General features: G+C 60.8%; 53 protein-coding genes and 1 tRNA gene (2 of these 54 cut by a window edge). 27 read left to right on the forward strand and 27 right to left on the reverse strand.

The genetic code is table 11. The annotated features are described in order from the left end of the window. Positions 1-2,206, forward strand: partial view of a ribonuclease R gene (gene rnr, locus B9A11_RS04070; RefSeq protein WP_058245646.1) — the 3' portion only. It extends 110 nt beyond the left edge of the window; 2,206 of the gene's 2,316 nt are visible here — the last part of the coding sequence; the start codon falls outside the window, past its left edge; it ends in the stop codon at positions 2,204-2,206. Here the strand turns inward: rnr and B9A11_RS04075 are convergent. Then, positions 2,181-2,903, reverse strand: coding sequence for a glutathione S-transferase family protein (locus tag B9A11_RS04075; RefSeq protein ID WP_058245645.1), 723 nt, complete (start codon positions 2,901-2,903; stop codon positions 2,181-2,183). The genes rnr and B9A11_RS04075 overlap by 26 nt on opposite strands. 103 nt (positions 2,904-3,006) lie before the next feature. Between B9A11_RS04075 and B9A11_RS04080 the strand changes: the two genes are divergently transcribed. Together B9A11_RS04080 and B9A11_RS04085 are read left to right on the forward strand one after the other, a co-directional pair. After that, a complete protein-coding gene (locus B9A11_RS04080; RefSeq protein ID WP_058245644.1) occupies positions 3,007-3,711 on the forward strand; it encodes a helix-turn-helix transcriptional regulator in 705 nt (234 codons plus the stop codon). Positions 3,712-3,774: 63 nt separating this feature from the next. Continuing rightward, positions 3,775-5,112 (forward strand): lytic murein transglycosylase, encoded by a 1,338-nt coding sequence (locus B9A11_RS04085; RefSeq protein WP_058245643.1) that lies wholly within the window; start codon positions 3,775-3,777, stop codon positions 5,110-5,112. Here B9A11_RS04085 and B9A11_RS04090 read toward each other — a convergent pair. The 6 genes from B9A11_RS04090 to B9A11_RS04115 form a co-directional block, all read right to left on the reverse strand. Beyond that, positions 5,109-5,525, reverse strand: a complete 417-nt coding sequence (locus tag B9A11_RS04090) for a hypothetical protein (RefSeq protein ID WP_143595785.1) — start codon at positions 5,523-5,525, stop codon at positions 5,109-5,111. The two genes, B9A11_RS04085 and B9A11_RS04090, sit on opposite strands and share 4 nt — an antisense overlap. Positions 5,526-5,545: 20 nt before the next feature. After that, the gene (locus B9A11_RS04095) at positions 5,546-6,040 is read right to left on the reverse strand and encodes an RNA pyrophosphohydrolase (protein WP_058245641.1); all 495 of its coding nucleotides are present in this window, start codon (positions 6,038-6,040) and stop codon (positions 5,546-5,548) included. Positions 6,041-6,103: 63 nt separating this feature from the next. Continuing rightward, positions 6,104-7,441 (reverse strand): S41 family peptidase, encoded by a 1,338-nt coding sequence (locus B9A11_RS04100; protein ID WP_058245640.1) that lies wholly within the window; start codon positions 7,439-7,441, stop codon positions 6,104-6,106. A 12-nt stretch (positions 7,442-7,453) separates the two neighbouring features. Beyond that, positions 7,454-8,560, reverse strand: a complete 1,107-nt coding sequence (locus B9A11_RS04105) for a murein hydrolase activator EnvC family protein (protein ID WP_058245639.1) — start codon at positions 8,558-8,560, stop codon at positions 7,454-7,456. Further along, positions 8,557-10,065, reverse strand: coding sequence for a 2,3-bisphosphoglycerate-independent phosphoglycerate mutase (gene gpmI / locus B9A11_RS04110; RefSeq protein WP_058245638.1), 1,509 nt, complete (start codon positions 10,063-10,065; stop codon positions 8,557-8,559). Before gpmI ends, B9A11_RS04105 begins: the two co-directional genes overlap by 4 nt. Before the next feature lie 94 nt (positions 10,066-10,159). Next, positions 10,160-10,366: a hypothetical protein gene (locus B9A11_RS04115; RefSeq protein WP_058245637.1), complete on the reverse strand. Its 207-nt coding sequence runs from the start codon at positions 10,364-10,366 to the stop codon at positions 10,160-10,162. Between the two features lie 164 nt (positions 10,367-10,530). Here B9A11_RS04115 and B9A11_RS21040 point away from each other — a divergent pair, with 164 nt between their 5' ends. Continuing rightward, positions 10,531-10,782: an ECs_2282 family putative zinc-binding protein gene (locus B9A11_RS21040; protein WP_143595786.1), complete on the forward strand. Its 252-nt coding sequence runs from the start codon at positions 10,531-10,533 to the stop codon at positions 10,780-10,782. Then, positions 10,779-11,249: a hypothetical protein gene (locus tag B9A11_RS21045; RefSeq protein ID WP_143595787.1), complete on the forward strand. Its 471-nt coding sequence runs from the start codon at positions 10,779-10,781 to the stop codon at positions 11,247-11,249. The genes B9A11_RS21040 and B9A11_RS21045 overlap by 4 nt, the downstream gene beginning before the upstream one ends. Before the next feature lie 79 nt (positions 11,250-11,328). Here B9A11_RS21045 and carB read toward each other — a convergent pair whose 3' ends face one another. Next, a complete protein-coding gene (gene carB, locus B9A11_RS04120; RefSeq protein WP_058245636.1) occupies positions 11,329-14,661 on the reverse strand; it encodes a carbamoyl-phosphate synthase large subunit in 3,333 nt (1,110 codons plus the stop codon). A gap of 313 nt (positions 14,662-14,974) precedes the next feature. Between carB and aspS the strand changes: the two genes are divergently transcribed. Continuing rightward, the gene (aspS, locus tag B9A11_RS04125) at positions 14,975-16,756 is read left to right on the forward strand and encodes an aspartate--tRNA ligase (protein ID WP_058245635.1); all 1,782 of its coding nucleotides are present in this window, start codon (positions 14,975-14,977) and stop codon (positions 16,754-16,756) included. Between the two features lie 107 nt (positions 16,757-16,863). Here the strand turns inward: aspS and B9A11_RS04130 are convergent, their stop codons facing one another. Together B9A11_RS04130 and B9A11_RS04135 are read right to left on the reverse strand one after the other, a co-directional pair. Further along, positions 16,864-17,106, reverse strand: a complete 243-nt coding sequence (locus B9A11_RS04130) for a hypothetical protein (RefSeq protein ID WP_058245634.1) — start codon at positions 17,104-17,106, stop codon at positions 16,864-16,866. 171 nt (positions 17,107-17,277) lie between these two features. Further along, on the reverse strand, positions 17,278-17,754 hold the full coding sequence (locus tag B9A11_RS04135; protein ID WP_058245633.1) for a hemerythrin domain-containing protein: 477 nt from the start codon (positions 17,752-17,754) through the stop codon (positions 17,278-17,280). A gap of 126 nt (positions 17,755-17,880) precedes the next feature. On the opposite strand from B9A11_RS04135, the gene B9A11_RS04140 reads away from it, so the two are divergent. Together B9A11_RS04140 and B9A11_RS04145 are read left to right on the forward strand one after the other, a co-directional pair. Then, a complete protein-coding gene (locus B9A11_RS04140; RefSeq protein WP_058245632.1) occupies positions 17,881-19,269 on the forward strand; it encodes a DUF1800 domain-containing protein in 1,389 nt (462 codons plus the stop codon). Positions 19,270-19,272: 3 nt separating this feature from the next. Next, a complete protein-coding gene (locus B9A11_RS04145) occupies positions 19,273-20,481 on the forward strand; it encodes a DUF1501 domain-containing protein (protein ID WP_058245631.1) in 1,209 nt (402 codons plus the stop codon). Here the strand turns inward: B9A11_RS04145 and B9A11_RS04150 are convergent, their stop codons facing one another. Continuing rightward, positions 20,482-21,198, reverse strand: a complete 717-nt coding sequence (locus tag B9A11_RS04150; protein ID WP_058245630.1) for a response regulator — start codon at positions 21,196-21,198, stop codon at positions 20,482-20,484. It abuts the gene before it with no gap. Positions 21,199-21,329: 131 nt separating this feature from the next. Between B9A11_RS04150 and mce the strand changes: the two genes are divergently transcribed. Next, a complete protein-coding gene (gene mce, locus B9A11_RS04155) occupies positions 21,330-21,734 on the forward strand; it encodes a methylmalonyl-CoA epimerase (RefSeq protein ID WP_058245629.1) in 405 nt (134 codons plus the stop codon). Further along, complete coding sequence (locus B9A11_RS04160; protein ID WP_058245628.1) at positions 21,734-22,024, forward strand: DUF1467 family protein; 291 nt, start codon at positions 21,734-21,736, stop codon at positions 22,022-22,024. The genes mce and B9A11_RS04160 overlap by 1 nt, the downstream gene beginning before the upstream one ends. 40 nt (positions 22,025-22,064) lie before the next feature. On the opposite strand, the gene B9A11_RS04165 is transcribed toward B9A11_RS04160, so the two are convergent. After that, entirely contained in the window at positions 22,065-22,754 is a 690-nt protein-coding gene (locus tag B9A11_RS04165; protein WP_058245627.1) for an EI24 domain-containing protein, read from the reverse strand. Next, positions 22,751-23,329, reverse strand: a complete 579-nt coding sequence (locus tag B9A11_RS04170) for a nitroreductase family protein (protein ID WP_058245626.1) — start codon at positions 23,327-23,329, stop codon at positions 22,751-22,753. The genes B9A11_RS04165 and B9A11_RS04170 overlap by 4 nt, the downstream gene beginning before the upstream one ends. 96 nt (positions 23,330-23,425) lie before the next feature. Here B9A11_RS04170 and B9A11_RS04175 point away from each other — a divergent pair, with 96 nt between their 5' ends. Further along, positions 23,426-23,683 carry a DUF167 domain-containing protein gene (locus tag B9A11_RS04175; RefSeq protein WP_058245625.1) on the forward strand — a complete coding sequence of 86 codons (258 nt, stop codon included), beginning with the start codon at positions 23,426-23,428 and terminating at the stop codon, positions 23,681-23,683. Here the strand turns inward: B9A11_RS04175 and B9A11_RS04180 are convergent. Together B9A11_RS04180 and B9A11_RS04185 are read right to left on the reverse strand one after the other, a co-directional pair. Further along, positions 23,680-23,925: a hypothetical protein gene (locus B9A11_RS04180; protein ID WP_058245624.1), complete on the reverse strand. Its 246-nt coding sequence runs from the start codon at positions 23,923-23,925 to the stop codon at positions 23,680-23,682. The two genes, B9A11_RS04175 and B9A11_RS04180, sit on opposite strands and share 4 nt — an antisense overlap. A gap of 45 nt (positions 23,926-23,970) precedes the next feature. Then, positions 23,971-24,339 (reverse strand): thiol-disulfide oxidoreductase DCC family protein, encoded by a 369-nt coding sequence (locus tag B9A11_RS04185; RefSeq protein WP_058246386.1) that lies wholly within the window; start codon positions 24,337-24,339, stop codon positions 23,971-23,973. Positions 24,340-24,445: 106 nt separating this feature from the next. Here B9A11_RS04185 and B9A11_RS04190 point away from each other — a divergent pair, with 106 nt between their 5' ends. The 4 genes from B9A11_RS04190 to B9A11_RS04205 all read left to right on the forward strand — a co-directional run bounded on the left by B9A11_RS04190 (position 24,446) and on the right by B9A11_RS04205 (position 26,056). Next, complete coding sequence (locus tag B9A11_RS04190) at positions 24,446-25,144, forward strand: M48 family metallopeptidase (protein WP_058245623.1); 699 nt, start codon at positions 24,446-24,448, stop codon at positions 25,142-25,144. 96 nt (positions 25,145-25,240) lie between these two features. Next, complete coding sequence (locus tag B9A11_RS04195; RefSeq protein WP_058245622.1) at positions 25,241-25,498, forward strand: DUF6455 family protein; 258 nt, start codon at positions 25,241-25,243, stop codon at positions 25,496-25,498. 4 nt (positions 25,499-25,502) lie between these two features. Beyond that, positions 25,503-25,796 carry a DUF6455 family protein gene (locus B9A11_RS04200; protein ID WP_058245621.1) on the forward strand — a complete coding sequence of 98 codons (294 nt, stop codon included), beginning with the start codon at positions 25,503-25,505 and terminating at the stop codon, positions 25,794-25,796. Further along, on the forward strand, positions 25,793-26,056 hold the full coding sequence (locus B9A11_RS04205; RefSeq protein WP_058245620.1) for a DUF6455 family protein: 264 nt from the start codon (positions 25,793-25,795) through the stop codon (positions 26,054-26,056). Before B9A11_RS04200 ends, B9A11_RS04205 begins: the two co-directional genes overlap by 4 nt. A 76-nt stretch (positions 26,057-26,132) precedes the next feature. Here the strand turns inward: B9A11_RS04205 and B9A11_RS04210 are convergent, their stop codons facing one another. Further along, positions 26,133-27,116, reverse strand: coding sequence for a complex I NDUFA9 subunit family protein (locus B9A11_RS04210; RefSeq protein WP_058245619.1), 984 nt, complete (start codon positions 27,114-27,116; stop codon positions 26,133-26,135). A gap of 150 nt (positions 27,117-27,266) precedes the next feature. On the opposite strand from B9A11_RS04210, the gene B9A11_RS04215 reads away from it, so the two are divergent. Then, positions 27,267-27,353: transfer RNA gene (locus B9A11_RS04215), tRNA-Leu, on the forward strand. 86 nt (positions 27,354-27,439) lie between these two features. Here the strand turns inward: B9A11_RS04215 and B9A11_RS04220 are convergent. Next, positions 27,440-27,847: a response regulator gene (locus B9A11_RS04220; protein ID WP_234988719.1), complete on the reverse strand. Its 408-nt coding sequence runs from the start codon at positions 27,845-27,847 to the stop codon at positions 27,440-27,442. After that, positions 27,844-29,016, reverse strand: coding sequence for a sensor histidine kinase (locus B9A11_RS04225; RefSeq protein WP_058245618.1), 1,173 nt, complete (start codon positions 29,014-29,016; stop codon positions 27,844-27,846). The genes B9A11_RS04220 and B9A11_RS04225 overlap by 4 nt, the downstream gene beginning before the upstream one ends. A 238-nt stretch (positions 29,017-29,254) precedes the next feature. Between B9A11_RS04225 and aroQ the strand changes: the two genes are divergently transcribed. The 5 genes from aroQ to infB all read left to right on the forward strand — a co-directional run bounded on the left by aroQ (position 29,255) and on the right by infB (position 35,182). After that, positions 29,255-29,683, forward strand: a complete 429-nt coding sequence (aroQ, locus tag B9A11_RS04230; RefSeq protein WP_058245617.1) for a type II 3-dehydroquinate dehydratase — start codon at positions 29,255-29,257, stop codon at positions 29,681-29,683. A 149-nt stretch (positions 29,684-29,832) separates the two neighbouring features. After that, on the forward strand, positions 29,833-30,420 hold the full coding sequence (gene rimP / locus B9A11_RS04235) for a ribosome maturation factor RimP (RefSeq protein ID WP_058245616.1): 588 nt from the start codon (positions 29,833-29,835) through the stop codon (positions 30,418-30,420). Between the two features lie 4 nt (positions 30,421-30,424). Further along, positions 30,425-32,038: a transcription termination factor NusA gene (gene nusA, locus B9A11_RS04240; RefSeq protein ID WP_058245615.1), complete on the forward strand. Its 1,614-nt coding sequence runs from the start codon at positions 30,425-30,427 to the stop codon at positions 32,036-32,038. Positions 32,039-32,044: 6 nt separating this feature from the next. Next, complete coding sequence (locus tag B9A11_RS04245) at positions 32,045-32,680, forward strand: RNA-binding protein (protein ID WP_058245614.1); 636 nt, start codon at positions 32,045-32,047, stop codon at positions 32,678-32,680. 9 nt (positions 32,681-32,689) lie between these two features. Next, a complete protein-coding gene (gene infB, locus B9A11_RS04250) occupies positions 32,690-35,182 on the forward strand; it encodes a translation initiation factor IF-2 (RefSeq protein WP_058245613.1) in 2,493 nt (830 codons plus the stop codon). A gap of 163 nt (positions 35,183-35,345) precedes the next feature. On the opposite strand, the gene B9A11_RS21565 is transcribed toward infB, so the two are convergent. From B9A11_RS21565 to B9A11_RS04265, 4 genes are all read right to left on the reverse strand, one after another. Then, positions 35,346-35,492 carry a hypothetical protein gene (locus B9A11_RS21565; protein WP_186009167.1) on the reverse strand — a complete coding sequence of 49 codons (147 nt, stop codon included), beginning with the start codon at positions 35,490-35,492 and terminating at the stop codon, positions 35,346-35,348. A 188-nt stretch (positions 35,493-35,680) separates the two neighbouring features. Beyond that, entirely contained in the window at positions 35,681-36,079 is a 399-nt protein-coding gene (mutT, locus tag B9A11_RS04255; RefSeq protein ID WP_058245612.1) for an 8-oxo-dGTP diphosphatase MutT, read from the reverse strand. Between the two features lie 51 nt (positions 36,080-36,130). Beyond that, the gene (gene argJ, locus B9A11_RS04260) at positions 36,131-37,354 is read right to left on the reverse strand and encodes a bifunctional glutamate N-acetyltransferase/amino-acid acetyltransferase ArgJ (protein ID WP_058245611.1); all 1,224 of its coding nucleotides are present in this window, start codon (positions 37,352-37,354) and stop codon (positions 36,131-36,133) included. Next, a complete protein-coding gene (locus tag B9A11_RS04265; RefSeq protein WP_058245610.1) occupies positions 37,355-38,203 on the reverse strand; it encodes a peptidylprolyl isomerase in 849 nt (282 codons plus the stop codon). A gap of 172 nt (positions 38,204-38,375) precedes the next feature. Here B9A11_RS04265 and secA point away from each other — a divergent pair, with 172 nt between their 5' ends. Beyond that, a complete protein-coding gene (gene secA, locus B9A11_RS04270; protein WP_058245609.1) occupies positions 38,376-41,099 on the forward strand; it encodes a preprotein translocase subunit SecA in 2,724 nt (907 codons plus the stop codon). Between the two features lie 485 nt (positions 41,100-41,584). On the opposite strand, the gene B9A11_RS04275 is transcribed toward secA, so the two are convergent. The 4 genes from B9A11_RS04275 to B9A11_RS04290 form a co-directional block, all read right to left on the reverse strand. Further along, positions 41,585-43,519 (reverse strand): DUF3732 domain-containing protein, encoded by a 1,935-nt coding sequence (locus B9A11_RS04275; RefSeq protein ID WP_058245608.1) that lies wholly within the window; start codon positions 43,517-43,519, stop codon positions 41,585-41,587. Then, the gene (locus B9A11_RS21570; RefSeq protein WP_083499712.1) at positions 43,516-44,004 is read right to left on the reverse strand and encodes a three component ABC system middle component; all 489 of its coding nucleotides are present in this window, start codon (positions 44,002-44,004) and stop codon (positions 43,516-43,518) included. The genes B9A11_RS04275 and B9A11_RS21570 overlap by 4 nt, the downstream gene beginning before the upstream one ends. Continuing rightward, entirely contained in the window at positions 44,001-45,203 is a 1,203-nt protein-coding gene (locus B9A11_RS04285) for an ABC-three component system protein (protein WP_058245607.1), read from the reverse strand. The genes B9A11_RS21570 and B9A11_RS04285 overlap by 4 nt, the downstream gene beginning before the upstream one ends. Positions 45,204-45,527: 324 nt before the next feature. Further along, positions 45,528-46,718, reverse strand: coding sequence for a DUF3800 domain-containing protein (locus B9A11_RS04290; protein WP_058245606.1), 1,191 nt, complete (start codon positions 46,716-46,718; stop codon positions 45,528-45,530). Positions 46,719-47,440: 722 nt separating this feature from the next. Between B9A11_RS04290 and B9A11_RS04295 the strand changes: the two genes are divergently transcribed. The 4 genes from B9A11_RS04295 to B9A11_RS04310 all read left to right on the forward strand — a co-directional run bounded on the left by B9A11_RS04295 (position 47,441) and on the right by B9A11_RS04310 (position 52,162). Further along, entirely contained in the window at positions 47,441-47,950 is a 510-nt protein-coding gene (locus tag B9A11_RS04295; RefSeq protein WP_058245605.1) for a DUF6634 family protein, read from the forward strand. 329 nt (positions 47,951-48,279) lie between these two features. Continuing rightward, a complete protein-coding gene (locus B9A11_RS04300) occupies positions 48,280-48,957 on the forward strand; it encodes a hypothetical protein (protein WP_058245604.1) in 678 nt (225 codons plus the stop codon). After that, on the forward strand, positions 48,957-51,278 hold the full coding sequence (locus B9A11_RS04305) for a DDE-type integrase/transposase/recombinase (protein ID WP_058245603.1): 2,322 nt from the start codon (positions 48,957-48,959) through the stop codon (positions 51,276-51,278). The genes B9A11_RS04300 and B9A11_RS04305 overlap by 1 nt, the downstream gene beginning before the upstream one ends. Before the next feature lie 200 nt (positions 51,279-51,478). Continuing rightward, positions 51,479-52,162 carry a hypothetical protein gene (locus B9A11_RS04310; RefSeq protein ID WP_058245602.1) on the forward strand — a complete coding sequence of 228 codons (684 nt, stop codon included), beginning with the start codon at positions 51,479-51,481 and terminating at the stop codon, positions 52,160-52,162. 740 nt (positions 52,163-52,902) lie between these two features. Here the strand turns inward: B9A11_RS04310 and B9A11_RS04315 are convergent. Then, positions 52,903-54,825 carry a hypothetical protein gene (locus tag B9A11_RS04315; RefSeq protein WP_058245601.1) on the reverse strand — a complete coding sequence of 641 codons (1,923 nt, stop codon included), beginning with the start codon at positions 54,823-54,825 and terminating at the stop codon, positions 52,903-52,905. A gap of 1,167 nt (positions 54,826-55,992) precedes the next feature. On the opposite strand from B9A11_RS04315, the gene B9A11_RS04320 reads away from it, so the two are divergent. After that, positions 55,993-56,269: the start of a TniB family NTP-binding protein gene (locus tag B9A11_RS04320; RefSeq protein WP_058245600.1), read on the forward strand. It continues 701 nt past the right edge of the window; the window shows 277 of its 978 coding nt (coding positions 1-277); the start codon lies at positions 55,993-55,995; its stop codon lies off the right edge, out of view.

Genomic DNA, 56,269 nt, shown 5'->3' on the forward strand with positions numbered 1-56,269 from the left:
CATTGATCTCAAGCGTGTGCTCAAGGAACTCGAAGCCGAGGGCCATCTGGAGAAACGCAAGAAGACCTACCGCGACCCCGATCGCCTGCCCCCGGTCAGCGTGCTGCAAGTCAAGGCCCCCGACGACAACGGCGATCTGTTCGCGCGCCCCTTGGAATGGCACGGCGAAGGGGTCGAGCCCATCGTTCTGGTGATCCCGCGCGCCTCGGACCCCGCTTTGGGCGAAGGCGACCGCATTCTGGCGCGTCTGCAGGTGGTGCACGAGGCCGACCACAACTACGAGGCGCGCCTGATCCGCCGCGTCGGTCAGACCGCGCAAAAGGTCGTGGGCATCTACCGCGCTGGCTCCGAAGGCGGGCGCATCGTGCCCATCGACAAGGGCAGCGACAAGGAATGGATCGTCAAGGTGGACGCCACCGGCGGGGCCAAGGACGGCGAGCTGGTCGAGGCGGAACAAGCCGGGCCCAAGGGCCGCATGGGCCTGCCCTTTGCGCGCATCGTCACCCGTCTGGGCGACCCGACCGAACCGCGCGCCGTGTCGCTGATTGCGATCCACCAGCACGGCATCCCCGACAACTTCCCCGAGGATGTCCTGGCCGAAGCGGACGCGCAAAAACCGGCGGGCCTGAGCGGGCGCACCGATCTGCGCGACATCCCGCTTGTGACCATCGACCCCGCCGATGCGCGCGACCACGACGACGCGGTCTTTGCCGAGCCCGACACCGACCCCGCCAACAAAGGCGGCTTCCTGCTGTGGGTGGCGATTGCCGACGTGGCCCATTACGTGCGCCCCGGTTCGAAACTGGACCGCGAGGCGCGCAAGCGCGGGAACTCGTCCTATTTTCCCGACCGCGTGGTGCCGATGCTGCCCGACCGGCTGTCCGGCGACCTGTGCTCCCTGCACGAAGGCGTGCCGCGCGCCTGTATCGCCGTTCGGATGAAGATCGACGCCGAGGGCAACAAGCTGGGCCAGACCTTTATGCGTGGGCTCATGCGATCCCCCGCGTCGCTGAACTACAAAGAGGTGCAGGCCGCCTATGATGGCCAGCCCAACGACAAGACCGGGCCGCTGCTCGATCCGGTGATCCGGCCGCTTTATGCCGCCTACGAGGCGCTGCGCAGCGCCCGCCAGCGTCGCCAGCCGCTGGATCTGGACCTGCCAGAGCGCAAGATCGTGCTGAACGACGAGGGCAAGGTTGTGTCCGTCGACTTCGCCGAGCGCATGGACGCCCACCGCCTGATCGAAGAGTTCATGGTGCTGGCCAACGTCGCCGCCGCCGAAACCTTGATCGCCAAGCGCACGCCGCTGCTGTTCCGCGTCCACGAGGAACCGCCCGTGGACAAGCTGGATTCGCTGCGCGAAACCGCCGCTGCGGCGGGCCTGACGCTGGCCAAGGGGCAGGTGCTGCAAACGCGCCACCTGAACAAGCTGCTGGCCGAAGCGCAGGGCACCGCCGACGACGAGCTGATCAACATGGCGACCCTGCGGTCGATGACGCAGGCCTACTATAGCCCTAAAAACTTTGGGCATTTTGGCCTCGCGCTGCGGGATTACGCGCATTTCACCTCGCCCATCCGGCGCTATAGCGACCTGATCGTGCACCGCGCGCTGATTAGCGCCCATGGCTGGGGCAAGGATGGCCTGACACCCGAAGACATGGAAACGCTGGAACAAACCGGCGAGCATATTTCCGACACCGAGCGCCGCAGCATGATGGCCGAGCGTGACACGACGGACCGCTATCTGGCGGCCTTCCTGTCCGATCGCATCGGGGCCGAGTTCACCGGCAAAATCTCTGGCATTGCCAAGTTCGGCGTCTTTGTGAAGCTGGACGAAACCGGGGCGGACGGCCTTGTGCCGATCTCGACCCTTGGGAACGAATTCTTCCACTTTGACCGCGACTCTGGCACCCTCATGGGCGCCGATACCGGGCGCATCCTCGCACTGGGGATGCAGGCCAAGGTCAAGCTGACCGAAGCCGCGCCCGTCACGGGTGGCATCGCCTTTCAGATGCTCGAACTCGAAGGCGAGCCGTTCAAAGGTGGCACCGGCGGGCGTGGGCGCGGCTTTGGCCGGGGGCGCGGTGGCCCCCGTGGTCCGGGTCGGCCCCGCTCTGGCCCCTCGCCTCAGCGCAAAGCCGCCAAGGCCAAGAAGAAAGACGCCAAGACCAAGCGCAAGGTCACGCGGCAGCGGCGGCAAAAGTAAGGGCCGGGTAAAACCGGTCCCGCCCGCGCTGGGTATAGGCCATCAGCGCGCTCTGCTCGCGTACCAGACGGCGCAGGGGAGTGTCCGCGGGCAGACGGTCAAGCATACTCAGCACCGGGAAAACCGCCGCATCCGCCGCCGTGGGCTGATCGCCGAACAGCCACGCGCTGTCCCCCAGTTGCGCCGCCAGGGCGTCCAGATCGGCGCGCAGGCAGCGCAGGCGGTCTTCTTCGCTATAGCGGGCCATGCCTTGGATCGTCAGCAGCTTGCGCACGTTGTCCCGCACCCGCCCCGGAATGATCAGCCGCAAGGGCGCGGGCATCCCGCCAAAAGCCGTCTTCAACATCACCGGCCAGCAATCGTCGCGCAGCCAGCGGTCGTGGATCAGCCCCAACCGCAAGCTATCCTCGGCCAGACGGATGATCGCATGGGCCTGCCCGCGCTGCGCATTGTTAAGGCCGGGGAACAGATCGGCCCCCTGCTCTTCCAGCCACTGAAGGATGAAATTGCTATCGGGCACGAGGCCACCCGGCGTCCGCAAGGCGGGCAGTTTGCCGTAGCTGTCCTTGCCCCCGCGCGCGCACCACTCGGGTTGCCAAGGTTGGCCGGACATCTCCAGCAGGATCATCGCCTTGACGCAAAAGGGGGACAGGCTGGGGTCGCCATAACCGGGGCGATACGTGAGAAGGGTCAACATAAGGGGGCTCCTGCGGGTTCAAATGTCTGACAATTAAATGTCTGACAATTGGATAGCCGCCCCTCCTGTCAGTTTCTGTCAGCATGGTGTAGGATCGTGCATCATGTCCCGCACCCATCGCCTGTTCCAACTGATGACTGCGCTGCGCCGCTCTGCCGGGCCGGTGACCGCTGCGTCGCTCGCCGCTGAGACCGGCGTTTCGGAACGCACGCTGTATCGCGACATCGACACCTTGCGCGGGCTGGGGGCGGTGATCGACGGCGAGGCGGGCTTTGGCTACACGCTGATCGAGGATGCCCACCTGCCGCCCCTGCAATTCGACGACGAAGAGCTGGAGGCGCTAGTTCTGGGCCTGCGCGAAGTCACCCAGATCGGCGATCCCGCATTGGCCGAGGCCGCCCGCACCGCCCTCACCAAGCTGCGCGCCCGCCTGCCAGAGCGGTCCGCGCACCGTCTGGAATATGCCGTGCTGTCCGCCCGCCGCTTTGTCCCGCCGCCCGCGCCGGGGATCGACTCCAGCGCGCTGCGCAAGGCCTGCTGGGACGAGGCGCAGATCCGGTTCGACTACACCGACAAGTCCGGCGCGCAGACCACGCGCGAGGTCAAACCGCTGCAAATCTCGTTCTTCGAGAACAGCCATTGCCTGATGGCGTGGTGCGTTTTACGCAGCGATTTCAGAGCCTTCCGTCTGGATCGCATGTCCGCGATGGAACGCACCGGCACGTCCTTTCGCCCCGAGCGTATCCCCCTGCTGCGCGCCTATCTCGACCAGATCAGGGCGGCAAGTTTCCGCAAAGACCAAAGCTGACCCTTGCCAGCATCTTTGGCCGCGTTAGGCTGATGTTAAAACAAAGAGCAGCAGAATCGAAACATGATACGTCCGATCCTCATCGGCTTGGCGCTGGTTTGCGCCGGGCTTCCTGCGTTTGCCGATCTGGTCCGCCCCAAGGCGCGACCGGTGGTCGAAGACGTGGTTGCGCGCGCTGTGTCGGCTGAATTGTCCTTTTTGGACAGCGCCGCACCGCACGCGTCCCTGCGCCCCGCCCTGCGGCCAAGGGGCCTGTCGGCGGTGGCAACGGTGCATGGCGACGACCCCGGTTTTCATCAGTGGATCAAGGACTTCCGCCCCCGCGCGACCCGCGCCGGGATCAACGCGCGCACCTTTGACGCCGCCTTTCGCGGGGTGCGTTTCGACCCAAAAGTCGTCGCCCGCGACAGCAACCAGTCGGAGTTTTCCAAAACCATTTGGGACTACCTCGACAGCGCGGCGTCGGACAATCGCGTCCTGAAAGGGCGCGAGATGCTGCGCACCCACGGGGCGCTCTTGAACCAGATCGAGGCGCATTATGGCGTCGACAAAGAGGTCGTTCTAGCGATCTGGGGGATGGAATCGAATTTCGGCAGCCATCGCGGCAGCGATCCGGTGATCCAATCCATGGCCTCCTTGGCCTATGACGGGCGGCGGCGCAGCTTTTTCGAAGGAGAGTTGATCGCCGCGCTGAAAATCCTGCAAGGTGGGCACACCAGCCCCGAAAACCTGCGCGGTTCCTGGGCCGGCGCCATGGGGCACACGCAGTTTATGCCGAGTTCTTTCAATGCCTTGGCGGTGGATTTCACCGGCGACGGTCGCCGCGACATCTGGAGCGAGAACCCCGCCGACGCGCTGGCCTCGACCGCCAATTACCTCAAGAAAAGCGGCTGGATTCGCGGGATGCCTTGGGGCGTCGAAGTGCAACTGCCGCGCGGCTTTGATTACACGCAGGTGAGCCGGAAAATCCAGAAAATGCCCTCTCAATGGGCGCGTCTGGGCGTTTTGGACATGGACGGGCGGCCCGTGCGCGACTATGGCGCGGCGTCCTTGCTGCTGCCTGCTGGGCATCGCGGCGTGGCCTTTATGGTGTTCAAGAACTTCCGCGCGATCGAACGCTACAACGCCGCCGACGCCTATGTGATCGGGGTGGGCCACCTGTCCGACCGGATCATGGGCGGGCCGAAAATTCGCGGCAGCTGGCCGGTGAACGACCGCGCCCTGACCTTTTCCGAGCGCAAGGAAATGCAGCGCCGCCTGACCGCCGCCGGGTTCAACACGCGCGGCGTGGACGGGCGGCTGGGGCCGAACTCGCTGGCAGCGTTGCGGGCCTATCAGCGCGCGCGCGGGCTGGTTCCGGATGGCTACGCCTCGCTCAGCGTGTTGCAGAAACTGCGTTAGGGGCAGGTGCCGCGCAAACAGGCGGTTAACATCTGCTCTTCTTCGCGCCCCGGATTGGTGAACAGCCAGACCGGGCATGGCTTGGCAAAGGCGCGGTGGCTCGCGTCCTCTTTGCGCAAGAACGCGATGTAGGTCACGTCCGGGCGGACGGCCCCGCACCACGGTCCGGCGCAGCTGATCTCGATCTGAACGGGGGTATCAAAGGGTTCAGTGAACCCGCGCGACGTCAGGCTGAGGCCGGTGAAAGTGCCGGGGATCACCGCTGCGCCTTTGGGTAAATCCCGTTCGAAAACAAGGAATTGCCCCTTGGCGACCACCCATTCTGCGCTGTCTTGGTCGGCCTTGATAAAGGCCTGCACCGGGTCCGGCGGGCGGCAGGACAAGGCCCAGACGGGCGAGGCGCATAACGCCATAGCCGCCGCCAGCCAACGCATCACAGGTGGGGCCGAAAGGCCGCGATGACCTGTTCGTAGACTTCGCGCTTGAACGGGACGATCTGCTCCAAGACCTCGTCGGCGGGCAGCCAGCGCCACTCCGAGAACTCTTGGAAATCGTCGCCATCAAGGATCACCTGATCGTCGGTGCCGTGAAAGCGCAGCAGGAACCACTTTTGCTCTTGGCCACGATAGCGCCCCTTCCAGATGCGCGGGACGATGTCGTGCGGCAGATCATAGGCGATCCAGCCGTCAGTTTCCGCCTCGACCGTCACCAGATCGGGGGTCACGCCGGTTTCCTCTTGCAACTCGCGCAGGGCGGCGGCGCGCGGGTCTTCGCCCTTGTCAATCCCGCCTTGGGGCATCTGCCACGCGGGCGGCTCGTGCGGCTGACGGTCGGTGCGCTGGCCGACAAAGGCATGGCCAGCGGCATTCACCAACATCACGCCGACGTTCTTGCGATAGGGCAGCTTGGCGATCTCTTCGGGGGTCATAGTCTCACTCAAGTCGTTGGTCCCAGACGGAAAAAGGGCGGGGTCATCCCCGCCCTCGCTGTCTTAGTTCTTGGGGCCCAGTTTGGACAGCCCCTTGAGGATGTCGACCGCGTAGGCCAGTTGATAATCCTCTTCGCGCAGCTTGGCGGAGGCTTCGGCCTTGGCGCGGTCGGCTTCGATCTGTTCGATCTCTTCCGGGGTCAGGCTGTCGTTGTCCAGACGCCCGCGCAGGTCCGCTTCGGAGCGGCTGAAGATGTTGGTTTCTTCCTCCTCCTGCTCGGCGTTCGGGTCACGGCGCGGCTGCTCCACGACGATGTCGGGGGACACCCCCAAGGCCTGGATCGAACGGCCCGACGGCGTGTAATAGCGCGCGGTGGTCAGGCGCATGGCCCCGTCGCCGCGCAGCGGCATGACCGTCTGGACCGAGCCTTTGCCAAAGGACTTCGTGCCGATGACGATGGCGCGGCGGTGATCCTGCAACGCGCCCGCGACGATTTCCGACGCCGAAGCCGAGCCGCCGTTGACCAGCACCACCAAGGGCTTGCCCATGGCCAGATCACCGGGCGTCGCGTTGTAGCGGTCGCCGTCCGCCGGATCGCGCCCACGGGTCGAGACGATCTCACCCTCTTCCAAGAAAGCATCCGACACGCGGATCGCCTGGGTCAGCAGGCCGCCGGGGTTGTTGCGCAGATCGAGGATAAAGCCGTTGACGTTGTCCAGACCGCCCGCCTCTTCGACCTGTTTGGCGAGGCCCTCGGCCATCTGCGTGTAGGTCTGGTCGTTGAAGGTGGTCACGCGCAGCACCACCGCGCCGCTTTCCAGACGCGAGCGCGAGGCGGTCAGCTTGATCTTGTCGCGGATGATCTCGATGTCAAAGGGCTCTTCCTCGCCTTCGCGCACGATGGTGATGGAGATTTCCGAGCCAACCGGCCCGCGCATCAGGTCCACCGCCTCGTCCAGCGTCAGGCCCAGCACCGACTCGCCATCAACGTGGGTGATGAAATCGCCCGCCTCGACGCCTGCTTCCATGGCGGGGGTGCCGTCGATGGGGGACACAACCTTGACGAAGCCGTCTTCCTGCGTGACCTCAATGCCCAGACCGCCGAATTCGCCGCGAGTCTGCACGCGCATGTCGGCGGCGTCATCGGGCGCAAGATAGCTGGAGTGCGGGTCAAGCGAGGTCAACATGCCGTTGATCGCCGCCTCGATCAGATCGCCCTCGTCGACTTCTTCGACGTATTGCGCGCGGATGCGTTCAAAGATGTCACCGAACAGGTCAAGCTGTTCGTAGACGCTGGCTTGTCGTTCATCCTCTTGCGCGAGCAACGGGCCGACAAACTGCGTGGTTGCCACCACCGAAGCCAGCGTGCCGCCCAAAGCGGCCATCACGAATTTCTTCATCTCGGGTTTCCCTTATTCGGTTGTGAACCACGTCAGTGGGTCAACGGGCGTTCCGCCTTCTCTCACTTCTATATAGAGCGTTTCCGAGCGGCCAGCGCCACCCCCTTCACTTGTCAGTGAGACAATATCTCCGCCATCGCCGCCCATAAGCCCCACGGGGCTGCCCGCAGGCAAAACATCGCCGATCTCGCCGAACACCGCATCCAGCCCCGCCAGCACGAACAGCAGGTCGCCTTGTGGCTCAAGAATGCTAACGAGACCATAATCCAAGAGCGGCCCGTTGTAGCGGATCGTCGCGGCGGTGGGCGTGGTGACCAAAGCGCTGGGGCGAGTCGCCATAACGATGCCGGGGCGCGTGACCCCAGCGGCGTCGGCCTGCCCGGCCTGGCGGATGATGACCCCGCGCACCGGCAGTTGCAGGATGCCCTTGCGGTCCTCGATGGGGGGCATGACCTCGGCCACCTCGTTCTCGGTGATCTGCGACAGGCCAGAGGCAAAGCCGTTGAGCGTCTCTGTGGCAGAGATCAGGATCTGCGTGCGGATCGGGTCTTCGGTAAAGCGTTTGGGCAGGTCGGTGCGGTCGGCGATGGCCTGGGACAGGTCGGTGCGGGCGCGCTGCACCCCGGCCAGACCGTCCTCGAGCGTCTTGGCCGCGCTCTGTTGCAGCTCGCGCAGGGCGGTGACTTCCTCCAGATCGGATCGTAGGGCCGCCGCCTTGGCCGCCAGCCCCGGCGTGACCGCCGCCACCAGCATCCCCGAGCGGGCGGTGCCCAGCGGCCCCTGCGGGTGCAGCAACGTCTGCGGCTCGGCCCGCGACCCCAGCGCCGACAAAGCGCCCAGCAGCTGCGCCACCTCGGCGTCCTGCGCGGCCAGCTTGCGGGTCAGTTCGGTTTCGCGGATCGCCGCATCGCGTAGGCCATCGCGCATGGCGGCCAAGCCATCCTCGAAGGCGCGCACCGTATCGGTCAGCGCCGCCACCCGGTCGCGGCTGTCCTCTGCCGTGTCCAGCAGGATCGACGCTGCCTCCAAGGCCTCTGCCGCATCGCGCGCAGCTAAGCCTGCGTCCTGCGCAACGGCGGGCGCGCTTAGCAGCGTCAGGATCAGCGCGAGGCGCTTCACTGGATCAGGCTCTCCCCTGTCATCTCGGCGGGCTTGTCGAGGCCCATCAGTTCGAGCAGCGTCGGGGCCACATCGGCCAGACGCCCGTCGCGCAGCGTGGCACCTTTGGGCCCACCGAACAAGATCGACGGCACGAGGTTCGTCGTATGCGCGGTATGCGGCCCACCGGTTTCGGGGTCGACCATCGTCTCGCAGTTGCCGTGATCGGCGATCACCAGCATGGCACCGTCGGTTTTTTCCAGCGCTTCCAGCACCTTACCGAGGCCGCTGTCCACCGCTTCGCAGGCGGCAATCGCGGCGTCCAAATCGCCGGTGTGGCCGACCATGTCGGGGTTGGCAAAGTTCACCACGATCAGGTCATAGCCATGCTCGATCGCCTTGACGAACTGCTCGGTCACCTCGGGGGCGCTCATTTCCGGTTGCAGATCGTAGGTCGCGACCTTGGGCGATTTCGGCATGAAGCGGTCTTCGTTGTCCTCGGGCGTTTCCTGACCGCCGTTGAGGAAGAACGTGACGTGCGGGTATTTCTCGGTCTCGGCCAGACGGAACTGGCTTTTGCCCTTTAGCGCGACCCAATGGCCCAGCGTGTTGACGATCTCGCGCTTGGGGAAGGCGGTGGTCATGTAGGTGTTGTGACGGTCCGAGTATTCGACCATCCCGAGAAGGGCGCTGAGCTGCGGTTTCTCCCGCGCGAAGCCGTCGAAATCGTCGTCGCCAATGGCGGAAAGGATTTCGCGCGCGCGGTCGCCACGGAAGTTGAGAAAGAACAACCCGTCGCCCTTGCTCATCCCAGTGTAGTCGCCAATCACCGAGGCCTGCACAAATTCGTCGGTCTCGCCGCGCGCATAGGCGGCGTCGAGCGCGGCTTCGGCGGTGTCAAAGCTGCCCGCAACCGGGGTGCCATCGACCATGGCGCGGTAGGCCTGCTCGACTCGCTCCCAACGGTTGTCGCGGTCCATGGCAAAGTAACGCCCGGTGACGGTGGCGATCTGCACGCCGTCCAGCTCGGATTTCAGGGTTTTGAGGTAATTGGCGGCGCATTTGGGATCGGTGTCGCGGCCATCGGTGATGACATGCAGGACGACCTCAAGGCCTTGGCCTTGCAGCAGTTTTGCCGCTGCCACCATATGCGTCACATGCGCGTGTACGCCGCCGTCCGAGGTCAGCCCGGTCAGATGCGCCCGCCCGCCCGCGGCCTTGACCGTCTTGGCAAAGTCAAGGATCGCAGCGTTTTCGTTAAAGGAGCCATCCTCGATCGACAGGTCGATCTGCCCGAGGTCCATGGCCACAACGCGGCCCGCGCCGATGTTGGTGTGCCCCACCTCGGAATTGCCCATCTGCCCGGTCGGCAGGCCGACGTCGGGGCCGTGGGTGATCAGCGTGGCATGGGGGCAAGTGGCCATGAGGCGGTCGATGGTGGGCGTGTTGGCCAGCGCGGGGGCGTTGGCGGTGGTGTCTTCGCGCAGGCCCCAGCCATCGAGAATGGTCAGAATAACGGGTTTCATATGCGCGGCCTCCTGTGCGGTGTCGCGCGTGGTTTAGCAGAGGGGATTGGGGTTGTGAAAGGGGGGAAGGGTTTCCCGCCGTCACGGGCTGGCTTTAGTGCGCCGCTTTGCGCCGAGCGCCGGTGTCGTCCGTCTGGATCGTGCGTTCAAGCTGCGCCGCGATGTAGGCGTCCAGCCGCGCAATGCGCCCCACCAGCTCGCGTGCGCGGCTTGTGTCCTTTTTCAAGGCAGCCAGCAATTCGCCCCGTTCCCCTTGCAGGGCGGTCAGATCCATCTGGGACAAACTGGCTGTACCGGGCATTCGGGACACTCCTCAAGCGCGCTTATGGACAGAATATAAGGCAACCAACGTCAAGATTCAATGAATATGCCCCGGCCCAAGGCACCACCTCACCGATCTTGCAAGCCCTGATTGCCCACCGTACGATATTCACGTTATAGACTATTGAGTGTGAAGTTCAGCCGATGAAGAAAGACTACGGACGAAAATTTTCGCCAGCATGTCCGACATGCGCCAACACGACCTTTTCATTCGACGAAAACCTCGACGAAGATGATCGAATCTATACATGTGGCGATTGTGGGCAGCGTTTTTCCTACAATGACATTATGGCAGCCAATGGCGAGCTAATCCAAAACACGATCGAGGAAATGAAAAACGAGATCGTGTCAGACATGCAGAAAGACATCAAAAAGTTATTCAGGAAGCTTAAATGAATTGGGAAGTCGTTACTGGTATCTCCTCAGTGATTGCTATTCTGATTTCGATCTTGGCTTGGTGGACATCTTATAGAGCCGCAAAAGATCAAAGCAAACTGACCTTGCGAGAAACTGAGTTGGTGAGGCTACTTATCGCGAAAGAGCAAAGAGATCATGCCTCGTCTCTCAGCACTGAGGTTTCCGCACGCTTGCACAATACCGGAAAACACAATTGGAAACTGAGAGTTTTCAATCGAGGCCCGGCAGAGGCAAAAAATGTTCGCCTTGAAGTGCTCTCGGAAAACAGTTTTTTCTCAGAAAGCTGGATAAGCAACAAGTTTCCGATGCCCCGAATGGAAGCAGGACAAAGTGTCGATATCTTGGCATCCGTGGTTCTATCGTCACACGAAAAGGAGGATATCCGAATCCTTTGGGATGACTCGACCGGAAAGAATCGAAGTAACACGATCACAGTCACCATATGATTGGTCGGGGCTCCGCCCGTAATTTGACCAAACCGTCCCCCGGACAGTTTGCCCGCGCCAAAGGCGCGGGTACGTCAACTCACCCCTGCAGCGACTTCACCACCAATTCACCCTCTTCGCGGGCTTTCACGGCCAGGGCGGCGGCGTGGGCACCGGCGGCGGTCGTGAAGTAGGGGATCTTGTCGTACAAGGCCACCGAGCGGATCTCGCGCGAGTCTTCGACCGAGGCCGCGCCTTCGGTGGTGTTGAACACCAGCTGGATGCCGCCGTCCTTCATCACGTCAACGATGTTCGGGCGACCTTCGTAGACCTTCTTGACCTTTTCGCAGGTGATCCCTGCCGCGCCAAGGAAGGACGCGGTGCCACCGGTGGCGACGATCTTGAACCCGAGGTCCGACAGAACCTGCGCCGCTTCGATCATCTGGGGCGACTTGTCTTCGTCCTTGATCGAAAAGAACACAGCGCCTTCGGTGGGCAGATGCGTGCCCGCGCCCATCTGCGCCTTGAGGAAGGCACGCGGGAAGCTCTTGTCCCAGCCCATGACCTCGCCGGTCGAGCGCATTTCCGGCCCAAGGATCGTGTCCACACCGGGGAAGCGGGCGAAGGGCAGAACCGCCTCTTTCACCGAGAACCACGGCATGTTCGGATCGGCCAGCGTCATCGGATCGGCCATCGGGATGTCGGTGTCGTAGTCGTCGGTCGTCTCGTAGCCGGGACGCAGCGGGAAGGCCGACAGCTTTTCCCCCGCCATCAGGCGCGCGGCGATCGAGGCAATCGCGCTGTCGGTCGCCTTGGCGACAAACGGCACGGTGCGCGAGGCGCGCGGGTTGACCTCGATCAGGTAGATCTCGTCGTTCTTGATTGCGAACTGGACGTTCATCAGGCCAACCACATGCAAGGCCTTGGCCAGCGCGACGGTCTGTTCCTTGATGCGCTCGATCACGTCGTCGGACAGCGAATACGGCGGCAGCGAGCAGGCACTGTCGCCCGAGTGGACGCCCGCCTCTTCGATGTGCTGCATGATGCCCGCCACATGCACGTCCGTGCCATCACAGAGCGCATCCACATCCAGTTCGGTCGCGCCAGACAGGTAGCTGTCGAGCAGCACGGGGCTGTCGCCGGACACGACCACCGCCTCTTTGATGTAGCGTTCCAGCTGCGCCATATCGCGGACGATTTCCATGGCGCGGCCCCCCAGCACGTAGGACGGGCGGATCACCAGCGGGAAGCCGATTTCCTCGGCGATGGCCAGCGCTTGCGCGTCGGTCGAGGCGATGCCGTTCTTGGGCTGTTTCAGGCCCAGCTGGTTGACCAGCGCCTGGAACCGCTCGCGGTCTTCGGCAAGGTCGATGGCGTCGGGGGTGGTGCCGAGGATCGGGATACCTTCGGCTTCCAGGGCGTTGGCCAGCTTCAGCGGGGTCTGACCGCCGAACTGCACGATCACGCCGTGCAGGGTGCCGTTGGCCTGTTCCGCGCGCAGGACTTCCATCACGTGCTCAAACGTCAGCGGCTCAAAGTACAAACGGTCCGAGGTGTCATAGTCGGTCGACACCGTTTCCGGGTTGCAGTTGATCATGATCGTCTCGTAGCCCTGATCGGACAGCGAGAAGCAGGCGTGACAGCAGCAGTAGTCGAACTCGATGCCCTGACCGATGCGGTTCGGGCCACCGCCCAGAACGACGACCTTTTTACGATCCGAGGGACGCGCCTCGCACTCGACCTCGCCCATCATCGGCTCTTCGTAGGTCGAGTACATGTAGGGGGTCTGCGCTTCGAATTCGGCGGCGCAGGTGTCGATGCGCTTGAAGACGGCGGTGACGCCCTGCGCCTGACGCCGCTTGCGCACATCCTTTTCGCTAAAGCCGGTCAGCTTGGCCAGACGCGCGTCGGTAAAGCCCATCATCTTGAGCGCGCGCATCCCTTCGGCGTCCTGCGGCAGGCCGTTGGCGCGCACGCCTTCCTCGGCCTCGACGATCTCGCGGATGCGGGCCAGGAACCACGGGTCAAACATGGTGACGCCCTGGATTTCGTCGTCGGTCAGGCCGTGACGCATGGCCTGCGCGATGGTGCGCATCCGGTCGGGGGTCTGCTGGCCGATGGCCTTGATGACGGCGGCCTTGTCGGGCGCGCCTTCGATTTCGACCTCGTCAAAGCCGGTGAGACCCGATTCCATCGAGGCCAGCGCCTTTTGCATGGATTCGTGGATGGTGCGGCCAATGGCCATCGCCTCGCCCACGGATTTCATCGCGGTGGTGAGATACGGCTCGGAGCCGGGGAATTTCTCGAACGCGAACTTGGGGATCTTGGTGACAACATAGTCGATGGTCGGCTCAAACGACGCCGGGGTCACCTTGGTGATGTCGTTGTCCAGCTCGTCCAGCGTGTAGCCCACCGCCAGCTTGGCCGCGATTTTCGCGATGGGGAAGCCCGTCGCCTTGGACGCCAGCGCCGAAGAGCGCGACACGCGCGGGTTCATCTCGATCACGACCATGCGGCCGTTTTCCGGGTTCACCGCCCACTGCACGTTGGAACCGCCGGTTTCCACGCCGATCTCGCGCAGAACCGCAATCGAGGCGGTGCGCATGATCTGGTATTCCTTGTCGGTCAGCGTCAGCGCGGGGGCCACGGTGATCGAGTCGCCGGTGTGCACGCCCATCGGGTCGACGTTTTCGATGGAACAGACGATGATGGCGTTGTCCGCTTTGTCGCGCACCACTTCCATCTCGTATTCTTTCCAACCCAGCAGGGACTCGTCCACGAGGATCTGCCCCACCGGCGAGGCATCCATGCCAGACCGGCAGTAGTGGATGTAATCTTCGCGGTTGTAGGCCACACCGCCACCGGTGCCGCCAAGGGTGAACGCCGGGCGGATGATCGCCGGCAGGCCGATTTCCTCCAGAGCGTCCAGCGCAGTCTGCACGCCTTCCTCAAGGTCGAACTTGCCCGCCTCGTTCTTGGGCGCGGTGACGATGGTCGCCTTGGGGTTTTCAAGGCCAAGACGGTCCATCGCCTCGCGGAAGAGCTTGCGGTCTTCGGCCATCTCAATGGCGTCCCGCTTTGCGCCGATCATCTCGACGCCGAATTTCTCAAGCACGCCCATCTCTTCGAGCGCGAGCGAGGTGTTCAGGCCGGTCTGGCCACCCATCGTCGGCAGCAGCGCGTCGGGGCGCTCTTTCTCGATGATCTTGGCGACCACTTCGGGCGTGATCGGCTCGATGTAGGTGGCATCCGCCAGCCCCGGATCGGTCATGATCGTGGCCGGGTTCGAGTTCACGAGGATAACGCGGTAGCCCTCTTCGCGCAGCGCCTTACACGCCTGCGCGCCGGAGTAGTCGAATTCACACGCCTGCCCGATGACAATCGGCCCTGCGCCAATGATCATGATGGATTTGATATCGGTACGTTTGGGCATGGGCAGACCTCGTTTGGCGGCGTTTCAAGGCGGCAGGGGGCAGCGAAGCAGAGACTCACGCCCCTGCTCGCAAATTGTCGTGGGTTATAGACAGGACGCGGGCATGATCAACCCCTGTTTGGCCCGTTATTTAATACGCCGCGGTTGCACCTGCGCCTGCGCCGTTTGACCGCGCCGATTTCGCGGGATCAGGGGCCAAGGGCGGCGAAAGCGGGGGATATATGCCTAAAAGACACCCCTTCCCTTGACTTTGGCCCCCCGGACGGGTGTATCCGCCCCTGACCTATTCAGCCTTTCCATAAGGATCCCGACCATGCACGCCTTTCGCAGCCATACCTGCGCCGATCTGACCAAAGACAATGTGGGCGAGACCGTCCGCCTTTCTGGCTGGGTGCACCGCATCCGGGATCACGGCGGCATCCTGTTCATCGACCTGCGCGACCACTATGGCGTGACGCAGGTGCTGTGCGACCCGGACAGCCCGGTGTTCGCCGAGATGGAAAAAGTGCGCTCCGAATGGTGCATTCGCATCGACGGCAACGTCAAGGCGCGTGACCCCGAGCTGGTGAACCCCAAGCTGCCCACCGGCGAAGTCGAAGTGTTCGTCCGCGATCTCGAAGTGCTGGGCGCGGCGGATGAGCTGCCCTTGATCGTCTTCGGCGATCAGGAATACCCCGAAGAGACGCGCCTGAAATACCGCTACCTCGACCTGCGCCGCGAAGCGATGCAGAAGAACATGACCATGCGCTCGGACGTTGTCGCCTCGATGCGCCGCCGCATGTGGGACAAGGGCTTCCGCGAGTACCAGACGCCGATCATCACCGCATCCTCGCCTGAGGGCGCGCGCGACTTCCTCGTGCCGTCCCGTCTGCATCCGGGCAAGTTCTACGCGCTGCCGCAGGCCCCGCAGCAGTTCAAGCAGCTGATCATGGTGTCGGGCTACGACAAGTATTTCCAGATCGCGCCCTGCTTCCGCGATGAAGACCCGCGCGCCGACCGCTCGCCCACCGACTTCTACCAGCTGGACATGGAGATGTCCTTTGTCGAGCAGCAGGACGTCTTTGACACGATCTCTCCGGTGATCGCGGGCATCTTTGAGGAATTCGGCGGCGGCAAGAAAGTCGACGCCCCGAACGAGTGGCCGCAGATCCCTTATAAAGAAGCGGCGCTGAAATACGGCACCGACAAGCCCGACCTGCGCAACCCCATTGAGATGCAGGACGTGTCCGAGCATTTCCGCGGCTCTGGTTTCGCGATCTTTGCCAAGCTGCTCGAGCAGGACGGCACCCAGATCCGCGCGATCCCCGCGCCCACCGGTGGCAGCCGCAAGTTCTGTGACCGCATGAACGCGTTCGCCCAGAAAGAGGGTCTGCCGGGCATGGGCTATATCTTCTGGCGCGATCAGGGCGACGGCATGGAAGCGGCGGGTCCGCTGGCCAAGAACATCGGCCCCGAGCGCACCGAGGCGATCCGCCAGCAGCTGGGTCTGGGCGTCGGCGATGCGGCGTTCTTCCTTGGCGGCAAACCGGCGGCGTTTGAACGTGTCGCTGGCAAGGCCCGTGACGTCATCGGCGCGGAACTGAACCTGACCGACAAGGACCGCTTTGCCTTTGCTTGGATCGTGGACTTCCCGATCTACGAGCAGGACGAAGAATCCGGCAAGATCGACTTTGAGCACAACCCCTTCTCCATGCCGCAGGGCGGGATGGACGCGCTGAACGGCGATCCGCTGGCGGTCAAGGGCTACCAGTACGATCTGGCCTGCAACGGCTACGAGCTGGTCTCTGGCGCGATCCGCAACCACAAACCCGAAGTCATGCTCAAGGCGTTCGAACTGGCCGGTTACGGTGCCGACGAGGTCAAGAACCGCTTTGGCGCGCTGTTCAACGCCTTCCACTACGGCGCACCGCCGCACGGTGGCTGCGCGGCGGGCATCGACCGCATCGTCATGCTGCTGGCCGAGCAGGAAAACATCCGCGAAGTCATCATGTTCCCGATGAACCAGCGCGCCGAGGACCTGATGATGCAGGCCCCGTCCGAGCCCGCGTCGGATCAGCTGATGGAACTGTCGCTGCGGGTGATTCCGCAGGACTAAGCGCCTGACGCCTGGACAAAACAAAGCCCCGCACCGATCAAACGGTTGCGGGGCTTTTTACTGAGCTGCGGCGCGGGATGTCGCAAGTGTGCGCGCCGCGGCGCAGATCACTGAATGCCGAGAAGCATATCCGGGGCCAACGTTGTCGGCCCCCAGTAAAACACCGCCGTGCACATGACCGCGACGGTCACCGATACCACGGCCAAACGCCCGGCTTCCCGGCTGCGTTTCACGAATTCCTCACATTTGCGCTTTTTCATCCGACGATGAACGCAACAGTTAACCACCACCAATGGAAGCAATACCGAAACAATTGCTGCCACCATCATCAAGGCTGCTTGAGTGCCCATGCCCTGCCCTTTCTGAGTGAGTGTGCAACGCATGATTGCAGATCAAATGGGGCACTCTTTTGACGAGAATGGTCGCTTTTCACGACTTTGTTAACGATTATTAAGGCACGTTAACCTTTATTAAGGCAGGCCAACACTCGATAGGGAGCATTGACCTTTTTAATAGCGCGATCAATCCTCTAGCGCGTCCTCTTTCTTTTTCTCGATCAGCCCTTCTTCCTCTTTCTTGCGCTTGAGGAACCGGTCGCCAAAGCCATTAATTTCGCTCTCGGGGATCACTTCGCGGGCGCGGGTAAAGACTTCGTCCTCTTCCTCGTCCATGTGGTGATGGTAGTCGTGCTCCAACGTCTTGAACTTGGTCAGCCACGCGGGCGAGGACATGTCCATCTCGTTCAGCTCTTCCATCAGGTCGTCCAGCTGCTGGTGCTCGTGCACCGAATGGCGCGCGGCGTCCTGACCCCAGGTCTTGGAGATCAGCTTGGAATAAAACGTCTCTTCCTCGGCGGCGGCGTGGCTTTTGACATCGTGGTAGAACTCGGCCCAGGCCTCTTTGCGGTCCTCGGACGCGCCAGAGGTGTCCTTGATCCGGGCCAGAAGGTCGCGGTGATGATCGTGGTCGGCTTTGATGGCGCTGTAAATATCGGTCATGGCTCTCTCCAGTGTTATGTCGGGGCAACGCACGCACGGCGGGCACGGTTCCGCCGAAGGTCTGGAAAAGCCGGTGCAAGGGCGCGGCGCACTTCCTATATTAGGGTTAACGACAAAGAGGCTTTGATGCGTTTTGACCCTGTGATTGCCGACATTCGGTTCGGCTGTGGCCGCTCGCCGATGATCGCCGCGCCCGCTGGCGTGGATGCGATGCTGGATGGCTTGCGCGCGCCCGACGCCATGGCCCAGCGCTTTCCCATCGAGGATTTTGAGACCTTCATGGGGCGGATGCGGACCAAGGACGCCCTGTCCAAGATCCTGCGCCAGCAGCGCGGCACCCCCGCCGCCGAAGAGGCCCGCGCGCAAAACCGCGAGCTGAACAAGATCGCGCGCAAGGATCACTGGCGCTGGATGGCGTCCCATATCGCCCGGCGCATTCATAGCGAAACGCCCCTGCGCGAGCGGCTGGCGTTCTTTTGGGCCGATCATTTCACCGCGACGGGCAAGGGCGGCGTGATCCGCCGGGGCACCTCGCCCTATATGCAAAGCGCGCTGCGCCCGCATCTGGCGAGCCGGTTTTCCGACCTGCTGTTCGAAGCGGTCACCCACCCCCTGATGGTGCATTACCTTGATCAGGAACGCTCGGTCGGGCCGGGATCGGCGCGGGCGCTGAAAAAGCCGAACAAGCGCTTTGGCATAAACGAAAACCTCGCCCGCGAGGTGCTGGAACTGCACACGATGGGCGCGGATGGGCCGTACACCCAAGACGACGTGCGCCAGCTGGCCGAGTTGCTGACCGGCCTGACCGCCAACGCCAAAAAGGGCCGCGTCTTTAAAAAAGCCTTGGCCGAACCGGGGGCCGAGACGGTGCTGGGGCGCAGCTATGGCGGCGCGAAACCAGGGCTGCGGGACATTCGCCAGGTGTTGGACGACCTTGCGCGGCACCCGGCGACGGCGCGGCACATGGCTTGGAAACTGGCGGTGCATTTCGTCTCGGACACTCCGTCCGTGGAGCTGATCGCCACGATCGAACGCGCGTGGCTGGACAGCGACGGCGATCTGATGGCGGTCTACGGCGCGCTTTTGCGCCACCCCGATGCGTGGGTGCCTGCGCGGGGGAACGTCAAGCAACCGTTTGATTTCATCACCTCGGCCTGCCGCGCGCTGGCGGTGCCTTCCGAGCCACTGATCGCGCTGCGCGAGGGGCCGTTTCGCATCCGCTTTGCCGATCCGCTGGGCCTGATGGGCCATATCTGGCAACAGCCCGATGGCCCCGACGGCCTGCCCGAAGAGGACAGCGCATGGATCACCCCCCAAGGCATCGCGGCCCGTCTGCAATGGGCCGTGTCGGTGCCGCAGCTGATCACCCCGGCGCTGCCCGACCCGCGCAACTTTGTCGAAACCGCGCTGGGGCCGGATGCCCCCGAGGCGGTGCGCTTTGCCGCCAGCGCCGCCGAAAGCCGCGCCGACGGGGTGGGCCTCGTGCTGGCCTCGCCCGCGTTCCAGAGGATGTGAGACATGGATAGACGTGGATTTCTGACGCAAAGCCTGGCGATGGGCTGTTCGCTGGCGGCCTCGCCCTTGGTGACGCCGGTGGCCTTTGCCTCTGCCCCCGGCGAGGCGCGGCTGGTCGTGTTGATCCTGCGCGGGGCGATGGACGGGCTGGGGGCGGTCATGCCCTATGGCGACCCCGGCTATGCGGCGTTGCGCGGCGCGCTGCCCGAGGGCGCGGTGGACCTTGGCGGCTTTTACGCGCTGCATCCGGGGCTGGCTCCGCTGGAGCCTTTGTGGCGGGCGGGGCAGCTGGGGTTTGTGCACGCGGTGTCCACGCCCTACCGCGACAAGCGCAGCCATTTCGACGGACAAGACTGGCTGGAGGCCGGGATTTCCGACATGTCCGGTGGGCTTGGCCGCGATGGCTGGCTGAACCGGATGCTGCCCTTGCTGGGTGGCGCGCGGGCGGATACCGCCTATGCCATCGGCAATGACGCCATGGCAGTGCTGCATGGCCCTGCCCCGGTGGCGCGCTGGTCGCCTGATACCGATCTGACGCTGTCACCGCAGGCGTTGCGCCTCGCACAGCTGGTGATGCAGGACGATCCGGCGATGGCGCGCGCGCTGGCCACAGCTTTTGATCTGGCGGACAGCGACGGCGACCCGGTTGCCTTTACCGGCTCGCAGGCCGAGATGATGTCGATGATGCGCGCCGATGCCAAGGCCGCGCGCGGATCAGGGGCGGAAACCCGCATGGCCGAGTTCGCCGCCGCGCGCCTGCGCGAGGACGCGCGGATCGCGAGCTTTTCCATCAACGGCTGGGACACCCACGCGAACCAAGCGCGCGGCCTGACCCGGTCGCTGGACGCCCTCAGCCAGACGATCCTGACCTTGAAGGGCGGGCTTGGCGACGCGTGGGACCAGACCGCCGTCGTCGCCGTGACAGAGTTTGGCCGCACCGTGCGCCTGAACGGCACCAAGGGCACCGACCACGGCACCGGGGGCGCGATGATCCTTGCCGGGGGCGCGGTGCGCGGTGGCCAAGTGGTCAGCCAGTGGCCGGGCTTGGCCGAGGCCGACCTGTACGAGCGCCGCGACCTGATGCCGACGCGCGATTTGCGCGCCCACCTTGGGTGGATCATGCGCGGGCTGTTTGGGTTGGATGGGTCCGACATCGCCGCCACGGTCTTTCCCGGTCTCGATCTGGGCGCGGACCCAAAGCTACTGCTGTAGCTACATCGCCACGCGGTCGGCCAAGCGGTCCTGCACCAGCGCCGCCAGCCGCGCCAGATGCGACTGCACCGGACGGCCCATTCGCCGGGTTTCCGCCAGGTCTTCGGCGGCCTTTTGCAGCACACCGTCGCCCGCGCTGCGCGCCACGCCGGTCAGGAACTGGGTCACGTAGGACAGCGCACGATCGCTTTCCTTGTCATCCAGCACATCCGCCGCGTGGGCCATGTCGTCGCGGTAGGCCACCGGATCGGGCGTCACCGGATCGTCATTCACCAGACGCGGCCCCGAAGGCTGGCGTTCCACCGGCAACGCCGAGAGAATCGCGTTCTGGAAGGTGGCAACCGAGGTGATCGGCTTTGCCAGGAACCCATCCGCCCCGGCGGCCAGCGCCACATCCTCGGAGAAGCTATCCCCGCTGGTGCCCAGCACCACATCGACGCGCGGGCAAGCCACCGTCAGTTCAGAGATAAGCTCTGCCCCAGAGCCGTCAGGCAGCCCCAGATCAATTATGACGACCGAAGGCCGATAAACGCGCAAATGCCGCCGCGCCGATTTCAGACAGTCCGCCCGACGAATGCGCGCGCCGGATCGCAGACACAGCAATCGCATGGCGTCACAGCTAAAGCGGCTGTCCTCGACCACCAGAATGGTCAGGCCCAGCAGCGGGCGGGCGGCGGTTGGCCGCAAATGCGCGGCAAGTGGTTTGGTATCATCCATGGTATCCCCTCCGGGTGCGAGTCGCTTCAGATTGCCCGTGTGTGGTGAACAAGCGGTTAAAGGACGCACGGGCTTGTCCGAACGCGCGCAGGACGCCATAACCTGATGCAAATTGGACAAAGGAGACTGCCATGATCGGCCGCCTGAACCACGTTGCTATCGCTGTTCCCGACCTCGAAGCCGCCGCCGCGCAATATCGCGACACGCTGGGGGCCAATGTCGGCGCCCCGCAGGACGAACCCGACCACGGCGTGACCGTGGTGTTCATCGAACTGCCCAACACCAAGATCGAGCTGCTCTACCCCTTGGGCGACAACTCTCCGATCACCGCGTTCCTGGAAAAGAACCCCTCGGGCGGGATGCACCATGTCTGCTACGAGGTGGACGACATCATCGTCGCGCGTGACAAGCTGAAGGAACAGGGCGCGCGCGTTCTGGGCACCGGAGAGCCCAAGATCGGCGCACACGGCAAGCCCGTGCTGTTCCTGCACCCCAAGGACTTTAACGGCTGCCTGATCGAGCTGGAGCAAGTCTGATGGGCATCACCTCGGGGATCGTTCTGTTCGCCGTGATCTGGTTCATGACGTTCCTGTGCGTGATCCCGATCCGGCTGAAAACCCAAGGCGATGTGGGCGAGGTTGTGCCCGGCACGCACGCCGGGTCGCCCGAGGTGCACAACCTGCGCAAAAAGGCCTGGATCACCACCGGGATTTCGGCGGTGCTTTGGGCGATTGTCGCGGGTGTGATCCTGTCGGGGATGATCACCGTGCGGGACTTGGACCGCATGATGTGGAACCGCATGGCCCCCATCGAGGGCGAAGAATAACGCGAAAACCGGGGCCGCGATTGGCCCCGGCCTGCCCGCTTCAGGCGCGGGTGACGCGGTGGAAGATATGGGTAAAGGTCGCGGCCCCCAGAACCGGCACCAGCAGGTTCACCAAGGGCACGGTCAGCGGCACAGCCATCAGCACCCCCGCCGCCCAGATCGTCACCATATGCTTGCGGCGCAAATCCTTGGCCCCGACGCGGCCCACCCGGCGCATGGCCGCCAGCGTGAAATATTCCCGCCCCAGCAAGAACCCGTTGAGCCCCCAAAAGATGAAGGGCGCCAGCGGCGCGAGGAAGATATACAGGATCAACGCCAATAGGTTGGCGACGATCAGCACACCGAGAAAGCTAAAGGTGTCCTGTAGACCTTCGGACAGGGCGACGCGGCGCGCTTGGCCCACTTGCGGGTAGTGGCGATCCTCGACCGCCTGGGCCACGTCATCGAGAAAGATCGAGGTCATCGCCGACGCCACCGGCACCATCAGGAACACCGACAAGACCAGCGTCAGCGGGATCATCGCCCAGCTGACGGCGTCGTCGACCCATTGCACCGTGCCGAAATAGGGCAGCCAGATCTCATCCCCGACCAGCCAGCCCGCGCCTTTGACAAACAGATACCCGGCGACGGCCAGCGCGAGGATCGTCAGGCCGATCCCCTTGAGCAAGACGCCGCGAAAGCGCGGGTCGCCCAGCTGGCCAATCGCCTTGAGGAACGCGCCAAAGATCATTCGGAAACCCAAGTGGTGATGGCGTCCAGATCGGGGCGCGGACGCTCGGGCGGGGCCTTGCCTTCGGTGCCGATGTGGATGAAGCCGGCGACGGTTTCGTTGTCCGCAAGGCCCAAGTTCTCGGTGATGAAGCCCCGGTCATGCGAGGTCCAGCCCGACAGCCAGTTCGCGCCCCAGCCGTCCGCCAACGCGGCGTTGAGCAGCGCAAGGCAGACCGCCCCGGCGGAGTAGGTCTGTTCCACCGGCGGGACTTTTTCCGACGGCTTTTGCACTTCGATCACGGCGACACAGAGTGGCGAGGTGGCAAAGGCATTGGCCGCCTTGGCGCAAGCCTCTGCATCCTTGCCCAGCCGCGCGCCGCAGGCCTCGGCGGCCTTGCCCATCCGCTGCAACGCATCGCCTTGCAGCACGATAAAGCGCCACGGTTCCAGCTTGCCATGGTCCGGCGTGCGCGCGGCGGCGGTCAGCAGAACCTTGAGCTGCTCAGCATCGGGCGCAGGGGCGCGCAGGGTCTTGGACGGGCGCGAACGGCGGGTCAAAAGGAACTCAAGGGCTTGGGGATTTGCAACGGGCATGACGTCTCCTATTCGTTGCAAACTATGTCAGCGCTGCGGGGCGACATTTCAACCGGGAATATTGCGCGTTTTCACACAGGGTGTTAGCGGGTAGCCATGCCCAAGACCGACCTTTCCGACCTTGCCCAGCCGGGCGCGATGATCGCCGTGCGCGTCACGCCCAAAGCCTCGCGCAACCGGATTGAGCGCACAGAGGACGGTCTGCGCGTCTATGTGACCACGGTGCCAGAAGGCGGCAAAGCCACGGCGATGGTGCAAAAGCTGCTGGCCAAGGCGCTTGGCGTGCCGAAATCGCGCCTGCCATTGGTGCGCGGAGAAACCTCGCGCGACAAGGTCTTTCGGATCGAACCCTAGCCGTCCTCGGTCAGCTCGCCGCGCCGGTACACGCCCTCGGGCATACTGACGGCGGCGATCAGGTCTTTCATCTGGGTGAGGGACAGCGTCACCTTGTGGGTGCGGTTTTCGCGGGGATCGTACTGCTCGACCGTGATGCATTCTTCGAAGGACGAGACAACCACGTCCTCTTGCAGATAGCTTTCGCCCTCATCCACGAGGGTGACAACGGTGGCGTCGAATTCGTGCTCTACACTGAACATAAGATCAGCCTAGCGCTGGCCGCGCGGCAGGGGAATAGCAAACCGTCATCCGGCGCGGCGCTGCCGACGTTTGTGCATCTTATATAGGATCGGCGCGGCGACGTGGTCATAGAGCGCGCCGACCGCAGGCCGGATGATCGGCGCACGCACCACCCGCGCCAACCAGCGCAGGCGCGGAATGTCCTGCCACAGCGCGGCAAAGGCGGGCATTCCCGACAGCAGTTGACCGCCTTTGACCACATGAAAGCGCCGCGCCGCCTGATCCGGCGTCAGACCAAAGCGCGCCAGATCGCAGGCACTGAGACCGTGATAGCCGATGGTGGCATCCTGCGCCGTCAGCCGCTTGTAGCCGTCCACTTCGCGCGAACAGATCGGGCAGGTGTCGTTGTAGATGACTGTGGTTTTCTCGCTCATCCCCGTCATATAGCGCCCGGCGATGCACCGCCAAGTGATCACCAAGGTCTGGCGCAGCGCCGCGCGCCGCCCTATCTTGTCTGAGGAACTCTTGTCAGGAGCTGCAATGCGCCGCTTAGCCCCCCTGTTGTTTTTGTTGGCCTCCGCCTGCACCGTCGAGACCATGGACCAACCCGAGCTGTCGGTCAGCGCGCCTGTTGGCCCGCCTCCCAGCTCTGTGCGGGCGGCGCGGATGTTCATCGAGGTGGTCGAAACGGTCGAACCTGTGGCTGAACGCGAATGCCGCCAGCGCACGCGCGGCATGAACTGCGATTTCAACATCGTGGTGGATGACCGCCCCGGCCAGCCGCCCAACGCTTTTCAGACCGAAGACCGCTTTGGCCGCCCGGTTCTGGCCTTTAACATCGCGCTGATCAACGAGGTGCACAACGCCGACGAGCTGGCCTTTGTCATGGGGCACGAGGCGGCGCACCACATTCAGGATCACCTTGCCAAGACCCGGTTGAACGCCACGCTGGGCGCGGTCGTGCTGTCGGGCACCGCGGCGATTCTGGGCGCCACTCCGCAAGAGATCGAAGCGGCGCGGGATGCCGGCTCTGTCGCCGGAGCGCGCAGTTTCTCCAAGGATTTTGAGCTGGAAGCCGACAAGCTGGGGACGATCATCGCCGCCCGTGCGGGCTATGATCCGCTGCGCGGGGCGCTGTATTTCAACCGGCTGCCCGATCCGGGGAATCGATTCTTGGGGTCTCATCCGCCCAACGCATCGCGGCTTCAGGTGGTCAAAGACACCGTTGCGGGGATGTAACCCCCTGTAGGCACGGGGTTTTCCCGGCGTTGACCTGCATCAAGGCGCGACCCGCTCGCGTGCAGGTAGTCTGTCCCTCATACAAGGGAGACAGCGATGCAAAGCACCAAGACACTCAAGCGTCACGCCCGTCTGGTCGATGACATGGCGCAGGCCCAAGGCGTTGATCTGGAAGAGCAGATCCTGCGCGGCAAACTCACCGTCACCGAGCTGGAGGACGCGGTTCTGCGCTGCACCGGATGCAGCAACCCGGATACCTGCGAACACTGGTTGGCGGCGCAATCTGGCGAGGCGACCCAAGGCCCGGACTACTGCCGCAACGGCCAGATGTTCCAAGACCTCAAGTGGGGGTGAGCGGATGGAAGACCTCGCCCCCTTTCGCCCCCTTGGCGAAGAAAACGAGCATTACTGGCTGGTGCAGCGCATGGCCAAGGCGACCGGCGTGGATCTGGTCCGCGCCTGGGACCAAGGCCTGCTGACCCACGACGACTGGGCCGCGATCGTGACCAGATGCCGGGGCTGCCGATGGGCCGAAGGCTGCGACCACTGGCTGGACCTGCCCACCGACGCGGACCGCGACCTGCCGCACAGCTGCCTGAACAAGACCCGACTGGCCAAGATCAAGGCCACCCTCGAGGAGAGCACGACATGATCCGACATCTCGGCGACCCCGCCCGACACTTTTTCATGACCCGCAGCGTGGCGCGCGTCATGGGGCTGAGCCTCAGCGATGAAATGAACGAAGGCCGCCTTGCGCCCGAAGCCTACGCTGGCATGGTGACCTGCTGCCGGGGCTGCGCGCTGGTCGAGGCCTGCCAGGAATGGCTGTCGCGGCAGGTGCCGGGGTCGGCCTCTGCGCCTCCGGGATGCTGCAACGCGGCCCTGCTGACCGAGTTGAAAAAGATGCACTGACGCCCCGCAACAGGGGGTCCGAGATGACAAAGGGCGGCCCGCTTGGACCGCCCTTGTTTGTGTTTGTCGCCAAGGCTTAGTGCGCGCGCAGGTTCTTGGCCGATTCCTTGATCGCGTCGTACTGGCCCGACGGACGGAAGCGCCACAGATAGTCGGGCAGAACCGCCTCGGCAGAGACCGGGGTGATTCCCAGATCAGACAGCCCCTTGGCATCCTCGGCCACAACGTTGTCTTTACGCAGGTTGATCACCTGATCCTTGGTGATCTGCGCGGGCACCAGACCCAGCGACAGCGTGTCCACCACCTGCATCACCGACGCCATCGGCCCGGCGACAAAGAACGGGATGTTCACGATCGCTCGGCGGCGGTTGATCACGCGCAGCATCTGCTCCATCAGCGCGCGGAAAGTCGACACCTCCGGCCCGCCCAGCTCGTAGATGCCCGGCGCCGCGGTGCCCAGCACGCCCTGAACGGCGGCCTTGGCCACGTCATCGACATAGACCGGCTGGAACTTGGTGCTTGCGCCAACCAACGGCAGAATCAGCGAGAACCGCGTCATTGTCGCGAAACGGTTAAAGAATGCGTCCTCGGGGCCAAAGATCACCGAGGGGCGCAGAATCATCGCGTCCGGCATGTGGCGCAGGACGGCGGCTTCGCCTTCGGCCTTGGATTTTGCGTAACCGCTTTCAGAATCGGCATCCGCGCCGATGGCCGAAATGTGGACCATGCGCGCGACGCCCTCTTCGGCGGCGAGCTTGGCGATGCGTTCCGCGCCAAGATTCTGCACGGCGTCAAAGTTGTTCTTGCCGCCCGCGTCAAAGGTACCAACGCAGTTCACAACCGCGTCTGCGCCATGCAGGGCAGCGCGCACGCTGGCATCGTCGCGAATATTCGCAAGAATCGGTTCCACCTGACCGACGGCGCCATACGGCTTGACGAACAGCGCCTCATTGGGACGACGGACCGCCACGCGAACGCGCCACCCCTCTTTCGCCATGCGGCGTGCAATGTAGCGCCCAACAAATCCTGAACCGCCAAAAATGGTGACGAGTTTCGACATCGGCCAACTCCTAAACCAGTGCGTGCGAGAGGAGGAATACCCCCCTAAACCCTTGTGAGCAAGGCGCAGCAGAGGAGAAGTGAAATTCTTTTAAAAAAGTTTGTTGACACCCCCCCTAGGTATGCGTAGAAGCCCCCTCACCAACCCGTTGCCCAGATGGCGGAATTGGTAGACGCGCTGGCTTCAGGTGCCAGTGGCCGCAAGGCCGTGGAGGTTCGAGTCCTCTTCTGGGCACCATAAAAAGCCCCTAAGGTTCAACGCCTTAGGGGCTTTTTTGGTTTTAGACCCCAGCCATTCAGATCCCGTGTTCACCCCGCGCCAAATCACTCCAGCAGGGCGACCACACCAAGCAGATCGTCCTGTGTCAGCGGCTTGCTCAGAAACTGGCGCACCATCGGGTATTGAGAGGCTCTTTCCCGGTCGCGCGGGTCCAAAGAGGTGGTCAGCATGACAACCGGGACGTCCTGCAACTGCGGGCCAAGCTGATCCGGCACCATATCCAGGAAATCGAATCCCGAGATGCCGGGCATGTTGATGTCCAAAAAGATCACATCCGGCGTCGGCAAGTCCGGGTTTTTCAGCGCATCAAACGCCTGAGGCACGGTTTGCGCCGTGATGATCTGCGAAAACAGACCCGTCCGGTCGATCAGCCGCTTGTACAGCATCTGATCAAACCGCTCGTCATCGACGGTCATCGCCACCCATTTCTTGTCGTCGCCCGCTTTGGTCATTCCGACCTCATGGGGAGCCAGATGGAAAACTCTGATCCGGTCGCACCATCGGACGTCAGCCCAAGAATGCCATAGTGCGATTCGACCAGCTGCCGGCACAGCGTCAGCCCCAGGCCAGACCCCGGATAATCCTCGTGCAGGTGCAGGCGCACAAAGAGCTCAAACACCTTCTTTTGGAACTCGACCGGGATGCCAAGGCCATTGTCGCTGATCTGGATGCAGTGGCGGCGCGCATCCGGCATATCCTGCCGCGTCACGCGCACACGGACGGGCACATCGGGGCGGCGAAACTTGATCGCGTTGCTCAGCAGGTTTTCAAAGACCACACGCAACTGTTCAAAGTCGCCCTCAACCGTGGGCAGATCTTCGATTTCGATGTCGGCCTGCGCGTTGACGATCTGGGTGCGCAAATCCACCATCGCCGCGGCACAGACGATATTGAGATCAATCGCCTCTCTTTCCCGCGGACGGGCAATGATGCGCGAGTAATCCAGCACCTTGGCGACCTGCGCGCCCATCCGATCCAAAGAGATCTGCCCCTGATCGAGGAACATCAGCAGGTCTTCGGGCAGCTGGTCGCGGTGCGCTTCGAATTCTTGCAGGATCATTCGCAGCGTGTTGGAGGGCGCGCGCAAATCATGCGACAGCGCATAGCTCAGGTCGCGCTGTTCAATCCGCAAACGCCGGGCTGCGTCCGCCTCGCACACCCGGCGAATTTCGTTCGACACGCAGTCGGCCACCTTGCTCAGCATGGCTTTGTCCTGCTCGGTCCAATGCCGCGGCGTGCTGCTGGCCACCGACAGGACGCCGATGGGCTGACGCTCTGGCAGGTAGACCCGCGCACCGAGATACGCCTGTGGCACATCCTGCCCCGCGTCGATGATGTCCTGCGCCAGCGCATGTTCCCGCGTATCGGAAATTCCCCAGGCACCGGGACGCGAAATCGCGTATTTCCCAAGCGACGTTCCAATCTCATATACCCTGTTGGCATCGGTGAAACCGTTCAGGCCGACCACACTTTTGACCGACAGTTTGTCGGTTTCGAAATCAAAAATGGTCAGCGCCGCGCCATCGGTCCCCAAGACAGAGGCGGACAGGCTGCACAGGGCGTCAAAGCCCACTTCGGGCGCGCCATTGAACAAACCAAGCCGTTGAAGGGTTTGCCGCATTCTGCTTCCCCCCGTCCTTAATGCACGCCCAAAGCGTACCCTTAAAAAAGTGCCCCCAAGAGTGTTTATTACGCACACGAAGAGCTTACCTATCCCTTAACAGACCTCAAATCGTTATAGTGGCATCCGGCCAAATTGGCTAAATTCCGCCCTGTTTTTCCTGAAATAAGCGTCGTCAACTTGACCAAACCCGGTCAATTGGCGCATCCAAACGGCGCTTTGCACAGGAAAACAGCCCATGAAAACGATCTACATCCTCAATGGCCCGAATCTAAACCTTCTGGGCAAACGCCAGCCCGAAATCTACGGTTATGAAACGCTGGAGGATGTTGAAAAGCTGTGCCGCGCGGCCTGCGCCGAGGGCTTTGACGTCAAGCTGATGCAGTCCAACCACGAAGGCCAGCTGATCGACTGGATCCACGAAGCGCGCGAGGCCGCCTGCGGCATCGTCATGAACCCCGGCGCCTTCACCCATACGTCGATCGCGATTCTCGATGCGCTTAATGCCTTTGAAGGTCCGGTGATGGAGGTGCATATCTCTCAGGTCCACAAACGCGAAAGCTTTCGCCACCATTCCTATGTCTCGATGCGCGCCGATGGCGTGATCGCGGGGCTCGGCCTCGAAGGCTACGCAGCGGGCACGCGGCGGGTCTGCCAACTGGCCTGACGACCGGCCCCACGCTTTTCCTTGCAAACTGGACGGGAATTGCGTATACGCCCAATCAACAGCGGCGCGCTGGGGTCCAAACCCGGCACGCTACCGAAAAGATGTGCGGGCCGCTGGCCCGTTTTTTTATGCCCGAAAGGCAAGTGACAATGACGAACATGATCGCCAAGACCGGCATGGATCAGCGTCTGGCCGAGATTATCACTCCGGTCATCGAGGACATGGGATTCGAGCTGGTCCGCGTGCGCCTGATGGGCGGCAACACGCCGACCCTGCAAATCATGGCCGAACGCCCCGGCGGCGGGATCGAAGTGGACGAATGCGCCCAGATCAGCACCGCCATCAGCGCCATTCTGGACGTCGAGGACCCGATCCTTGACGCCTATAACCTAGAGGTGTCCAGCCCCGGCATCGACCGCCCGCTGACCCGCCTCAAGGATTTCGAAACCTACGAGGGCTACGAGGCCAAGATCGAGACCGCCGACCTGATCGACGGTCGCAAGCGCTTTCGCGGCATCCTGGCCGGGGTCGAGGACGGCGAAGTGCTGGTGAACCTTGACCAAGAGGGCGAAGAGGTCACCGTGGGCCTGCACTTTGACTGGCTGGCCGAGGCCAAGCTGGTGATGACCGATGAATTGATCCGCGAGATGCTGCGCGCCCGCAAGGCCGCCGGCATCGTGGACGAAACCAAGTTTGACGAGATCGAATCCGACGACGACGCTCGGGAAGAGGAGTAAGACCATGGCAATTACCTCTGCCAACCAGCTGGAGCTGCTGCAAACTGCCGAAGCGGTGGCGCGCGAAAAGATGATCGACCCCGGTCTGGTGGTCGAAGCGATGGAAGAATCGCTCGCCCGCGCGGCGAAATCCCGCTACGGCGCGGAAATGGACATTCGCGTGTCCATCGACCGCCGCACCGGCAAGGCGACCTTTACCCGCGTGCGCACCGTCGTCGAGGACGAAGAGCTGGAAAACTACCAGGCCGAGCTGACCGTTCAGCAGGCCAAGCAGTACATGGCCGACCCGAAGGTGGGCGACACCTTTGTCGAAGAAGTCCCGCCGGTGGAACTGGGCCGCATCGCCGCGCAATCCGCCAAGCAGGTGATCCTGCAAAAGGTGCGCGAAGCCGAGCGTGACCGCCAGTACGACGAATTCAAGGACCGCAACGGCACGATCATCAACGGTCTGGTCAAGCGCGAGGAATACGGCAACGTCATCGTCGACGTGGGCCGTGGCGAGGCGATCCTGCGCCGCAACGAAAAGATCGGCCGCGAAGCGTACCGCCCCGGCGACCGCATCCGCTGCTACATCAAGGACGTGCGCCGCGAGACCCGTGGCCCGCAGATCTTCCTGTCGCGCACCGCGCCGGAATTCATGGCCGAGCTGTTCAAGATGGAAGTGCCGGAAATCTACGACGGCATCATCGAAATCAAGGCCGTCGCCCGTGACCCCGGCTCGCGCGCCAAGATCGCTGTCATTTCCTATGACGGCGGCATCGACCCCGTGGGCGCGTGCGTCGGTATGCGCGGTAGCCGCGTGCAGGCCGTTGTGAACGAGCTTCAGGGCGAGAAAATCGACATTATCCCGTGGAACGAGGATATGCCGACCTTCCTCGTGAACGCTTTGCAGCCCGCTGAAGTCTCCAAGGTGGTTCTGGATGAAGAAGCCGAGCGCATCGAAGTTGTCGTCCCCGACGAGCAGCTGTCGCTGGCGATCGGTCGCCGCGGTCAGAACGTGCGTCTGGCCTCTCAGCTGACCGGACTGGATATCGACATCATGACCGAGGAAGAAGAATCCAAGCGTCGTCAGGCCGAATTCGAAGTCCGCACCAAGCTGTTCATGGACACGCTGGATCTGGACGAATTCTTTGCCCAGCTGCTGGTTTCCGAAGGCTTCACCAGCCTCGAAGAGGTCGCCTATGTTGAGCAGGATGAACTGCTGGTCATCGACGGCGTCGACGAAGACACCGCCAACGAGCTGCAAACCCGCGCCCGCGAGTTCCTCGAAGAGCAAGCCCGCAAGGCCGTGGAACGCGCCCGCGAGCTGGGCGTCGACGACAGCCTGCTTGGCTTTGACGGCCTGACCCCGCAGATGGTCGAAGCGCTGGCCGAAGACGGCATCAAGACGCTCGAAGATTTCGCGACCTGCGCCGACTGGGAACTGGCCGGCGGCTGGACCACCCAGAACGGCCAACGCGTCAAGGACGAAGGTCTGCTCGAAAAGTTCGACGTGTCGCTTGAGGATGCGCAGAACCTCGTGATGACCGCCCGCGTCCTGCTGGGCTGGGTCGACCCCACCGAACTCGAAGCCGACGAAGAAGACGGCGAAGAGATCGCCGAAGAGGCCGAGGAGTAAGCCCTTATGTCGCGCGGTGGACGCCCCAAGGACAACGCAGACGGACCCGAACGCAAGTGCATCGCCACCGGCGAGGCGCAGCCGAAACAGGGTCTGATCCGCTTTGTCGTCGGCCCGGACGGACGAATTGTGCCGGATCTGGCTGGAAAACTGCCGGGGCGGGGACTATATGTCTCTGCCGACCGGGCCGCTTTGGAAAAGGCGGCGAAAAAGGGGCTGTTCTCTCGTGCGGCAAAGCAGCCGGTTCAGGTGCCCGATGGCCTGCCTGACCTGCTGGAGCAGATGCTTGCCAAACGCGTGATCGACTTGATCAGCCTCGCCCGCAAGGGCGGGGGGGCCGTGTCCGGCTACGAAAAGGTCAAGGACTGGCTCATGAAAGAAGAAGCCCGCGTCCTGATCCAAGCCGAAGACGGATCGGCACGCGGCAAGACCAAACTAAGCACGCCATATGGCGGGACTTATATCGGCTGGCTGACGGCCGACGAGCTGGGCATGGCCTTCGGGCGACAAACTGTGATACATGCAGCGCTTGGCGCTGGTGGACTCACGCCTCGTGTAGTAGAGGAAGCCCAAAGATTGAAGGGTATACGCGTCGGAACGTCCGATGCGGATCGCGGCGGCAGGGGCCGCCGGAAAGGATGAAGAAGCTTTATGAGCGATAGTGACGGCAAAAAGACATTGGGTGTACGCGGCGGCGGACCTCGTTCCGGCAGCGTAAAGCAGAGCTTTAGCCATGGCCGCACCAAGAATGTCGTGGTGGAAACCAAACGTAAGCGCGTCGTGGTGCCCAAACCGGGCGCCGGGGCAGGTAAACCCGGTGGCACTGGCCCCGTAGGGTCCGGCGGCAAACGCCCGGCCGGGATCTCTGATGCCGAAATGGAACGCCGCCTGAAGGCGCTGCAGGCCGCCAAGGCCCGCGAGGCCGAGGATCAGGCCAAGCGTGAGGCCGAGGAAAAAGCCCGCGCCGAAGAGCGCGAGCGGATGCGCGCCGAGAAAGAGCAAAAGGAACGCGAGCAGCGCGAGGCCGAAGAGGCTCTGCGCCGCAAGGCCGAGGCCGAAGAGGCCGCCAAGCGTGAAGCCGAGGAAAAGGCAAAGGCAGCTGCCGCAGCCGCCTCTCAGCCCGCGCCCAAGGCCGACGATGGCCGCGCCAAGACCAAGGCCGCGCCGCGCCGCGACGACAAGGCGCCCGCCAACACCCGTGGCGAAGACCGCAACGCCAAGCCGGGCCGTGGCCGCGATGACAACGGTCGCCGCTCTGGCAAGCTGACGCTGAACCAGGCGCTGTCTGGCGAAGGTGGCCGTCAAAAGTCCATGGCCGCCATGAAGCGCAAGCAAGAGCGCCAGCGCCAAAAGGCGATGGGCGGTCAGCAGCAGCGCGAAAAGGTCGTGCGTGACGTTCAGCTGCCCGAGGCCATCGTGGTTTCGGAACTGGCGAACCGTATGGCAGAGCGCGTCGCTGACGTGGTCAAGGCGCTGATGCAGAACGGCATCATGGCGACCCAGAACCAGACCATCGACGCCGATACCGCGGAACTGCTGATCGAAGAGTTCGGCCACAAGGTCGTGCGCGTGTCCGACGCCGACGTCGAGGACGTCATCAAGACCGTCGAAGACAAGCCCGAAGACCTCCAGCCGCGCCCGCCGGTCATCACCATCATGGGCCACGTTGACCACGGCAAGACGTCCCTGCTGGACGCCATCCGCCAGACCAATGTGACCTCTGGCGAAGCAGGCGGCATCACCCAGCACATCGGTGCGTATCAGGTGACGACCAAGAACGGCGACGTTCTGTCCTTCCTCGATACGCCGGGCCACGCGGCCTTTACCTCGATGCGCTCGCGCGGTGCCCAAGTGACGGACATCGTGGTTCTGGTGGTGGCGGCGGATGACGCCGTGATGCCGCAGACCATCGAGGCCATCAACCACGCCAAGGCGGCGCAGGTGCCGATGATCGTGGCGATCAACAAGATCGACAAACCGGCGGCGAACCCGACCAAGGTGCGCACCGATCTTCTGCAACACGAAGTGATCGTGGAAGAAATGTCCGGTGACGTTCAGGACGTCGAGGTCTCGGCGCACACCGGTCAGGGTCTGGATCAACTGCTCGAAGCCATCGCGCTTCAGGCGGAAATCCTTGAACTCAAGGCGAACCCCGATCGCGCTGCCGAAGGCGCGGTGATCGAAGCGCAGCTTGACGTGGGCCGCGGCCCCGTGGCGACGGTTCTGGTGCAGAACGGCACGCTCCGTCAGGGCGACATCTTTGTCGTCGGTGAGCAGTACGGTAAAGTCCGTGCGCTGATCAACGACCAGGGCGAGCGCGTCAAAGAGGCCGGCCCGTCCGTGCCCGTAGAGGTGCTGGGTCTGAACGGCACCCCCGAAGCGGGTGACGTGCTGAACGTGACCGAAACCGAAGCGCAGGCCCGCGAGATCGCCGAATACCGCGCGAACCTCGCCAAGGAAAAGCGCGCCGCCGCTGGTGCCGCGACCACCTTGGAACAGCTGATGCAGAAGGCCAAGGAAGACGAGAACGTCTCCGAGCTGCCGGTTCTGGTCAAGGCCGACGTGCAAGGCTCGTCCGAAGCGATCGTGCAGGCCTTGGAAAAGGTCGGCAACGAAGAGGTCCGCGTGCGCGTGCTGCACTCTGGCGTGGGCGCGATCACCGAGACCGACGTTGGCCTTGCCGAAGCGTCCGGCTGCCCGGTCATCGGCTTTAACGTCCGTGCGAACGCCCCGGCGCGTAACGCTGCAAACCAAAAAGGCGTCGAGATCCGTTACTACAGCGTGATCTACGACCTCGTCGACGACGTCAAAGCGGCGGCTTCTGGCCTGCTGTCGAACGAAGTCCGCGAGAACTTTATCGGCTATGCCAACATCAAAGAGGTCTTCAAGGTCTCGAACGTGGGCAAGGTCGCGGGTTGTCTGGTCACCGAAGGTGTGGCGCGCCGCTCTGCCGGTGTGCGTCTGCTGCGCGACAACGTGGTTATCCACGAAGGCACGCTCAAGACGCTCAAGCGCTTCAAGGACGAAGTGGCCGAGGTTCAGTCTGGTCAGGAATGCGGTATGGCGTTCGAGAACTACGATGATATTCGCGCAGGCGACGTCATCGAAATCTTTGAGCGTGAGGAAATCGAGCGTTCGCTCTGATCCCCCTGCCCTTTTGAAATCGAAAACCGCGCCTGTCACCGGGCGCGGTTTTTCTTTGCCTGCGATTTGTGGAAAATTGGACAAAGAAAAAGGTCGCCCGGCGAAGGCGACCTTTTTCTTTTGTCAGAGGGCGCTGGCAGGCGCCCCAGATATTTGCGGTGTCTTAGGCGGCCTTGGGTGTCGGCGCGCTGACCGGGCGGCCCGTATAGATCCGGTCGCCCACGCGCACCGAAATACGACCATCGGCCAAGGCAGCTTCGAATTGGCCTTGGATCGACACACAAGTACCAAGAGTGATTGTACGCAGCATTTCACATCCCCTGAATTGCGGTTCTCGCGTAAAGATGTACTGCCAATCTGTTAATATTTCCAGAAGCGATGTGGGCGGAATTGTGACAGATCAATAACTTTTGAATAGATCGTTTCCGACATTCGAACGATATGCACGGGAAATAACCGCTTTACTGCACGCTTGCTCAAACAACATGCAGTGTGCCGCTACAGCCAATCGCGCAAAATCGGGATTAACGGAATATCAGCGGGCGGCATCGGATAGTCGCGCAACTGATTCGCACGCACCCATTTCAGCGCCTGCCCCTCTTTGGACATGGGCGTGCCCTTCCATTTGCGGCAGGCAAACAGCGGCATCAGCAGGTGGAAATCGTCGTAGGCGTGCGAGGCAAAGGTCAACGGCGCAAGGCAGCTTTCCCAGGTGTCGATACCCAGTTCCTCTTGCAACTCGCGCACAAGGGCGGTTTCCGGGCTCTCGCCCTGTTCAACCTTGCCACCGGGGAACTCCCACAGACCGGCCATGGATTTTCCCTCGGGGCGCTGTGCCAGCAGAATGCGGCCATCGGGATCAATCAGCGCGACGGCGGAAACGAGAACGATTTTCATTAAACCTGCCAAAGGTAAGGGCGGCGCGCGGTCCCGCACGCCGCAATGAATTTAAGACCGATAGTCGGCGTTGATCGAGATATAACCGTGGGTCAGATCGCAGGTCCAGACCGTCGCCGTGCCCTGCCCCAGACCGATATCGACGTTGATTTCGATCTCGGGCTGTTTCATCAGCGCCGCGCCGTCCTCTTCCTTGTACGACGGGGCGACCCAGCCGTTCTCGGCCACCAGCACCTCGCCAAAGCGGATGCTCAGCAGGTCGCGGTCCGCCGCTGCGCCGGACTTGCCCACCGCCATGACGACACGGCCCCAGTTGGGGTCTTCGCCCGCCACAGCGGTCTTGATCAGCGGCGAGTTGGCAATGGCCATCGCGTGGGTGCGCGCGTCGGCGTCAGAGGCCGCGCCGGTCACGTTGACCGTGACGAACTTGGTCGCGCCTTCGCCGTCCTTGACGACCTGATGCGCCAGGTCGAGGAAGACGCCGTGCATCGCCGCAGCAAAGTCTGCATTGCCGGTGACATCGACGCCAGAAGCCCCGGTCGCCGCCATCAGCAGCGTATCCGAGGTCGAGGTATCGCTGTCCACGGTGATGCAGTTAAAGGTCTTGTCAGAGATGCCAGAGGTCAGCGCCTGCAAGTCCGCACGGGCGATTTTCGCATCGGTAAAGATGTAGACCAGCATGGTCGCCATATCCGGCGCGATCATCCCCGAGCCCTTGGCCATCCCGGCGATCTTGACCGTCTTGCCATCCACCTCGATGGACGCGGTCGCGCCTTTGGGGAAGGTGTCGGTGGTCATGATCGCGTTGGCCGCCGCCTCGATCCCGCCCGCGTCCAGCGCGCCGAACAGCTCATCGACCTTGGCGGTGATGCGGTCATGCGGCAGGCGTTCGCCGATCACCCCGGTCGAGCTGGTAAAGACCCGCTCCGCAGGCAGGCCGGTGGTGGCCGCGACCGCCTCGCAGATCGCCGCGACAGAGCCTTCGCCCGCCTTGCCGGTAAAGGCATTGGAGTTGCCCGAGTTAACGATGATCGCCGCGCCCTGATCGGATTCGCCCGCGATTTTCGCCTGGCAGTCCAGCACGTTGGCCGACCGGGTGGCCGAGCGCGTGAACACGCCCGCCACCACGCTGCCCGGATCGAGCAGCGCCAGCATCACATCGGTGCGCCCCGCGTAGCGCACCCCGGCCTGCGCCGTGGCAAAGCGCACACCGTCAATGACGGGCAGCGCCGGAAAGCTGGCAGGCGCCAGCGGAGAGACAGGATATTTGCCCAATTATTCCTCCAGGAGTTCGACGTTGGACAGGACAGAGGTGTCAAAATCAGCGATGCCCTTGCGGGTCACGTCGGCGTCGGCCACCAGCTTGGCGATGCGGTCCTGAACGGCCTGCTGCTGGATCTGCTGAACCAGCTGGCCGCGCACGGCCTCTAGCGCCGGGGCTTCTTGGGTGCGGGTCTCGTTCAGCTTGATCACGTGCCAGCCGAATTGCGTCTGCACGGGGCCGGTGACGTCGCCGGGGTTCATGGCTTCGACCGCGTTCTGGAACGGCTCGACCATCATGCCCGCCGCGAACCAGCCCAGAGAGCCGCCGTTGGGGCCGGACGGGCCGGTGGATTTGGCCTGCGCGGTGGCGGCAAAGTCTGCGCCGCCCTTGACCTCGATCAGGATCGCCTCTGCCTCTTCCTTGGTTTCCACGAGGATGTGCGAGGCGTTGTATTCCACGCCCTTGTCACCGTCGACGTACTGCGACTTGTACAGCGCCTCGATGGCCTCATCGGTGGCGGCGCGCTCTGCGACGACGGTGATCGCCTCAGAGGCCAGCAGCGAGCGGCGCTCGTTGTCCAGCGCGACCTTGACCCGGCGGGATTCATGCGCGTCCTTGGACTGGGCCAGCGCCTCTTGCTGGACGATCTGGTCCATGATGCCTTCCCACAGGGCGTCGTTCGGCATCTGCTGGTACTGTTCGGGCAGCGTCGCGCGGATCGCCAGCATGTGACCCAGCGTGATTTCCTTGCCATTCACGGTCGCCACCACGGTGTCGGCGGTCACCTCTTCGGCGGAAACAGGCAAGGCCAGCGCAACAGACAGTGCCACAGCGGTCAGCGTTTTGAGGGTTTTTGACATCGTTTTGTCCTTCCAGACAGGGCCGCGAGGGCGTGCGGCGTTGACACTTTCCGGCCCGCCCCTTACATGCCCAAAAGGCTCTGAGGCCGGTCGTTCCCCTATTCCATATGGGCTGTGTGAGTGGCGGGCAAGCAGATGCCGCACACGATGATGGGAACAGGTAAGCAAGATCATGCTGGGAAAACTCGCGCGGAAGGTGTTCGGAACGCCGAATGACCGAAAGATCAAGGCCACTCGACCGCTGGTGGAAAAGATCAACGCGCTGGAGCCGGAGTTTGAAAAACTCGACGACGCCGGCCTGATCGCCAAAACCGAAGAGTATAAAAAGCGCATCGCAGACGGCGAAAGCCTTGATGCGCTGCTGCCCGAAGCCTTTGCCAACTGCCGAGAGGCGGCCAAGCGCGCCCTTGGTCTGCGGGCCTTTGACGTGCAGCTGATGGGCGGGATCTTTCTGCATCAGGGCAACATCTCGGAAATGAAGACCGGCGAAGGCAAGACGCTCATGGCGACCTTTGCCGCCTATCTGAACGCGCTGACCGGGCGCGGCGTTCATGTGGTGACGGTGAACGACTACCTCGCCCGCCGCGACGCCGAATGGATGTCCAAGGTCTACGGCGCGCTGGGTCTGTCCACCGGCGTCGTCTACCCGCGCCAGCCCGATCAGGAAAAGAAAGAGGCCTACGCAGCCGACATCACCTATGCCACCAACAACGAGCTGGGTTTTGACTATCTGCGCGACAATATGAAGTCGGACCTCGCCCAGATTTACCAGCGCGACCACTATTTCGCGATTGTCGACGAGGTGGACTCGATCCTTGTCGACGAGGCGCGCACACCGCTGATCATCTCTGGCCCCGCCGAGGACCGCTCTGAGATGTACGTCAAGATCGACAAGGTGATCCCCGAATTGCAGGACGATCACTTTACCATCGACGAAAAAGCCAAGAGCGTGACCTTTACCGACGAGGGCAACGACTTCCTCGAAGAGCGGCTGCACGCCTATGGTCTGCTGCCCGAGGGCCAGACGCTGTACGACCCCGAAAGCACCACCGTCGTTCACCACGTCAACCAGGGTCTGCGCGCGCATAAGATGTTCCAAAAGGACAAAGACTACATCGTGCGCGATGGCGAGGTTGTCCTGATCGACGAATTCACCGGGCGCATGATGGCGGGTCGCCGCCTGTCCGAAGGTCTGCATCAGGCCATCGAGGCCAAGGAAGGCTGCAACATCCAGCCCGAGAACGTGACCTTGGCGTCGGTGACCTTCCAGAACTACTTCCGTCTCTATGACAAGCTGGGCGGCATGACCGGCACCGCCGCCACCGAGGCCGAGGAATTCGCCGAGATCTACGGCCTTGGCGTGGTCGAAGTTCCCACCAACCGCCCCATCGCCCGCATCGACGAGGACGACCGCGTCTATCGCACCGCCAAGGAAAAGTACCAGGCCATCGTCCAAGAGATCAAAACCGCGCACGCCAAGGGCCAGCCGGTTCTGGTGGGCACGACCTCGATCGAAAAGTCGGAAATGCTCTCGCAGCTGCTGACAGGCGCGAACCTGCCGCACAACGTCCTGAACGCCCGCCAGCACGAGCAAGAGGCGCAGATCGTCGCCGACGCCGGCAAACTGGGCGCGATCACCATCGCGACGAACATGGCGGGCCGCGGCACCGACATCAAACTCGGCGGCAACGTCGAGCTTCAGATCATGGACGCGATTGCCGCCGCGCCTGACCGCGACCCCGAAGAGATCCGCAAGGAAATCGAGGCGCAGCACGACGCTGACGAGCAAGCGGTCAAGGACGCGGGCGGTCTGTTCGTTCTGGCGACCGAGCGCCACGAATCGCGCCGCATCGACAACCAGCTGCGCGGCCGCTCTGGCCGTCAGGGTGACCCGGGCCGCTCGGCCTTTTTCCTGTCGCTGGACGACGACCTGATGCGCATCTTTGGCTCGGAACGTCTGGACAAGGTGCTGTCGACCCTCGGCATGAAAGAGGGCGAGGCAATCGTCCACCCGTGGGTGAACAAGTCGCTCGAACGCGCGCAGGCCAAGGTCGAAGGCCGCAACTTTGACATCCGCAAGCAGCTGCTGAAGTTCGACGACGTGATGAACGACCAGCGCAAGGTGATCTTTGGCCAGCGCCGCGAGATCATGGAAGCCGAGGATCAGTCCGAGATCGTCGAAGATATGCGCCACGAGGTCATCGAAGAGCTGGTGGACATCTACTGCCCGCCCAAGGCCTACGCCGACCAGTGGAACATGCAGGGGCTCTATGCCGCCTGTATCGAAAAGCTGGGGCTCGACCTGCCGATCATCGGTTGGGCCGAAGAGGACGGCGTCGATCAGGACGTGGTGATGCAGCGCATCGAAGAAGCCTCTGACGCGATGATGGCCGAAAAGACCGAAGCCTTTGGCGCCGACACCATGCGCAACATCGAAAAGCAGGTGTTGCTCCAGACCATCGACGCCAAGTGGCGCGAGCACCTGCTGACGCTGGAACACCTGCGCTCGGTTGTGGGCTTCCGTGGCTATGCGCAGCGCGACCCGCTGAACGAGTACAAGAACGAGGCCTTCCAGCTGTTCGAAAACATGCTCGACAGCCTGCGCGAGCAGGTGACCAGCCAGTTGGCGCAGGTCCGCCCGATGACCGAAGAAGAGCAGCGCCAGCTGATGCAGCAGATGATTGCCCAGCAACAGGCCGCTGCCGCTGCAGCCCAGGGCGCGACCGCCTCGCACGAGCCGGTCCTGCCCACCGCCGAGGATACCCCGGTGCAAGAGCCCTTGGTGGCGGGCTTTGACGAGAGTGATCCGTCCACCTGGGGCGAGCCGGGCCGCAACGACCCCTGCCCCTGCGGGTCGGGCAAAAAGTTCAAACACTGCCACGGCTCGCTTGTCTAAGCTGGCGCTTTGAAGAAGACGGCGAAGTTTGTCCCAAATCGGGGAAAGTTTGTCCCGAAGTTTGTATATAGGGGTGCCGAAAGGCGCCCCTACTTCATTTAGAGGGGCGATTAAGGAAATTTTAATTCATGCGGCAAGGTGCAGGGGATGTTCTGACCCGGTGCTGGAAGTGCGAAGCATCGGCACGGGGTACGGTCATGCCGAGGGATAATGCCTGATGACACGCCCAGGCAAGCTATCCATTCAGGCCCTCTGATCTTACGCGGAACCTCGAGTCTTCATGGCATTCAGCGGCCATGGAACTTTGATCACCGCCCAGCAGGTACGGGGTGATTGACAAAAAGGGGCGGCTTCCGGACATTCGCTGCGCTTGCGAGCAAATAAAGGTGCTGTCGAATAGCGGACCTTGGTATGCGCGAACAATGGCAAAGGTTGGGAATAGCGTGTCATTCTGCCAGCGCAGACGGACCAGATCTTCAGAAAAATCAGCCAATCCACTCTTCTGGAACTAAGGCAGGTGGTTTTGTCCAAGGCGGCTCAACCAAGGCTTCCTGAAACCAGTCGTCTCTGAGGTTGGCATGCTCGGTAACGATGATTTGAAAGTCCTGCACATGATCTCTCGTGTACTCGTATAGAAGTCGGAAGAGCCTGCGAACAGTTTCCATGTCGGCGTCGCTTTCGGTCCTTTCAACTGAGCCGCCCACTGACCTGTAGACTTCTTCACTCGGAAAGTAGACTTGCGACGGTTGGTCAATCATAAGAAAACGAGGAATTGGGTGGTCGCCAGCGGCGGCATAACGATGAAGCGCCAGAATCGCACCGAGATGATACGCAAGATGGTTCTCTCCCCCACCTGTTCTCTCCATGTATGTTAGACGGTCTGGGCGATCGAACACGATCGTCAAATTACGAAGGTCAAGCCGTGCCGGGAACTTCCCGAATTCGCCTCCCAGCCTGGATATATAGTTCGAAATCATCGAAGAAATACCATTAATCACCGAAAGCAATCGTTCTTGACCATTATCACGCCCGATTTGGCCTTCGAGAGCTGCAATTCTGGTTTCGAGACGCAATTGAGTGCGCTCGAGGCGCAAAATTTCTTCGTCTGATACGAAATTTTCCAAAAATAGACTAATGCGTCCAACGACACGCGCGGCCGCTGCATTTCGGCCACCCAGTTCGGCAATCTGTTCGATAGCGGATATTGCGGCTCCAAGTTCTTCTTGTTTCGTCAGTATCGATTGACTGATGCGATCGATCTCGCCTTCCCTTTCCAAGATAAATGCCTCGAGATTCGGCTTGTTGGACTCAATTGTCGCCAGTTCCTCATCAAGTTTAGAGAGTTCATTGAGCAAAGCGGCTGCGATAGGTGTGTCAAATTCGTCTTCTTTGCTCAAAAATGGCCATTGCCAGCCGCCCTCAGCACTGCGAGGTAATGCGTTAATGGAAGCCAAGCGATCTCTTTGCTCGTTGGCTTCGAACTCAAAGTCCGACGCCCGCATTGCGAATTTCTTTGCACTCTCAATCTGCTTGCGAATACTCTGTCTGTCCTCCCGAAGCTGAACCAGCTGGTCCTCTAGGGCTGAAACTAGACTGCCATCCTCTTCCGGTATGGGGCTCGGCCTCCAATCTAAGGCACCTCGCAGAACATCAATTACTGAGGTTTCATTGATCTCTTCGCCATGGAATATGCCAACGGACCTTGCCTCCGACAACAGACTAAGGCTCCGATCCGTTGACAGCTCAACATCCATTCTGGCTTGATCTAAGCTCTTCTGGTTGATTCTGGCCTGCCGCTGAAGAGACCTTAGTTCGGCTGTCAGTTTTAATTTCTCTATAGATCTTGCGCCAAAGAGGATCGGAAATGTATCCCTAATGGCTCGAGGTTGGTGATCCTCGTTCTGCCGATAAAACAGTTGGTCTTTACTCGCCACAAAAGTTTGTTTCTGAAACAAGTAATAAAAGGTGTGCTTTATGTTCGCTTCGAAACTTGCCCGTGAATGCCCCATCTCAACATCAGTTGTATTTTCCGGTATGCCCAACAACCGCGATAACAGCCTCCCAACACCATCATCATTATCGTTGATCAGCAGCTCATCGAAATTCGGAGGCTGAACGTTTAAGCCCCGCTTCACCATCGCAGTGCTGCACTCGTCTGCCCCCGGCTTCGGAGCTGGCTTTGCAACCAACACCTGTTCTCCGTTGAACTGAAAGACCACAGCATACCAAGATACGTTCTCTTCGATCACACCATCAGGGATTTTGAATGTTGATCGGCCCATACAGTACTCGATGATATCAGAGAGGGCAGATTTACCAGTTGAGGAACGGCCAGTGATAACATTCAGACCATTGGTATTAAAGCGTAGATCTCTCCGCTCACCAGAAAGACTGAAAATATGTATCGAAGCGATTTTCATGGTCGCACCCCTAAAGAAGCATAAATCGTCGCACGGTCAGAAATCCGAGAAAATTGACGACCTAGATATTTGGCAACTTGCTGGCATTCGCGGGTTTCGTCTGTACCGCTTACAGTCTTTCTTACAGTCTTGGGACGTAAAGAAAGTGCGCCTTGGTCGTTTACGTCAATGCAGCCCTTTTTCGCGAGAAGCGCCAAACCTTCCTGACAAAACGGAAACATGCTTCTGGCGCGTTCCGGGAACCCGACAAGCAGCTGAGGATGTTCCTCCACCACCTTCAAGAAGTAGCTCCTATTGGATTTCGCTAGGATCAATCGTGTGTTCTTATGCAAGCACAGGGGCAAAATGAGCAGCGAGAGAGAATGCGGGAGCGGCTTGCCTGACGTGACAACGTGCTCGTCGATCGCACGAGCTATCAACAGTCCACAGAACGCAGGGTTGAATAGATTTTTTACCTCGAAGGGTCGTTTGGACCAAGGCTTCAACTTGCACCCTCCAGCACCGTTTCAATTCTCTCCAAAAATTTTGGATGCCAGTAAACTCTCGGCAAAGGTCGGCCATTTGCCAAAATGTGAAACGCTCCTCTCACCACATATGGCTCGGTCACACGTTCGCGAATCCGGAGGTTGCTTGTCTCAAATTCCGCCCATCTAAATATCTCTTTTCCTGCAGCAACCAATTTGTCTTCGGCTTCGTCGGCACTCAGAGACTCGACAACAAAATCCTTGTACCGCTGCCATTCTTCCACCAACCGATCTTCGTACTCTTCCATTTCTCCAGCAACCAAAAGATCTTCTCGTGCCCAACTGGAGCGTTGTTGAAAAGCTCGGTAGTAGTCAATAATCGCAGATTGGATTCTACTTGTAGATGTACCCAAGAGCCGCAACTGTTTAACAAAAAGCCGATCGTCTGATTCTGGATCAACTCCCTTTGGGCGCTTCCCCAAAAAGGTTATTGGTAAATTGTCTGACCGGTATTCCTCAGCAATCGCTGACAACTTGTCAGATACTTCTGCTCCGTAAATCGGATCAGTCTTCTCTCCAGCAATTTGACGAACAGCGAGGTCATTCCACCAGCCTTCGAGTCGCTCAATTACAGCTTGACGATGTTCGCGCCTTACAGGTCTTAACAACCTGTCCGATAGAAGTTCAGGTATTTCCGTTATGCGTGGGTTCGCGTCAAAAATAGATACCCTGCCGATGAAGTCGAGACGTTCCTCTTCGGTCAACTTTTCATATGCGACCTTGATCTCGCCAACGATTTTCGCAGCACTCTTGGCCATCGCTGCTTCGAAGCTAGCTTTGGTCGCTACTATCGGAGTGCTAGATTCTTCCAAGAAGTCGCGAAGAAAGGAATTTTCAGCCACATTTGCAGTTGTGAACAGGTAGAACCGAAGAGGGCTTGTGGAGCGACCAGACGCACTGAAACGTTCAAGCCATATTCTGACAGATTTCCAGAAATCTGTGGCCAAATCAGTTAGATTTTCGCCCGGTGTTTTGTGCTTTAGGGATCCAAGAGACCGGCTCTGTCCATCTTCGACAAACTCAAGGTCATCTTGTCCTTCGATGAGTACGCCAGTGCGTTCAGGTTCCTCAACAAGTTTCAGGAGCGCCAATCGAGGCTGGTAAATGTAACCAAGACCTTGCGGTCCAGCCGAATACTTGTCCCCCGACCCAACGCTCAAATCAATTTCTCATTCTATTTATGACGCTTGGGGGCCGATCGTGCCTTTCGTCGGCATTACCCAAAGTTGAAAATCCACAAAACGACCGTAAATTGAGGGAAACTATTTGCCAAGCGTTTTTCTGTTAGGTTTGTCCCATCCAGCCATCGTTTAAGACCTCAAGAATAAGCGCGGCTCGACAACGTCTGCTTCCGAAAATCTGCACTGCAGCATCGATACAGCAGGTCCATAGCCAAAATGGGCCGAACGCGTAGGGTCCGACGTTGCGGCTCGTTCCCGTCTGACGCTGCCGCGGCGCAAGACCGATTCGAACCCATAAAAGCCCTAATCCTTGCCTTCTCCGGTGAGTTTCAATGGGGGCCGCTGGTAGGGCATCAACCCGTCCTCTTCATAGGCGGCGACCATACGGCGACGGTGCTGTTCGTTTTCCGCAATCATTTTCTGAGCTACCTGTTCCATCTCGGGCGTCAGTTCAGTCGCCATAATCTGGCGATATTGCTCTTCCACCTGCTGACCGACTCCGACGAAAGAAAAGTCGCTGTGGTAGCCTTTCTTGAAAACATAGCTTAGCAGCCGCCACGATGCGGGCGGGAGGCGTTTGCCCGAGAGATGCTGCCGAAACAGCCACAAGACCAAATCAGCGATCTGAATTCCGGCGCTGTCGTCCGAAGCGGAAACCTCAAAAGTAGACCCCGCCACCTTCTGAAACACAATGGTTTCGCCGGGTCGATGGATCGGTTCGTCGGTAGCGGTAGAGAACATCTTATGCCACTCAGCGAGCGACCCCTCGAATTGAGACTGACGATCATGGACAATCTTCTTCAAGGGCCGGCGCCAGCGTTTCGAGAACCCCTCCAAACCGTCGAGGAGATTTGCGAAAGCAACCATGTTGGGCATGTGGCCATTATTGGCCTGCCGTCCCGCGATGAAGATGTCGAGTGCCTCTGGATGATCGCGAGACCATGTTAGCGTCTCCGTGACAACTTCACGTGAGCGTGCATCTCCTAAAGTTGGTACCTGCGCCAAAAGAGCGTCGCAGATAGCAGGAATTTTCTGGCGGGCGGTCTTTTCATTCCGCGCCATCAACATATCCCAGAAGTCGCGGGCAATCTGCTCAGTGATCAAGGTTGCAACTTTGAAGCAAAGGATCATCTTCAGAGGTTTGACGTTATACGCCAACCATGAGGCAGCTGGGTTCTCGCCTGAATCGAAAAAGACATCGTAGACCTTGGTTGCCAGTAGGTATCGCTTCTCAACACGAGATACGAAGAAGCGGGCATCGACCTTCTTGAGTAGGCTCAGGATGTCGTCCGCAGCCTTCTCGATTGGCCCCATTCCAACTACGGAGGCATGTAGGGCCGGGACGCCTGCTCGCATAGAAATTGACTGGAGCGTCTTTCCATGCAGGACGTCGAAATTTGTTTTCGTGATCAATGCAGCCGTGAAAAATTCAGGCTGTTCCGGGTCAAATATATTTTTTCCGGTGTTACCAGTTTCATCCACGTACGCGAACATTTTTCAACTATTGTTTTCTAGTTCCGAGTTGCGTCTTCTTAAAAGTATATGGCTCCTTTGATGATGACGGGCAACATGAACGGGATCGCGTGTGAACCTGCAGTTGAAGAGCGAACCCGCTTTCAACCTTTTCATCAGCGTCGTCCGCGCCATCGACGAACGACAGCGCAGTCCGCACTGCGGAGCTCTGCAGGAAGAAGATGCTGCAAGTTGCCGCGAAGGACCGGTTCGGGAAAGCTGCGGCGCGGCGATGGCCAGCCTCGTGAATGTCCGGAGAGGGCCGTTCGCGACGCAGAGCGCCCGGAGTGCCGTGCCGCGTTCCCTTCGCTTCTCTTGGGTGCAGCCTGATTAAAAGGTCGGCGCGGCGGAGGCATAAGTCAAGCCGGACATTCATAGTTGCCTTGGTATCGGGCGCCGATCTTTGCCGCGGAGACCGCGCACTGAGCCGACATCTTCGGCCAACTATGTCGATACAATTCGAACGACCCCAATGCGAAAGCCGGAAAAATCCAAGGCATCTAGCCATATGCCGTCGCAGGAATGCGGGTTTCGAAATTCGGCACTGCCAAGTTTTTCGCAGTGATTTCATTTCCTTGTCGTTAAGCACCGGCCCGTCATCACGATATCGGGCCATGAGCCCATCCAAGTAAACCCAGCATTCTCGACCCTCGGCGCAGAGCTCTGCCGCCGTCCCTGTCGGAATGCGCTGAAAGGAAATCGAAATGGCATCTGAAGAACACGCGCGCCGCACCCTCAACCGTTTCATCACCAGCTTCAACGCGGCCCTGGCTGGGCCGCCCACCGACCCGCTGGATCCAGAGGTCGCGCATATCGAGCTTTGGGCAACCGCTGTGGTCGGGTCGAACCTGGTCCTTGCCGGTTGGACAGAGCGTCATCCGGTCTTTGGAGAGACCAAGGTCTGGACCTCGCGGTTGATCCACATCACGGCTGACCAAAAATGGGCGAGGACCGCGAGCCGCTGGTACAGCCTCGGAAAACCGTTCTCGGCGGAAATGGAAGAACTCTTCCCCGGCGCCCAGCACCTTGAAGCTGCCATTTCCTCATCTCCGGACTTCGTCACGGTCCCGATGGAGGTGGCCGTCCGCGCGATGGCGGACTTCCCCAACCTGATGACGAAACTCGCCGCAGGCAGTGCCTGCAAGGATCTTGTCCCGCAGTTCGAGGAAATCGAAGCAAAGTGGCCGCCGACGGATGGAGTCGCAAGGCATTGAAATAATTTCGAAATGACCGGACCGAAAATGCTGGCGAGGAAAAATGTGGTCTCCCGCCAATTTTTTTCTGCGAACTTTCAGTACCTCCTCATAGCTCTGATCGTACCGGCGCCGAGGGGTGCCCAACGACAGAAAGGAAGGACCATACGCCCATGACAACCGGCTGATCGCTAAATCGGCCATCGGCATTCCGCCACTGCCTGACGAGGTTTGAACACACGCTCAGCGCCACGACCTCAGGCATTCCAACATCACTCGCAAGCTCGGCTCCCGCCTGAATCCAGCGATTCAGGCGACGGGATCGGCTTGTCCAAAGAAACGAGAAAATCATGTTCGACGAAAACTACTTCCGCAGCCGCGCCGTCCGGAAGATCTCCAAGAGTTCCAAGTTTCACTTCGTTGGCACGCTGACGTTCATCCGCCGTGACGGCAAGTCACAGGAAGTCGGCTTTGGCAGCCTGCTTGAGCACGATGCAGCCATGTGCTGCATCTATCGCCCCGATTTCCTCGACCTTGAGGAGCAGCTGGACAAGATCATGGTCCGCAAGACCGGCACCGTGGCAACGCCGTACTGGTTCGACTACCGTCTGACCCTGTTGAGCGGGAAGCGCATTGCGCTCTCCGTCAAATACGCGAAAAAGGCCAGCACGCTGGAGTACCAGAGGACCATGGAAGCCGTGCGCGCCGTTGCCGTGTCCGAAATCGCTGATCAGGTGAACACGATCTCGGAGCGCAACATCAGCCCGACCCTCCTCGCCAATTGCAAGGTCTTCCACGCGGCACGTTTCCCGGACGAGGTGCTGGATGACCGCGTCAAAGAGGCCCTGACCCAGCTGGATCGTCCCATGGCAATTCATGAGGCTCTGGAGCAGGCGGGCATCGGCCCGGAGGGGTTCTGGAGTGCGGTGCGTGCAATCCGCTGGGGCGATGTCGAGGTCATCTCCCACGGTATCATCGACGAGCATGCCGTCATCCGACCGCTCAACGCAATCGTGGAGGCCGCATAATGCCGGTTCGTGTGATCAACGAAGAGAACTTTGACATCAGCTTCCTCGAAGTCGGCTGTGTCATCCGCAAGGGCACGCGCAACGGCAAGGCCACCGAAATGCGCGACAACGGTGTCGTGGTCGACTGGGAGGAGTGGACGCACCCGCTGACTTGCGCAGTGCTCGATGCCGGGCCTGCTCTCTACAAGAAAGAGGTGATCCATCAGGATCACCTTTACGGCCAGCTTGAGGTGATCAGCCGCCCGATGTCCTTCGTGCGGTCCCGCTCCATCACCGAGGTTCAGCGCGATGAGCGCAATCACATTGAGATCGAGCGCATGCTTGTCCGCAAAGCCTGTGTCCTGGCCAGCGAAGAACTGATTGCCGAGGGCGAAATGCGCGGGACGCGCGCGGAGCATGAACGCAACTCGCTGCTGCTGGTGCATCGCGCGCACATCATCCATGTGCGCATTGCCGAAGAGGCGCAGGGGGGCAACCGCCCCCATCCGATCCTGTCTTCGTCCAGCAAGGCGCTGTATGGCTCCCAGACCATGCTGGAACCCTATAAATTCTCACTCAAGGGTGCGAATGCAAAACGAACGCGTGACGAAACAAAGCTTGGCGCATCTATCTATAAATGGGTGGCCATGTATCGCGACGAAGGAGAGGAGGGACTGTATGACGACTACCGTAACTGCGGCGCAAACTCCGGTCACACCGACGAACTTCGGGATTTCGTCACGAAAGTCCTGATGGAGCTCGAAGATCAAGAGCGCCAGTCGCCGGAAAATCTGCGAGACAGCGTCAACGCTGCGATTCTGAAGGAAAATCTTGATCGACAGGCGCAGGGTCCCAACGAAAAGCTGCTGCCTCTTCGTGTCAGCAAGGATTTCGTGCAGACGCAACGCGTGCTTCTTGGGTACGTCAACCGTGGCATCCGCAACCGGGGCTATGACGTGGCTTACCGCGACATGCATGCAGGCGGCCTGGGGATCCTCACCTCGCGCGCCCTCGAACGGGTCGAGATCGACGAGTACACCATCGACCTGCAACTCCTGATGAAAATCAGCGGTGCGTTTGATTACCTGTCGCCCAAAGAAGCAAAAGCCATGGGTCTGGATGGCACGGCACAGCGCGTCAAGATTTCCGCCGCGATCGATGTCCATACCCGCTGCCTGCTGGCCCTGCTCGTCGTCCCGGAAGGCACCGTGAACTCCCTGGCTCTGACCCTGGAGATGGTCTACTCGGACAAGTCCGATATCTCCGACGCCATGGGATGCACGTACAAGTGGTTGGAATACGGCGCGCCCGAGCTGATCGCTGTCGATCGCGGGGCCGCCTATATCACTGACCCAGCCTACCACATCTTGAACTCGCTCGGGATCACCAACATGGGGGGCCCTGCGGGAAAACCCTGGCTGAAACCGTTCATCGAAAGAGTGTTCAGGACCATGCACGAAAAGCTCCTCGCCCGGTTCTCGGGCAGGACCTTCGGTGACGCGGTCAAGCGCGGTGAGAACGACTCCCAAGGACGGGCCACCTTGGAACTGGCGGAATTCCTCAAGTGGATGGTGCGGTGGGCTGTCGACGACTACCACAACACGCGCCACAATGCCCTGGGAACAACACCGCGCGAAGCCTGGCAGGAGGCGACCCGTTACAAGCGCCCTCGCACCCTGACCAACAAGGAAATGCGCCAGGCCTTCGGCGAGATCGTCCAGCGCCGTCTGGGACCGTCGGGTCTGGTCATCGACAACATCAAGTACCAGTCGGACAAGCTGATCGACATCTGGAAAAGCGAGGGGCACCAGCTGATCGAAACCCGCCGTTGGAGCGGCAACATCGGCACCATCGATATCCGCAAGGTCAGCGACAACGGTAAGGGCAAATGGGAGACGGCTGTCGTGTGTGATCCGGATTGGCTCGAAAAGACCGCCTTCGACGTCCGTGTCTGGAACGAGGGGCGCCGGAAGATCAACCCCGAGGCAGAACAGACGCGCCTGTTGGAGATCTGGCAGCGGGATCAGCGGTCCTGGGAGCTGAAGGCCCAGTCCAAGCTGTTTGCGCAGCCGCGCAGCGCGACGACCGGCAAGGAAATGACCGACGAGCACATCGACACCTACACCGACACGGCAGAGCGCCGTTACGCGAAGGCGAAACTCGGGATCTTCTGGCTGATGTCGTGGAGGGCGATGCCACCCCTACGCCACCCCGTCGCGAAGCCCAGCCCTACACCCCGCCAGACACCGATTTCCTCGACGACGACGGCGTCCTGGAGTGATCTGGGAGCGAGACATGAAAACGCCGCCCCTCGTGGGCGACGTTCTTGTTTTCGATCATAGTTCTTCATGCAACCTGCCCCGTCGGGTCATAACTTGTACGGTGCAAGTTATGACAATGATTACAATTGCTTGAATCAAAAAATGCCGCTGACATATGCCTTCAAATCTATGGGAAAAGACATCCCCGGAAGCCTGTCGTTCGAAACGTCTGCACTGAAGTCGGACCTCGAGCACCGCATCATGATGAAGGATATTGAGCCATGGAATGCCCTCCCATCGACATCTGGCTGAGCGAGCGCCGCAGCTACCTTCACGACGTCAAATCAGGGCGTTATGCCTACGCTGCCGACATGGATACCTGGGAGGCGACCCAGGAGTCACGGCTTTGGGTGGATCAGCTGGTCATGCCAAAGACACGGCGGGAGGTTTCCGTTGCGCACATCGACAGCGTCTTCGATGCCATGATGGACAGGTTCCAGTCCGAGCGCGACACGGTCGCTGCCATCCATCGCCTTGTCCGAGGCCACGTCGAAGGAATTGCGAATGACCCCGGTTATGAGGGTCCGGCATTCCCGAACCTGATGCTGTCGGGTGCGCTAGCCAGCGAATTTGCAGAAGTCTTGGCCGATGCGCTGACACCAGAAGACGTCACGACGATCGACCCTTCAACAGACGGGGGTTTTCCCCTGAGCGACAGCCTTCTCCGCGGCCTCGCCAAGTCGCCTCATGCGCAGGTCATTGCCCTGACGAAGCCGCTCTCTGAAACAGGTGCGGAAACACTGGAAATTCAGTTTTTCGATCTGTGTGAAACAGTTCCCATGTTCGTCGAGCCCTTCGATGTGGATATTTCACATGTCAGCTGGTTCTGCGTGCTCGACGCCGCCGTGGAAGATATGCCGGATGCGCTGAAGTCGGTGTGCCATCAGTTTCGGCTCGGTGGATAGGAGGTGAAGTTCTCCGTCGACTTGCCGGTCCGAGGTGCGGAAGCGCGAGGTCGACGGGGAACGTTCCCCAATCAACGTCGGCGCCCCGGAGTGACGGCTTCGGAACTGGACTGCGCGTTGTCTGCAGACCTCGCCGATGAGGTTCAGTCTTGTGCCTGGATCAATGTTGAGGCGCTTTCAAGCCAGGCTCTCTATCTGAGACCATCCGATCTGGGGAGCTCCGGTCGGTAAATGACTGGGTCAAAAGCGCCGTCGTCACAGGTGTCACGGTCTCCTTGTGCGATGGCGCTGCTCTCGGCGTATTGATAGCACACGCGCACCAGATCGCCAAAATCAGACATTGCGCAGCCCTTAACCATCGAAAATGGCCATCCTCGGCACTGTTTTCTGCCTATATCTGCCCTGGTCTGCCACTGTGTCCCACGAATTGGTCTTGGAGCGCAAACTTGTACAAACCGGCACTTCACAGCGTAAGCGAACCTGCCACGTTTAATGACTGTCCCTGGCGAGACATACGACACCAGGTAGAGCCAGAGCGAAGGGCCAACAGTGTGAATTCATGGCTCCCCGCACCAACGGCAGCTCTGCGCAGGAACTTGCCGTTCCGCATTGGGTATGCCACGGCCACTATGTCCGTCAACTCCGGCCCAAAGCAGCTTTTGACACCCGACCTGTTTGCTGCGGTACGGCTTCGTCGAAGTGGTCATCAATGCAGTGTGTAGCAACTGCCCCGGCCGTTCTCACCCAAACGTCAACGAGCCAACCACAATAGTCACCAACACAAAGCCAAAAATTTTCAGAACAAGAAACCACCCCGTCAATTTTCCATTTGGAACGACGACGCTCTTATATTCGGCGCTGGTGTCAAGCAGCGGAATTGCGTTTTCCAGACTGTAGCGAAACCAAAACCAATTGGACTTTTCTCGCGGCTTTCTCTCATAGACAACGCCAAGGAGCGTTCCTACCCCAACCAAACCGGCGAACCAAAAGATTGCATACCAGGGATAGACACCGAATCCGACGATAAACTGGAGAGGCGTATCATAGGCCGCTCTGACGAAATAGCCCCAAAAACTCTTAGGGCGTGATTGGGCGCGATGCTTCATTTTCGCATACGATACTATGCGCGCAGCTTCATCGTTCCCGATGGTCCTAAAGTCTTCAGCAAGGTGTTCGTAGGGTTTGGGCGTGTATCTCGCTACATCTTCGTCGTTTTTCTCGGCCCAAGCGCGTCTACTGCCCTCAATCCATGCAATTCTATCGTTGATACTAGGCTCTTCGCAGGTCCCTTCCATGCAGTAGTCGTAAAAGTCGAATTTCTCGATGTCGGCGGTACGTAGGTCGACGGGTAGTGCGTTTCCGCTCTTGGTACGAAAGGCCTGAGGAAAATGCCCAGCCAACAGGTCAATTTTGGTTCGGTGAAGAGAGAGTGATGCGTCATCTGACCAGATGGGGAGCATCGTGTTTCGCTGTGCTTTGGTGATACCATCTTCAGGCATAACTTCGTCGCCTGCCGACTTTTCCACTGATTCGAAATCTCTGTCCTTATTGTTGGCCTCGCCATCTGGGGGGTGCGAAAAGTGGAGACCTTTAAGAATTGAAAAATCAAGATTCAGCGAGCCGAATATCGCGGCAGATTCGTACAAACTGATATGTCCAATTTCAGAGGTTCCAAACCAAAGGTCATGAAACACACCACCATCAAGGTAGATGATGCCTGAAACAACAACGCCACGTGAGTCCAATACCCCCTCAACCTGAGCTCTATGGAATCTAACATCGCGACCAACGCGCATCTCGCGGACATCTACGTTGGATTCAAAAATTGTATCTTGCCCATAAAAGCCGCCCTCAGTATCAAATTGGAAAGCCGTAACATCTTCTTTGAAACGTGAGCGGGAAAATATCAATCCAATTTTTGATCTTGCGTACCCCACACTGACTAAAGCTTCAAACATGCTGTCGCTAAGATCAATGCCAAATCCAGCACGCGCGTTTTTGGCATTGAACCTACCCGCTGCGGTCGAGTGGCGAAAGTTCAACCAACCTCCTACGTTGCTTCCTTCAAGGTTGGCTTCATCTTGGACTGTTGTATCGTTGATATTTAGGTTGCCCTTCAGTTCGAGCTGGAAAGCACTTAGTGATCCAATGACGGAGTTCTGGAGGCTAAATGAACCGTCAACGCGCGCGGAGGTGGCCGAAACATCGAGGCCGACACTAACATCGATAAACTCCCAGCTCCCCTTGATGGTCGAGTGATTGATGTTGATACTGTCAGCGTACGATTCGGACAGAAAGAGCGACTTCTGAATCTGCGCGTAGCTCAAATCGAGGTGTTCAAAATACACGCCCCGCAAAGAGATATTTTGGAAAGGAATGGCATCACTGTACTTGCCATTTGCAAAGACGGCGCGCATAAAATTAGATGAGAGAGCTTTACTTTCCGTCACAACCACGATTGGGGGTTCAGCTTCCCCCTCATTCTCGATTACATTAAAAATTTCGCCTGCTTCTTCGAATCTTCCGGACTCGCACAAGGAACTCCAGACGATTTTTTCATCCGCAGTGAAGTTTTTTGGATAGGATGACGCGCAGTCGGCTGCAGCAGGCGCCCCAAAACATAGGAACAGAAATAGTGAAAAAACCTCAAATCTAAACTTCATTGCCCACCCCTCAATTCACACGAGATCACCCGCGCGCAAATATAGAGGCTAAGCGCTGGGTGAGTTTTATTTTGTAAATAGCAGTATGACTTTATTTTCGCTCATCTACGCCCGCGACGGAACCGCGAAAATTTAATTAGTGCGCTTTCCCTTTTCAGCTTAACGCCCAAATATGTCTAGGACGACCTTCTCTGCGGCGATATATACCTCACAGACCAAAGATAAATCGAGCTGCAGAAAATGTCCACAATTGGTTTTTTTGCGGCAGGTCATGGCCTGATGCTGCCTAGAACATGAATGTCGCTATGGGCTGACACCGGTCATTCGCCGCGCTCACCACGAAGGTCAGCTTTCGGGCCACCGTTGCGAATAGCTATGATTTCGGCGTTTCGCGGTGCCGCTCGGCATCCAAGCGATGCCTCCCCCTTCCCAATTCGGAAGCAATGATGCCCTCGGGCGCTGATTCCGCAACGGCCCCGCCGCTGGCCGAACCAGTGAACTCCTTCGAAAGCTGGTCTCGCTCTGCTCTAATGAGTGTTTGAGGCATCGCTGCCGATCGCCAGCCCCAGAAATCTCCCGACAACTTTACGAACCACCATGCGAAAGCGGGATTTTTGATCCCGCTTTCTCTTGTCCTGCTTGACGATCGGCCATTTCGAGAATCGGCACTGCAGCCTTTTTCGCAGCGAAATCGTCGTTGCTCGACTCCCCAGGGGGCTGCAACACTGACCCCGACATCATGATCTGACCGACGTCTCCATCCGGCACGCCCCCGCGTCGCCGAACCGATGATGGCATGCAGATTTTCCGTGTCGGTTGCCGTCAGTGGTGGGTCGAGCGCACAAGCTGAAAGGAACTTTCCTTGCGATGACAATGACTTGAGAAAAAATCGAAAAAAGATGGCCGGAATGCTTTGGGACTTTCAATGCCTCCCCGTACCTAACTCGCATCAGCCCGAACTGGCAGGGCGCAACATGCAGAGAGGAACAGACAGCCACACTGATAAGACCCACCTGTCGAGCCTGGCCGCACGTCCATAGGCACCAACAAGAAACAGCCTGACCGCGGTCCTGAACCAACCACATCAGCCCAACTCTTCCCTCCCTCCTGCGCAGGCCGCGTCGGGAGCCGGGAAAACTCACCCTGAATTCCGAGAGGAAAACCCCAATGATGGAAATCATCGATCCGATCCTGACCCCCGAGAGCACCGCTGACGAAAAGGCGCTCTGGCTGGCCAACCGCTATATCCGCCTGCCGCGTGACGCGGCGCTGAACATGCGCATCGCTGACCTGTTCCAGCATGGCCCTGACGGCGAGATGACGGCCGATCCGCTCCTGGATACGCTGACCGGCGAGACCCATGGTTTGATGGTCGTCGGCGAATCCGGCAGTGGCAAGTCGGCGCTATTGCGGCGGTCCCTTCGTATGATGCCCGAGCTGCAGA

The organism is Tropicibacter naphthalenivorans, assembly GCF_900176475.1.
Classification (GTDB): domain Bacteria; phylum Pseudomonadota; class Alphaproteobacteria; order Rhodobacterales; family Rhodobacteraceae; genus Tropicibacter; species Tropicibacter naphthalenivorans.

What these genes read in the sequence shown, in the direction of transcription:
- B9A11_RS04075 (WP_058245645.1), bottom strand. Translation starts at nt 2,903, where the DNA reads ATGTTGACCCTTCTCACGTATCGCCCCGGTTATGGCGACCCCAGCCTG.
- B9A11_RS04080 (WP_058245644.1), top strand. Translation starts at nt 3,007, where the DNA reads ATGTCCCGCACCCATCGCCTGTTCCAACTGATGACTGCGCTGCGCCGC.
- B9A11_RS04085 (WP_058245643.1), top strand. Translation starts at nt 3,775, where the DNA reads ATGATACGTCCGATCCTCATCGGCTTGGCGCTGGTTTGCGCCGGGCTT.
- B9A11_RS04090 (WP_143595785.1), bottom strand. Translation starts at nt 5,525, where the DNA reads ATGGCGTTATGCGCCTCGCCCGTCTGGGCCTTGTCCTGCCGCCCGCCG.
- B9A11_RS04095 (WP_058245641.1), bottom strand. Translation starts at nt 6,040, where the DNA reads ATGACCCCCGAAGAGATCGCCAAGCTGCCCTATCGCAAGAACGTCGGC.
- B9A11_RS04100 (WP_058245640.1), bottom strand. Translation starts at nt 7,441, where the DNA reads ATGAAGAAATTCGTGATGGCCGCTTTGGGCGGCACGCTGGCTTCGGTG.
- gpmI (WP_058245638.1), bottom strand. Translation starts at nt 10,065, where the DNA reads ATGAAACCCGTTATTCTGACCATTCTCGATGGCTGGGGCCTGCGCGAA.
- B9A11_RS04115 (WP_058245637.1), bottom strand. Translation starts at nt 10,366, where the DNA reads ATGCCCGGTACAGCCAGTTTGTCCCAGATGGATCTGACCGCCCTGCAA.
- B9A11_RS21040 (WP_143595786.1), top strand. Translation starts at nt 10,531, where the DNA reads ATGAAGAAAGACTACGGACGAAAATTTTCGCCAGCATGTCCGACATGC.
- B9A11_RS21045 (WP_143595787.1), top strand. Translation starts at nt 10,779, where the DNA reads ATGAATTGGGAAGTCGTTACTGGTATCTCCTCAGTGATTGCTATTCTG.
- carB (WP_058245636.1), bottom strand. Translation starts at nt 14,661, where the DNA reads ATGCCCAAACGTACCGATATCAAATCCATCATGATCATTGGCGCAGGG.
- aspS (WP_058245635.1), top strand. Translation starts at nt 14,975, where the DNA reads ATGCACGCCTTTCGCAGCCATACCTGCGCCGATCTGACCAAAGACAAT.
- B9A11_RS04130 (WP_058245634.1), bottom strand. Translation starts at nt 17,106, where the DNA reads ATGGGCACTCAAGCAGCCTTGATGATGGTGGCAGCAATTGTTTCGGTA.
- B9A11_RS04135 (WP_058245633.1), bottom strand. Translation starts at nt 17,754, where the DNA reads ATGACCGATATTTACAGCGCCATCAAAGCCGACCACGATCATCACCGC.
- B9A11_RS04140 (WP_058245632.1), top strand. Translation starts at nt 17,881, where the DNA reads ATGCGTTTTGACCCTGTGATTGCCGACATTCGGTTCGGCTGTGGCCGC.
- B9A11_RS04145 (WP_058245631.1), top strand. Translation starts at nt 19,273, where the DNA reads ATGGATAGACGTGGATTTCTGACGCAAAGCCTGGCGATGGGCTGTTCG.
- B9A11_RS04150 (WP_058245630.1), bottom strand. Translation starts at nt 21,198, where the DNA reads ATGGATGATACCAAACCACTTGCCGCGCATTTGCGGCCAACCGCCGCC.
- mce (WP_058245629.1), top strand. Translation starts at nt 21,330, where the DNA reads ATGATCGGCCGCCTGAACCACGTTGCTATCGCTGTTCCCGACCTCGAA.
- B9A11_RS04160 (WP_058245628.1), top strand. Translation starts at nt 21,734, where the DNA reads ATGGGCATCACCTCGGGGATCGTTCTGTTCGCCGTGATCTGGTTCATG.
- B9A11_RS04165 (WP_058245627.1), bottom strand. Translation starts at nt 22,754, where the DNA reads ATGATCTTTGGCGCGTTCCTCAAGGCGATTGGCCAGCTGGGCGACCCG.
- B9A11_RS04170 (WP_058245626.1), bottom strand. Translation starts at nt 23,329, where the DNA reads ATGCCCGTTGCAAATCCCCAAGCCCTTGAGTTCCTTTTGACCCGCCGT.
- B9A11_RS04175 (WP_058245625.1), top strand. Translation starts at nt 23,426, where the DNA reads ATGCCCAAGACCGACCTTTCCGACCTTGCCCAGCCGGGCGCGATGATC.
- B9A11_RS04180 (WP_058245624.1), bottom strand. Translation starts at nt 23,925, where the DNA reads ATGTTCAGTGTAGAGCACGAATTCGACGCCACCGTTGTCACCCTCGTG.
- B9A11_RS04185 (WP_058246386.1), bottom strand. Translation starts at nt 24,339, where the DNA reads ATGAGCGAGAAAACCACAGTCATCTACAACGACACCTGCCCGATCTGT.
- B9A11_RS04190 (WP_058245623.1), top strand. Translation starts at nt 24,446, where the DNA reads ATGCGCCGCTTAGCCCCCCTGTTGTTTTTGTTGGCCTCCGCCTGCACC.
- B9A11_RS04195 (WP_058245622.1), top strand. Translation starts at nt 25,241, where the DNA reads ATGCAAAGCACCAAGACACTCAAGCGTCACGCCCGTCTGGTCGATGAC.
- B9A11_RS04200 (WP_058245621.1), top strand. Translation starts at nt 25,503, where the DNA reads ATGGAAGACCTCGCCCCCTTTCGCCCCCTTGGCGAAGAAAACGAGCAT.
- B9A11_RS04205 (WP_058245620.1), top strand. Translation starts at nt 25,793, where the DNA reads ATGATCCGACATCTCGGCGACCCCGCCCGACACTTTTTCATGACCCGC.
- B9A11_RS04210 (WP_058245619.1), bottom strand. Translation starts at nt 27,116, where the DNA reads ATGTCGAAACTCGTCACCATTTTTGGCGGTTCAGGATTTGTTGGGCGC.
- B9A11_RS04220 (WP_234988719.1), bottom strand. Translation starts at nt 27,847, where the DNA reads ATGACCAAAGCGGGCGACGACAAGAAATGGGTGGCGATGACCGTCGAT.
- B9A11_RS04225 (WP_058245618.1), bottom strand. Translation starts at nt 29,016, where the DNA reads ATGCGGCAAACCCTTCAACGGCTTGGTTTGTTCAATGGCGCGCCCGAA.
- aroQ (WP_058245617.1), top strand. Translation starts at nt 29,255, where the DNA reads ATGAAAACGATCTACATCCTCAATGGCCCGAATCTAAACCTTCTGGGC.
- rimP (WP_058245616.1), top strand. Translation starts at nt 29,833, where the DNA reads ATGACGAACATGATCGCCAAGACCGGCATGGATCAGCGTCTGGCCGAG.
- nusA (WP_058245615.1), top strand. Translation starts at nt 30,425, where the DNA reads ATGGCAATTACCTCTGCCAACCAGCTGGAGCTGCTGCAAACTGCCGAA.
- B9A11_RS04245 (WP_058245614.1), top strand. Translation starts at nt 32,045, where the DNA reads ATGTCGCGCGGTGGACGCCCCAAGGACAACGCAGACGGACCCGAACGC.
- infB (WP_058245613.1), top strand. Translation starts at nt 32,690, where the DNA reads ATGAGCGATAGTGACGGCAAAAAGACATTGGGTGTACGCGGCGGCGGA.
- B9A11_RS21565 (WP_186009167.1), bottom strand. Translation starts at nt 35,492, where the DNA reads ATGCTGCGTACAATCACTCTTGGTACTTGTGTGTCGATCCAAGGCCAA.
- mutT (WP_058245612.1), bottom strand. Translation starts at nt 36,079, where the DNA reads ATGAAAATCGTTCTCGTTTCCGCCGTCGCGCTGATTGATCCCGATGGC.
- B9A11_RS04265 (WP_058245610.1), bottom strand. Translation starts at nt 38,203, where the DNA reads ATGTCAAAAACCCTCAAAACGCTGACCGCTGTGGCACTGTCTGTTGCG.
- secA (WP_058245609.1), top strand. Translation starts at nt 38,376, where the DNA reads ATGCTGGGAAAACTCGCGCGGAAGGTGTTCGGAACGCCGAATGACCGA.
- B9A11_RS04275 (WP_058245608.1), bottom strand. Translation starts at nt 43,519, where the DNA reads ATGAAAATCGCTTCGATACATATTTTCAGTCTTTCTGGTGAGCGGAGA.
- B9A11_RS04290 (WP_058245606.1), bottom strand. Translation starts at nt 46,718, where the DNA reads ATGTTCGCGTACGTGGATGAAACTGGTAACACCGGAAAAAATATATTT.
- B9A11_RS04295 (WP_058245605.1), top strand. Translation starts at nt 47,441, where the DNA reads ATGGCATCTGAAGAACACGCGCGCCGCACCCTCAACCGTTTCATCACC.
- B9A11_RS04300 (WP_058245604.1), top strand. Translation starts at nt 48,280, where the DNA reads ATGTTCGACGAAAACTACTTCCGCAGCCGCGCCGTCCGGAAGATCTCC.
- B9A11_RS04305 (WP_058245603.1), top strand. Translation starts at nt 48,957, where the DNA reads ATGCCGGTTCGTGTGATCAACGAAGAGAACTTTGACATCAGCTTCCTC.
- B9A11_RS04310 (WP_058245602.1), top strand. Translation starts at nt 51,479, where the DNA reads ATGGAATGCCCTCCCATCGACATCTGGCTGAGCGAGCGCCGCAGCTAC.
- B9A11_RS04315 (WP_058245601.1), bottom strand. Translation starts at nt 54,825, where the DNA reads ATGAAGTTTAGATTTGAGGTTTTTTCACTATTTCTGTTCCTATGTTTT.